The sequence below is a fragment of the Streptomyces sp. NPDC050560 genome, assembly GCF_044457285.1.
Classification (GTDB): domain Bacteria; phylum Actinomycetota; class Actinomycetes; order Streptomycetales; family Streptomycetaceae; genus Streptomyces.
In genome coordinates this window covers 56,781-114,113 of the sequence record NZ_JBITGT010000019.1, presented here as the reverse complement: position 1 = coordinate 114,113, position 57,333 = coordinate 56,781, and the positions used below count along the sequence as shown (strand labels likewise).

The following is a 57,333-nucleotide window of genomic DNA, read 5'->3' as shown; positions in this document are numbered from 1 at the left end:
AGCTCCTCCAGGACGTCACCGCCCACGAACGAGCACTGCTCCGCCACGCCCTGCGCCGCGAAGTTCCGCAGACACTCGGCCTCCAGGGTGGGCCGGTCGAACGTGGTCACCCGCAGACCGGGACTCCCCTTCAACTGACAGGTCATGACCGCCCCGAGGCCGTTGCCGCCCAGCACGTCGAGCACTCGGGCCCCGGCGGGGACGTCGAAACTGCCGAAGAACCAGGGGTAGACGCTCGCCGTCTCGTTCTGCGCGAGCGGCCCCCACGCGGCGCGCACCTCCGCGACCTCGCCCGCCGCCTCGAACATCGTGCCGTCGAAACCGTAGAGCTTCTTCAGACCGACCACACTGCCGGTCGCCACACTGTCGGCGAGGTAGTACAACTGCCGCAGCATGCCCGTCTTGACCATGCCCATGAAGGTCAGCACGCGCTGGAGGTCCGGCTCCGGGACATCCGCGAGGCCGTCGAGACGGTAGCCGCCCGTGGCCTCGTCCCGGGCGACGAAGCCCTCCTTGACCAGCAGGTGCAGCAACTGCTCCACCGCGTCGGGCTTCGCCCCGACCGCCGTACCGAGTTCGGCCGCGGTCAGGCCGGGCTCCTTGCGCAGCGCGTCGACGATGCCCAGCTCGAAACAGGCGTGCAGGTTCATGAAACGGGTGGGGCCCACCATGTACTCGCGCATCCGGGCGAGTACGGCATCAGGGTTGGACACAGGTATCCCTTCGGATCGACGCGTCGGACGGGGCCGCTCCCGGTGCTCCCAGGCAACCGAGTATGGACACGGGCACTGGAGCGCGGGTGGAGCGGGACTCCGGCGACACTCGCCCCCCGTACGGCGGGGCGGAGAACAGGTGGTGGCGGATGTGCCGGGTCGGCCGGGCGGGCCGCCGCGGCCGTGCCGGCGGGCTCACGCCTTGCGGTAGGCGACCCGCGCGGCCATGTCCGCCAGTTCGGCGCGCCACACCTCGTCGACGGGCGCGTCGGCGATGGCCTTGCAGCCCCGCTCCACGAGCCCGGCGATATGCCGTTCGACATCGGCGCGGACACCCGTGTCCAGCAGGCGGCGGCGCACCTCGTCGGGGGTGTGGCCCGGCTCCGTGATCAGGGTGTGGATGCGCTCGTCGCGCTGCATCGCCCAGCCGAGCAGCAACGTCATCTTGTGCTGGGTGAAGTCGAGACCGGTGGGCTTTCCGGTGTCCGCGGACTCGCCGAAGGCGTCGAGCAGGTCGTCGCGGAGCTGGAACGCCTCGCCCACCGCCTCGCCGTACTCCTCGAACGCCGGGGCCAGGTCGTCGCGCCCCGCCGCGGTCGCACCCACCACGAGGGGCCGGTGGATGGTGTACCGGCCGGACTTGATCCGGGCGATGAGACGGGAGGCGCGGACGTCGACCGAGAACTCGGCGGCCGTGCGGACGTCCATGTACTGGCCGATCATCACCTCGGAACGCAGCCTGTTCCACTCGGGAACGGCCGACCTCGGCGCCTCGGCCATCAACTCCTCGGAGTAGACGAGCGCGAGGTCGCCGACGAGTATCGCCACACCCTCCCCGTACCGGCGTGACTCGCCCTGCCAGCCGCGGCTGCCGTGCAGCGCCGCCTGCCGGGTGTGGACGGTCGGTACCCCGCGCCGTTGGTCGGAGTCGTCCAGGACGTCGTCGTGGACGAGGGCGGACAGGTGCAGCAGCTCAAGGGCCGCACCGGCCGCCACGATCCCGGGATCGTCGGGATCACCGCCGACGGCCAGATAGCCGGTGATGCAGTAGGCGGGCCGGATGCGCTTGCCGCCCGAGGCGATCAGTTCGGACAGCGCGTCGATCGGGGCGACGGCCCGTTCATGGACCTCCGCCCACATGTCGCGCTCGACCGCGAGGAACGAGCGCAGCCGGTCCTCCACGCGGCGCAGCAGTGCGCCACTGGTGCGGCGGGCGAGGGCGGCCTCCGGGCCTGCACCGGTGGATACGTCCGAAGTCATGGCTGTCTCCTTGGGATCGGGGGAGTGACACGGATGCGAGGGCGCCGCGGCGCGCTCCCGCCGAGCCTTCGTGGCCCGCAGGACGCCCCTGACCTGCGTCGGCCTGGCCCGCACTGAGCGGGTCTGGAGTTCCGCTTTGGCGGATCTGGAGTCCCCCTTCAGCGCCGCCCCACCGCGAATGGCGAACGTTGACACCCAGAACTGGCCCGTGGAAGCCTCTGGGTGCCGGCTCGAAATCGAACATGCAGCGCCGGAGAATTTCTTACCGAATCCCCCTTTTCTTCCCGAGAGCCATCGGCTCGGCTGCGACTGCTGCCCGCATCACCGGGGCGCACGGTCAAGTAAGGCCGCCGGACAGGGAACTCAGAAAGGCGATCGCATGGAAATACTCGCCTGCCCGGAAACGCCCGACCAGGAACCAGGCGACGTGACAGCACGCGTCCTCGCCGCCGCGCGCGTCCAGCGCCTCGAACGCAGCCTGAGCGCACTTCCCGCCCTCTACGAAGAGAGCCTGCACAACATCGCGCCCGTATCACGGCAGACCAACCACACACGCGTGTCCGGGACCCGGAGCGGTGACTCTCTGAACCTGTCCGCGCTCGACGCACGGCACGACATTGTCGCCGTTCTCGAGTCATGGGCCGAGTTCGTCTCCGACGAAGTCGGAGGAGCCGCCCCCAGAGGCTCCGTTCCCCACCTGGTGACATTTCTGCTCCGCCATCTGGCATGGCTCACGGAACAGCCCCCGGCGGCCGATTTCGCCGACGAGGTCGAAGACCTCCGCAAGCAAATGCTGCACACTGTCGACCCCACCACCACCGAATTCCACAGGCGCAGTTGGGACTGCGTGGTGGCCGGCTGCACGGGAAAGATCACCACCGCGCCGCGGCCGTCGGACGGCGCGGGCGTGCGAGGCATCCGGTGCTCGTCAGGGCACACCTGGGAGACCCACGAATGGATCACTCTGCGGCCCCTCGTGGAAAGACGGCAGAAGACGGCCGACGCATGAGGAAACCACCGCGGCACCGGCTTGTCCCCACCAATGTGGCCGCGCTCGCGGCGGGCGTGTCCGAGGCGACCATCCGCAAGTGGGTGAGCCGCGGAAAGATCACCCGCTATGGCACACCGGGCCGCTCCGAGTTCGACATCGACGAACTCACCCGGATCGCCCTGCGACGCCAGCCCTGAGAACCGTCCCCCGAAAGCTTCCCCATAGGCCCTCGAAGGTGCCCCCACCATGGCAAGGCGGTGGGGGCACCTCCCGGTCGAAGGCCGCGCGTCACCCGCTCACGGTTTGCCGTCCGCCGGTGGCAGCGCCCGGGACAGGGCGCGGTCCGTGAGCGGGCCCGCGGCCCCGGTGTACGCCCCCGGTTCGAACAGGTCGGTCAGCCGGGCGTCGGCGAGGGCCGCGGACGCCCGCTCGTCCCGCCGCAGCACGGCCTCCAGCGGCTCACCGGTGCGCGCCGAGCGTACGGACGCCTCGTTCAGCAGGTCACGTGCCCGGGCCTTGCCGAGCAGTGGGGCGAGGACGGCGGCGATCCGCTCGGAGACCATCTGGCCCCCGGTGATACCGGTGTTGTCCCGCATCCGTTCCGGCTCGACCGACAGATGGGAGACGAGTTCCACCGCCTGGTGCGCCGAGCCTCCGGCCAGCCGCAGCACACCGCGCAGGGGCTCCCACTCGGCGTGCCAGGCACCGGCGGACCGCTCGTCCTCGCTCGGCAGACAGCCCAGCACCGTCGCGGCGAGCTGAGGCGCCTGGAGGGCGGCGGACCTGAGGGCCGTCGCCAGCACCGGATTGCGCTTGTGCGGCATCGCCGACGACGCGCCCCGGCCGCTGGGCGCAGGCTCGTGCACCTCGCCGACCTCGGTCCTGGCCAGCGAGAGCACATCGACGGCGATCTTGCCGAGGGCCCCGCACAGGAACGCGGCGGCCGTGGCCGCGTCCACCATGGGCGTGCGCAGCACATGCCATGGCACGAGCGGCGCGGACAGCCCCAGTTCTGCCGCGAACGCCTCCGTCAGCTCCTCCGCGTAGCCGCCCGGGTCGGCCTCCGGGGCATGAGTGAGATACCCGGCCAGCGTCCCCGCGGCGCCACCGAGTTGGACGGGAAGCTCCGCGTCGAGCACGTCGAGCTTGTGCACCGCGTCCAGGACGAGATGGCGCCAGCCCGCCGCCTTGAGCCCGAACGTCGTGGGCACCGCGTGCAGGGCAAGCGTCCTGCCTGCCATCAGGGTGTCCCGGTGCTCCCGGGCGAGCACGGCCAGCGCCTCCGTGACGCGTTCGAGGTCACCGCGCATCAGCCGCAGGGCCCGGCGGACGACCAGCACCGTCGCCGTGTCCAGGATGTCCTGGCTGGTCGAACCCCGGTGCACATACCGGGCCGCCTCCGCGTCCCGGGCCGCCACCACCGCGGTGAACTCCCGCACCAGCGCCACTACCGGGTTCGCGGACTCGCGCCCCTGCCTGGCCAGCGCGACCAGGTCGAGCCGGTCGGCCCGCGCCGCCTCCGTGATGATCTGCGCGGCGGCCGTGGGCACCGTGCCCAGCCGGGCCTGCGCCCTGCTCAGCGCCGCCTCGGCATCCAGCATGGCCTGCAACCACGCCCCGTCGGACACCGCGTCCACGACGGGGGTGGCCGCCCAGACGGGCGAGAGCAGACCGGGCTCCGACAGCATCCGTTCCGTGCCGCCCCCCGCTTCCGCGGGGCGGCTGGTGTCAGTGGGCATAAGTGAGTCCCTGTCCTGTCGTGGCTTCCTCTCCGTCCGCGCCGCCACAGGCGAGGGCCGATCGGGCGATGGCGTCGGAGTCCGTGAGTGTCACCGAGTTGACACCGGGGCGGATACCCGCGGCCGTCACCCAGTGCACCGACTCCGTGGGCACGCCGAACGCGAAGCGGCGCGGATGCGCCCGCCCCGCCGCGTCGACGAGCCGGAACGGCCGCCCGGTGACGGCAAGACCGTCGCTCTCGTACGTGCCGCCGGAACGCGTGCGCATGCGGTACGTGGCGCACTGTTCGGTGGCGAGCAGATGGCGCAGCAGCGGATCGTCCGTCCTGCTGAGCGTGATGTCGGGCAGGCGCGCCTCGACCAGCGCGTCCACCTCGACCTCGGAGCCGGGCACCAGCGGCGAACCCGCGGTGCAGCGGCTGCCGTCGACCGCCACCGTGAGGCCCGGTCCGACCACCCTCAGCACCCCGGCCTCGATCAGGGCGATCATCTCCTCCACCCGCCGCGCGGGCGGCCCGATGGAGAGGAACGCGTTCAGCGGGGTGTACCAGCCGTCGAGGTCGTCCCGGTAGGAGTCACCGTGCAGGCCCCCGTGGTCGACCGCGAGACGGACCTCGTTGCGCAGGTCCCGCAGGACGTCGAGGGCCGCCTTGAGCGGGCCGCTGACATTGCCGCACCTGGCTTCCGCGACATCCCTGCGCAAGTGGTCGAGAAGCCACTCGGTGAAGTCCCCGGGGCCCGCGAACTCCCGGTCCCGGTACGGGCGCTCGATCAGCTCCCAGTCCCAGCGGTACTTCTCGTCGATGCCGTACGCCGACAGGACGGCGTCCTTCTCCCGCTCCCCGGGCCCCGCCGCGAGGAAGTCGTCCCGCAGCCGCCCGGCCACGGCGTCGTGCCCGCGTGACGTGAACAGTGTCCAGTAGTAGACGGCCTCGACCTCTCTGGAGACCAGCGGCCACAGGTCCCTCCTGAAGTCGAGGCCGCAGCGCCCGTGGGTGCGGCGCAGCTCCGCGATGCGGTCGGCGGTGAGCAGCAGCGGCTCGTGCCGGCCGTGCGGGCCCTTCTCGTTGTCGCCGCGTGCCTGGTGGGGGATGCCGCGCCGGGACCCGGCGTACAGGCGCGGCTCCCGCCCGCCGGGGTGGTAGACGAGGCCCCCGGCGGTCGAGGCGAAGGAGCCGCCGCGGCCGACGGTCAGCTCGGTCATGTAGTCGAAGAAGTTCAGCCCGAGCCCGCGCAGCAGCACCCGGGCGTCCGGGGACAGCGCGTCCAGGCCGACGTCCGCCGGGTTGGCGGGCGCGACGCGCACCAGCCCCGCCCCGCGCACACGTAAGGCGAAATCCCGCTCCGCGGCGTCCGGGCGGGCCGGCAGGTGCCCCTGGCAGAGGATCACCGCGTGCAGGCCCGCGAGCACGGTCCCGTCGTCGAGGACCACCCGCTGGAGGGCCCCGTCCCCGCCTTCAGGACTGCCGACCACCGGACTGCCGACCTCCGGACTGCCGGACTCGGGATCGCCGGACTCGGGATCGTCGTCGAGGGCCACCGCGAGGCGGGCGTGCACGCTGACCGTCAGCCCCGCGGGCGCGCCCTCGACGACGCGCTGGTACACCCAGCGCAGGTAGTGGCCGTAGAAGGCGCGGGTCGGATAGGTGTCGGGGAGCAGGGCGCGGGCCTCGTCGAGGACATGGGCGGGGTGGCCCTCGCCGAGGCGGCCCGCGACGAGCGCCACGGCCCACTCGTGCAGGCTCGGCCCCGGCTCCAGGGGACCCCGCAGGTCCACGGAGGCGTCCGTGAACGCCGAGATCTGCCCGGCCACGGTGTTCATGAGGAGGTGACGGGACTGGTCGGTGCGCCACACCTTGCCGGCGCCGGGGGGATGGGGGTCGACCACATGGACGCGGACCGTGCTGCCCGCAGGCATCGAGCGGGCGTTGGCACAGAGCCGTTCGACCACCGAGAGCCCGCGCGGGCCGCTGCCGATCACGCCCACGGTGCGATGTCTCGTTGTCATGGTTCCTGCTTCTGCCGATATCGGGGAACACAGCGCGGACCCCGGTCGTGTACCGGGCCGCTGGTAGGACTCCGAGCGCGTCGGCCTCACCACTCGACCAGCGCGAAACCCGCCGCCATGCCCCCGCCGAAGCCGGCCAGGAGGATCAGGTCGCCCGGCCCGAAGGTACCCGCGCGGGCGGCCTCCGCCAGGGTGATCGGGATGGAGGCGGCTCCCGTGTTGCCGTAGCGCTCCAGCGTGAGGTGCATGGTGGCCCCTGGCAGGCCGAGCTCCGTGAAGACGGCGTCGAGCATGACGCCGTTGGCCTGGTGCGGGACGAAGTGGGTGACGGCGTCGGGACTGACACCGCTCTCGTGCAGGAACTGCTTGGTGAGCAGCGGCAGCCGGTCCTCCACGAAGGCGCGCACCGCCCGGCCGTCCATCGTGAAGTACTGGAGACCGGCCTCCAGGGCGGCACGGTCGGCGGGCAGCCGACTGCCGCCCGCCGGCACCTCTATCAGGTCCGCCAGCTCGCCGAAGGTGTGCGCGGCGACGTTGCGGATACGCGCTCCACGCCCCGGGGCGAGGACCATCGCACCGGCGCCGTCGCCGAACAGGACGACCGTCCTGCGGTCGGCCGGGTTCAGAATGCGGGAGTACACGTCGGCACCGATGACCAGCGCGCACCCGCCCCGCCCCGTGAGGATGCCCTCGGCCACGGCGAGCGCGAACACCTCACCGGAGCACACGGCGTTGATGTCGAACGCGGCGGCGTTCACCGCGCCGAGCAGATGCTGCACATAGGCGGCGGTGGGAGGCTGCGGCCGGTCCGGTGTGGAAGTGGCGACGACGATCACGGACAGCTCGCCCGCGGCGACGCCCGCCGCCCGCAGCGCGGCCCGCCCCGCCGACGCGGCCAGGTCCGACGCGGCCTGACCCGGGGCGGCCCAGCGGCGCTCCCGGATCGCGGTCTTGCGGACCACCCAGGCGTCGTCGACACCCGCCGCAGCACCGGCCTCGTCATTGGAGACGACCCGGTCCGGCACATACGCGCCCGTGCCGAGGACCCCGACTTCGGTCATGCGCCCGCTTCCCCTCAGCCGGCCGTGGACGTGCGCGCGGACGGCCGCGAGGCACCGCGTCCGCCGCCCGTCGTCTCGTAGACGCGCTTGTGGCCGCGCAGGGCCGCCAGCCGGTAGGGGCCCGTGGTCTGCGCGGGGGCGCGGTGGTCCCCGCCGTCGGCCGGGAGCGCGTACTCGTGCAGGGCGCGGTAGCGGGCGTAGTCCACCGGCTCGCGCCTGGCGATCGCCTCGCGATGCGCCTCGGTGCGCAGATGCTCCCGGTAGCCGGGGACGACGGTGCCCGCGAAGAACTCCGCGACACTGCCGGAGCCGTAGCTGAGAAACCCGATCCGCCGGCCGGTCAGATCGTCCGCCTGGTCGAGGAGCGCGGCGAGCGCCAGGTACACCGAGGCGGTGTAGCTGTTGCCGACGACGCTGTTGTACGCCGTGGTCAGCCCCAGGTCACGGCCGACGCGCTCCTCGTCGACGGCATGCCCGCAGTAGTTGAGCAGTTGGCGGTGGGCCTTGTAGGCCATCTTCGTGAACGGCTGGTGGTAGCAGAACGCGGCGAACTCGTCCAGCGCCCGCCCGCCCTGCTCCGTGTAGTCCTTCCAGCTCCCCTCCACCGCGAGCAGATACGCGCCGATGGACTCCTGCCCCTCGACGAGGGCGGTGTCGCGGTAGTTCGGCCGCCAGAAGTCCATGACGTCGGCCGTGTACACCCCCGACGGCTCCTCGATCCGCACCAGGGCGGGGCCGGCGCCGACCAGCATGGCCACGGCGGCGGCGCCCTGGGTGGCCTCGCCCGGGCTGTCCAGGTCGTACTTGGAGACGTCGGCGGCGATCACGAGGACCCGCTGCGCCGGGTCGCGGCGTACCAGGCCGACGGCGAACTGGAGGGCAGCCGTCGCCCCGTAGCAGGCTTGCTTGAGTTCGACGACCCGGGTCGCGGAGGGCAGCCCGAGCAGCGAGTGGACGTAGATCCCGGCCGCCTTCGACTGGTCGATCGAGGACTCCGTCGCGAAGATGACCGTCCGTATGCCGTCGCTGCCGTGCCGCTCGATGATGGGCGCGGCGGCGGCGGCGCCCATGGTCACGATGTCCTCGTCGGCGGCGGCCACGCTCATCGACCACTGACCGATGCCCTTGTGGTACTTGCCGACGTCGACGCCCTTCTCCGCGGCGAGGACGGTGTGCGGCAGGACGAACTCGGTCGTCGCGAACGACAGGTCGTGCAGCCCGACGGCGGAATCGTTGGCCATTCCTAGACACCAGCCTTTGTTGTCGTGTTGTCGCGTTCCAGCCGGACGTGTGCGCGCATGAGTTCCCCCGGGTTCGTCTGCGCCGCCAGGAGGGAGAGTTCACCGCACAGCACGGTCGCCGCTGCGAGGGCCGCGAGGCGGCGCGCGTTCTCCCCGGGGGCCCGCTCCTCCAGGCAGCCGAGCCGGGTCAGGTTCTCCTCCACGAAGCCGAGGCCCTTGCCGTTGCCGACGGTGCCCACGATCAGGTTGGGCAGGGTGCAGGCGAAGTAGAGGTCCCCGTCCCGGTCCTCGGCCATCACGACGCCCTGCGAACCCTCCACGATGTTGGCCGCGTCCTGGCCGGTGGCCAGATAGAAGCCGAGCAGCATGTTCGCGAAGTGCGCGTTCGCCGACCGGATGCCACCGGCGAGCAGCGTCCCGAGCATGTTCTTGCGGACATTCAACTCGACGATCTTGGCGGCCGTCGTGTGCAGCACACCCTCGACCACGTCACGCGGCACGAGCAGTTCGGTGACGACGTTCTTGCCGCGGCCGAGGATGCCGTTGACCGCGGTCGCCTTCTTGTCCGTGCAGTAGTTCCCGGATATCGAGCCGTAGGAGATGCCGGGGACCGTCTCCAGCAGATGCGCGAGCAGCGCGTCGGAGGCGAGCGTGGCCATGTTGTGCCCCGACGCGTCGCCGGTGCTGAACTCGAACCGCAGGAACAGCAGGTTCGCGTTGATCTCGTGGCGGACGCCGACCAGCTCCGCGAACCGGCTACAGGTGCGCACCACCTTCTGCAACTCGTCCCTGCGCGCGTCGATGTCCCGCGCGGCCGCCAGCGCCGTCTGCGCGTCCAGAGCCTCCACAAGCACCGACCGGGTCATCCGCTCGTCGACGAGGGTGGCGACGATGCCCCGCTCGCACCGCATGGAGACCTTCGCGCCGCGGCCCACCGACGGCCACAGCGGCGACTCGTAGGTGGCGAGCGGCACCGGGGTCTCGGTGACGGCCACGTTCCCCGAGACCCGCAGGGGGCCCACCCACCGCATCGGGACTCCGGCGATAGCGTTCTCGGTCATCGGGTGCTTCCCGTCGTCTCGTAAGGGGCGTCGAAGCTGGTGGAACGCCGGGCGAACGGCCCGGGGTCGATCCCCCGGTCGGCGCAGAACGCGCGGAGTCCGCCGTGGATCAGCAGATCGCAGCGGGCCAGGTCCGCGGGGGTGCGTGCGCCGAGCAGGGTCAGCAGCGCGGCCAACTGGTCGAGCCATGTCGATATCCGCTCGACCAACGCGGTCACCCCGTCGTCCAGCAGCGTGCGCAGGAACGTGCCGGAGGCGCCGACGCCCGACGCGCCGAGCGCCAGGGCCCGCGCCACGTCGAGCGGGTTGCGCACCCCGCCGGAGGCGAGCACGGGCATCGGGGCGTCCCACGCGTCCAGGAGGCAGGCCGCGGTGGACTGCCCCCAGCCGGTCAGATAGGCGTAGTCGGCGAGGTCGCGGCGGCCGTTCTCGATGCGGGCGAAGTCCGTGCCGCCCCGGCCGCCCAGGTCGGCGACCCGCACGCCCAGGCCGTCCAGCAGCAGCACCGTCTCGCGGCTCAGCCCGAAGCCGACCTCCTTGACGATCACGGGGACGCCGACCCCGGCCGCGATCCTCTCGATCTGGGCGACCCACGACGCGAACGACCTGTCGCCCTCCGGCATCACCGTCTCCTGCACGGTGTTGAGGTGGATCTGGAGGGCGTCCGCCCTGAGCAGGTCGACGGCCCTGAGGGCCATGTCGACGGACGCGTTCGCGTTGACGTTGGCGATGACGAAGCCGTCCGGGTTCTCCCTGCGCAGCACGCTGAACGTGTCCGCGCAGTCCGGGTCCTTGAAGTACGCGCTCATGGACCCGGACGCGAGGGCGACACCGGTCTCGCGGGCGGCGACGGCGAGGTCCCGGTTGATGATGCCGGTCTTCTCGCTGCCGCCGGTCATCGCGTTGATATACAGCGGCACCCGCCAGGTGATGCCGGCGAAAGCGGTGGCCAGTGAGACGTCCTCCCGGTCGATACCGGCCAGGGCGTGGTGGACGAACGACACCTCGTCGAACTGGTTGCGTCCGCTGTGCCGCTGCTGCTGCTCGACGGCGAGCCGGACATGGTCGTCCTTGCGTTGAGCGATCATTCCTCGTTCCCTTCCGCGTTGCCTGCCGCGGCGGGGCCGAGCGGCAGGGGCACCACCCCGGCCGCGGCCCACAGTTCGCGCAACCTGGCGATGTCCCGTGCGGCGTCGGCGTCCAGCAGCGCGATGCCGCAGTCGCCGCCGCCCGCCCCGGAGGGCTTGGCCGCGCCCCCGACGGCTTCGGCGGCCTCGCACAGCGCCGTCAGACGAGGTGTGAAGACCCCCAGCGCGACCTCGTCGTCCAGGCGCGCCAACTCCCGCCTGGCCTCTCTGATCCTGGCCAGCAGCTCCTGGCCGTCGCCCCGCTGAAGCGCGGCGATCGCCCCGCGCACACAGTCGGTGGTGGCGTGGACGAACCTCCGGTGGGCGGCGGTGCCGCGCCAGGGCCGCCGGTGGAGTGCGGACACCAGGGCCGTGGTGGAGGCCGGGTGCTGGGTCCAGCCGACCTCCAGCCTGAGGCCCTTCGGCACCGGCAGGCGGCGTATGTCGAACCCGGGCCAGGGCAGGCGGAGCGCCTCCTCGACGCCGCGGCCGCGGGCGAGGGCCAGCACGGCGGCACGGTCGGGCGCCCGGTAGGCGATCCAGCCGCCCCAGGTGCCCGCGGCGAGGTCGCCGCCCGAGCCCTTCGGGTCGATCTCGGCGGAGGCGAGCAGGGCGAGCCTGAACCGCTCGGAGTCCGACAGCGTGAGGCCGCAGAACGCGGCGACGGCGGACACGGCCGCCACGGTCACCGCGCCGCTGGAGCCCAGACCGTACTTGGTGCCGTTGTCATGCAGGCCGCTCGCCACCGACACAGCGAACGCCGGTAGCGGAAGCCCCCGTTCGGCCAGCAGCCGGCCCACTGTCTCGATCGCGGACAGCACATGGGCGAGGCCCGCGCGCCCGTCCCGCCCCGTGTCCGCGCCGCAGCGGACGAGCCGGGCGCCCCGCCACCGCAGGCGCTCGCGGTGCGGGCCCAGGTCGGACGAGATCTCGACGCCCGCCCCGTCCCGCCCGGCGACCGTCAGCGTGACGTAGCGGTCGACCGCGACGAGGATCGCCGGGTTGCCCGCGTCGACCACCGCGTACTCCCCGGCGACGAACAACTTGCCCGGCGCCCGGCGGACGACCGTCGGCTGAGCGGTCATCGACCGCCCCCGGGCAGCAGCCTGGCGCCGGGACCCGGCCCGGCGACCAGCACCGAACCGTCCGGTACGGCGTCGCGCACCGCCTCGGCGACCCCTTCGGCGTCGGTGCGACGGCACAGCACCTTGACGTTGGGCCCCGCGTCCATCGTGGCGTACGCCGCAACGCCGTCCTGCCGCAGCCGCAGTACCCGGTCGAGGACGGTGAGCGTGGCAGGCGCCAGATAGCGCACGGCCGGGCGCGCCGCGAGCATCGTCGCGTGCATACCGAGCGCGTTGCGTTCGGCTATCTCACCGACCGCCTCGATGTCACCGGCCAGCAGCGCGGCTCGCATCTCGGTCAGGTCGCGCTCGCTGGACACCGCCCAGGGCTCGTACAAGGGGGAGGTGTCGACGGTCCGCCGCATGGCCGCCCGGCTGGACACGGCCTTCGGGCCCGCGTCGACGACGGCGATGACCAGGGCGGGGTCGAGGTCCCCCGTGGGCACCGGCTCCGCGTGGGAGCTGAGGTCGGCCTCGGCGGTGGTGCCGGAGTCCGAGCCCGCGTGCCATATCGCGAAACCGCCGAAGACCGAACGGCACGCCGAGCCCGAGCCGCGCCGCGCCAGCCGGGACAGCGCGGTGGCGTCCGGGGAGAGCCCGTACGCGGCCGCCGCGGCGACGGCGAGCGCGGCGAACCCGCTCGCGGACGAGGCGAGGCCCGCCCCGGTCGGGACGGTGTTCTGGCTGTCCACCACGGCCCTCTCCACGCGCCCCGCCCGTTCCCGGACCAGGTCGAGAAAGGCGGTCACGCGGCGCGCGGCCCCGTCCTCGGCCGGGTGGCCGTCGAGGACCACCGTGTCCTGCACGGCCCCGCGGGCGAGGCGGACGCGGGTGGTCGTGGGGAAGACGTCGAGTGTCATCGACAGGCTGTCGACGCGGGGCAGCACCAGGCGCTCGTCCCGCTTGCCCCAGTACTTGATCAGGGCGATGTTCGGGTGCGCGACCGCGGTGGCCTCTGCTGCGGTGTCCTGCTGCGGCGCCCGGACGAGGGTGGTCGGGTGTTCAGGAGGCATGCTCGGCGTGTCCTCTCAGCCGCAGGACCCAGGTCTGCTCGGCGCCCGCCGCACGCAGTTCCCCGACGACGTCCTCGGCCCGCTCAGGCCGGGTCAGCGCGATGACACAGCCCCCCAGGCCACCGCCGGTGATCTTGGCTCCGAGGCCGCCCGCGGTGCGGGCCGCCTCGACCAGTCCGTCGATGCGCCGGGTGCTGAGCCCGGCCGCCCGCAGCAGTTCGTGATAGCTCGTCAGCCGCGCGCCGAGTTCTTCCGGCCGGTCGTCGGCGAGGGCGTGCCGGGCCTGTTCGGTCAGCCGCGTCGCTCGCCGCACGAATTGCTCCTGCGCCCCGTCGCGCTGCCGGAATCCGGCACGCAGCATCTCGACCGCCTCCTTGGTGCGGCCCAGGACGCCGCTGTCCGCGAGGACGAACAACCCGTCGAAGCCGACGTCCAGTTCCCTGACCTCGCCCCCGTGGAACAACAGCGGCACGGACGCGCCGACGGCCCGCGCGTCGACGCCGCTGGACCTGCCGTGCGCCACGTTCTCGGCGGTCTGCACCAGGTCGAACGTCTCGCTCTCGGTGACGGGGCGTTCGTGGAGGTCGGCGAGGGCGTGGACGACGGCGCGTGCGCAGGCCGCGCTGGAGCCGAGCCCCCGGCCGTGCGGAATCCCGCCGTCGACGACCACGTCCAGGTGCGGGCCGTCGTCCACGCCCGCCATCGCCCTGAACTCGGCGACCAGTCGGCGAAGGCCGTCCGACGCCCGCGCCACCATGGGCCGCGGTGGGGAGCCGGTCATCGCGAACGTCACCTCGCCAGGACGCTCGGTGCCGCGGCGGGACCGGCGGACGCTTGCCGTGACGGTCAGCCGCGGAACGGGAAGAGCGAGCGCCGGGGCCCCGTACACGACCGCGTGCTCGCCGATCAGGATGGCCTTCGCATGGGCGTGACCGGTGCCGACGGAACGTGTCCCGCGCTCTTCTGACGCCTCGTCCACCGGGGTCGACGGAACCACAGTGCTCAACTCCCCTCGTTCTGCGTGCCCAGGCCGCGGCGTCCGGTGGTTCCCGGGCGGGCGGTCTCGTCCTGAAGCGGAAGCACTCGAACAGCCCGGCCCGTCATCGCGGTTGGGAGACCAGGTGCAGGCGGCGGGGGTGGAGCGTGGTCTCGGGCGCCGTGCGGAACTGCCGGTCGGGCACGCTGTTCAGCTTCCACTCCTGCGTCACCACATCGAGGATGACTTCGAGTTCCAGCCAGGCGAACGGCTCCCCGATGCATCCCTTCGACCCGATGCCGAAGGGGATGTAGGCGGCCTCGATCTTGCCGAGCTGAACGGAGAGCCACCGGTCGGGATCGAACTGGTGCGGGTTCGGATAGCTCTGGTTGTCCCGGTGCAGCAGATAGGAGCTGAACACCACGTTCGTTCCCGCGGGTATCGCCTGGTCGCCCAGTTCGACCTCCGCGAGGGTCTTCCGGCACGAGATCCACACGGGCGGATACAGCCGCATGATCTCCATCAGGAACCGGACGGTGTAACTGGAGGTGTGGTCGTGGGTGGCGCCTCCGCCGCGGCGCTCCGTCAGATCCTTGAGCAGCCTCTCCTCGGCGAGGGGATTCCTGGAGAGTACGTGCAGGGCCCAGGACATGACGGAAGCCGTGGTGACGGTGGCCGACGTCAGCATCATGACGGCCTCTTCGCACACCTCGTCCGGCGTCAGGACCCGGTTCCCCTGCTCGTCGGAGTCCGTGAGAAGCGTCGACAGGTAGCCGTTCGTCCATGCGGGGGCTTCCGGGGGATCGGCTATGCACTCCCTGAGGAGGTCCCGGAACTCCTTGCGTGCCCGGGACAGCCGGTTGGGCGCCCCGGGGCGCGCCGTCCGGTGCGCTGCCTTCCCGTAGAGGGGCTTTCTGATCATCTCCCCGGCCAGCCGCGCCAGGCGCTCGCCCAGTTCTTTCGTGGTGTCGGCCGGCAGTCCGACGATGAGCGTTCCTACGGCGATGGCACAGGCGATCCGGCACATCTCCGACTGGACGTCGACGGTGTCCCCGGGGCGCCATGAGGACACCATGTCCCGGACGATGTGGCGCATGGTGGGGAGGTAGTCGCCGACCTTCGACGACCGTAGATAGGGATTGACCAGACGCCGGTAGTGCCGGTGCATGGTCTCGTCCTCCGAGAGCATTCCCACCCGGCTGAGGTTTCTGGCCTTCCGGAAAAGTTCGCCCTTGCCGTAGTTCTTGCTCTCGCTCACCAGTATGCGGCGCACCAGGACCGGGTCCCTGACGAACACGGCGTCGACACCGTCCACCGTGAGACGGCGAAGTCGGTGCCCCCGCAGGAGGCTCTCCATCCGGCTGAACTGGAACACCGGCCTGTCGCGCTCACCCGGGTCGCCCGGGACCAGGGTTGCCGGATTCACCCGACTCGTCATTGCACTCACCTCTCATACACAGTTCCGTGCGCATTACGTGACCGGGCTTGAACCGTGGTACGTCGCGGCCGTCCGCCGACCGCACCAAAAAGGGAACCCCGCGGCGTGCGGGATTCCCTGAGAGCGTGCGAACTGCTTCGGCGGTTACGCGGATTCCTTGTCGCGAACGGCGATGTAGGCGGCGTTCAGCCGACTGACGGGGCGCCAGCGGTAGTAGGACTGGAGCTTGTAGTACTCCTCGCCGGTGGAGGTCACGGCGGCGTACACCATCTTGGGGTCGTCGACACCGTACGGAACGCTCTTCACAAAGCCCTCGATCTTGGTGCCGAGCCGGGCGAAGTACGCCATCGGGCTCTCCGTCTTCACACCGTAGGAGATCCGCTCGATCTCGTTCGAGTCCCAGTTCAGGGTGGTGTAGAGCCCGAATGCCTTCTCGCAGAAGGCGAACATCTGGTCGCTCGGGCTCGGCAGGTCGATGTCCCGGTGCATCGCCAGGACGGTTTCCCTCTCGTAGCACTTCGGCGGGGCCGCGAGGTACAGGTTCATCGTCCGGCTGCGGTAGTCGATGCCGATCACGTCCACTTTCTCGGACATGCCGTAGCGGGTGAAGAAGTCCATGTTCTCCGCCAGGCTGCGCGGCATCGACGGCATTTCGGCGAGCCGGGCCAGGGTCTCGTGCTCCCCTTCGGGGAAGTACACCCACACCTTCTTGAATCCGGATGTGACTCCGAAGTCGAGGCCGTAACTGTCTATCGCGCAGTTCCGCTGGATGTCCGAGAGCAGCGCGCCGATGGGGTGGTCCGTCTTCGCGGTCAGTCCCTTCGCCAGGGCGAGCGCGTAGGGGTCGACCTCTTTGGGGACGGTGAAGCGGGCGTCGAAGTCCCCCTCGTGCTGCTTGTTGGTGGCCACCCGGAAGGCGATCACGGCCTCGGGAAGCACGTCCTCGAACGCGCTCAGGATGGGCAGGACCACCTCACGCGAAGCGGCCACGTCCAACAGGCCCGCTGACTTCTCGATGGCTGAGTAGACGGTCTCCACGTCGACTGTGTCCGGCATCACTTACTCCAAAGACTCGATCTCGGTTGCTGTGTGCTTGCCCGGCCTGGTCTGGCCCCGTGCGGGCGCCGTCGCCGGTGTGCCGCGTCGGCACCGGGCCGACGACGGGCCCACTCGTCAGACCTGGTCCTGGCGCAAGTCCTTGAGCCGGTCGGCCAGCGCGAGGCGCTGCACCTTGAGGGTCCCGGTGCGCGGCAGCTCGGCCTCCGGGATCTGGACAGGGTCGGCCAACTGGGGGAACGCCTCGACGGCAGCCCGCCAGCGTTCCTTGTCCAGCGGCCGGTCGCCGTGGGTGCAGAGCACCGGGACGGCCTCGGAGTCGGAGCCCTGCACCACGACCAGTTCACTCAGCTCCGGCAGCTCGGCGAGGACCAGGTCCTCGATCTCCAGCGAACTGCGCACTCCCGGGATCATGTCGACCTCGCGGTCGAGCATGTGCAGGCAGCCGAACTTGGTGTAGTAGCCGACGTCGCCGGTGCCCCACCAGTCGCCTTCCCGGTTGCTGTCGTAGCGGTCCTGCTCGCCGAAGTACGTCTTGGCGAGACCGGGCCAGGCGACCTGTATGCGGCCGGGGTGCTGCTCCGTCGGCCGCTTCCCGTCACGGCCGACGACGCGCACCTTCGCCGAGCCCACGGGCATCTGCCAGCCGACGCAGCGGCCGTTGGCCTTGTGCGCGGAGTTGCGGAAGTAGGCACGGCCGACGGCGGGCCCGACCTCGCTCTGCCCGTATATCTGGAAGAACAGGGCGCCCCGCCGCTGTGACGACCTGAGCAGCCGGCTCATCGTCCTCGGGTGGATCGCGTCGAAGGTGCTGCTGAAGTACTTCACCGAGGCGAACGGCCGACGCGGGTCGTCCGTCAGTCCCTCCCACGCCATCAGCGAGTTGGGCAGCGCCTCGACGAGCCCTGGCCGGTTCTCCAGGAACAGCTCGGCGACTGTGTCGGGGTCCGACTCGTTCATGAGCAGTACCGGCATCCTCTTCAGGAGGGCCAGCGCCATCGCCGCCACGTTCCGGGAGTGCACGAAGGGGATGTGGATCGCGACGTTCTCCCGCTTCCGCATGAGGGAGAGCAGTCGCCACTGCGGCCTGAGCCGGATGCCCTGGGTGCGGGCGGTGTGCACGACCAGCTTGGGCACCCCGGTGGTGCCGGAGGTGTGGGTGATCACGGCCGCCTCGTCGATGGGCCGCGTCACCGGCTTGACCCGGGGCGCGCCGGCGAGCGTGCCGAGCGATGTGGTCTCCGGCCGCCCACCGGACACGAGGAGCACCTGCCGGGTCAGTTCCGGCAGGGACAGCTCGGCGGACAGCACGTCGAGCTTGTGCTCGTCGGTGAGCAGGTTCGGCCGGTCGATCCGCTTGAGCAGGGCGCCGATCATCGCCGCGCCCAGGCTGGGCGAGAGCAGCACGGGCACCGCGCCGATCCGGGACGTGGCACAGGCCAGCACCCACACGTCGGCGTTGGCCTTCTTGTGGAGCACGACGTGCTGGTCGGGCCGCACTCCGGCGGCCCACAGACGGGCGGCGAGGTCGTCGACCACCTCGGCGAGCCGGGAGGTCGTCAGGTGCCTGCCGACCTCGGGGAGAACGTCCAGGTCGTGGTCGAGGGTGATCGGCGTCGTCGGGTCGATGGCCGCGGCCATGGCCGGCAGCAGGCCGATGTGCAGACCCTGCTTCTGTATCGAGCGATAAGCCACGGAGCCCTTCATCGGGGTCTCTCCTTCGCAGTGAGGGGCGCGGTTCCGGGCGCCTTCCGGCTATCGGGCGATGACCACGGTCGCGGGAGGCGCGGGGTGGTACGAGATGTCGGTGAAACCGGCCTTCACCAGCCAGCCGTGGTAGTCCGACCGCCGCCAGGTGCCGCCCTGCTTGCTCTTGAGGAGCATCTCCGCGCCGAACATCAGGGGGAACGCCGGGCCACCGCGGTCGTCGTCGACGACGTAGTCGCAGACCACCAGGGCTCCGCCGGGCTTGAGCGCGTCGCGCAGGCGGGAGAAGACAGCGACGTTGTCCTCGGGCCCCTCCTGGTGGGCGATGTGGGAGTACACCGCGAAGTCGTACGTCCCGGTGCCGAAGTCGGTGGTGTGGAAGTCGCCTGAGACCGTGGTGAACCGGTCGGCGAGGCCGCGCTCCGCCAGCAGCCGCCGGGCGATCACGTTGATCCGCTCCCAGTCGAGCTGAGTCGAGCGGGCCGCTGGGTTGGCCTCCAGCCAGACCGCCGAGTAGACGCCGGAACCGCCGCCCACGTCCAGCAGGGACACCGGGCCCGCGTCGGCCACTCCCAGCGCCTCGGCGGCGATCGTGGCGGCGGGGACCGACTGCGCCGCGAGGGCCGTGACCAACTCCTCCCAGTGCGGGTTGTCGGCCACCTCGACCACCGCGTCCCGCACAGGACCCCCGGCCCGTACCACGTCGGGCAGGTCGGCCAGACCGGCCATGTGCTTCAGCTTCAGCCGGGCGAAGCCGGTCAGGGAGGTGGGGCCGCCGTCGACCAGGTAGGCGGACGCCTCGGCCGTGTTGCGGTACCGGCCCTCGTGCAACTCGACCAGGCCCACGCTGACGAGCCCGTCGAGGAGCGTCTGCGCGCCCCGCTCCGCGATCCCGGCACGGGCGGCCAGCTCGGCGGCGTCGCCCGCGCCCTGTTCGAGGTGGGTGAAGAGGGAGTGGGCGGCGGCGGTGCCGACGACACCGGTGGCCCAGTAGCCGTTGATCAACCGCAGGATGCCGTCGGGAGCCGGCTCGTTGCCCGTCATGCTGTCCCTCCCCGGACCCCGGTGGCCGCCGCATGGGCCCGGACCGCGCCGCGCAGCGCCTCCGCGACCCGTTCGACCTGGCTGGTGCCGAGCTCCGCGTGCATCGGTATGGCGAGGTGGCGCCGGAAGAGTTCCGCCGAGACGGGGCACGTCTGCTTCGACTTGAACACCGGCTGCACATGGGTCGCGAAGGTGCCGTGTCCGCAGCCGATGCCCTTGGCGCGCAGCTCGGTCGCGACGGCCGCGCGGTCCACGCCCGGGTCGAGCGTCACCATGTACGTCTGCCAGGCGTGGGTGCGGTCCTCGGGTGTGTACGGCACCGTCAGCAGCTCCTCGTCGGCGAGGAGTTCGCCGTACTGGGTGGCGACGGCGTCACGGCGGGCCAGCAGTTCGTCGACGCGGTCCAGTTGCACCTGGAGGATCGCCGCGGCGATGTCGGACAGCTTGTAGTTGTGGCCGATCCGGGTGAACTCCGGTATGGGCAGGCCGACGACTTTGCCCATGTCGAAGATGCTGCCGATGCCGAAGGAGGCGAGCAGCCGCGCGTCCGCGCCGACCTTCGGGTCGGCGGCGAGCAGCGCACCGCCCTCCCCGCTGCTGGCTCCCTTGCGCCCGTGGAAGGAGAGCACCCCCACCTCGGCGAGCGAGCCGGCCTCCCGGCCCCGGTACGTGGCGCCGACGGCGCAGGCGGCGTCCTCGATGAGGAACAGGCCGTGGCGGTCGGCGACCGCCTGGAGTTCCACGTAGTCGGCGGGGATACCGACCGTGTCCACGGCGATCACCCCGACGGTCCGCGGAGTGACCAGGTCGGCCACGGCCTGCGGGTCGATGGTTCCGGTGTCGGCGCGCACGTCGGCGCAGACCGGGATCGCGTCGAGGTAGCGCACGGCGTGGGCGGGCGCGGGGAACCCGTAGTCGGCGACGATCACCTCGTCGCCCGGCTTGACCCCGAGCGCGAGCAGGGAGGCGTGGAGCGCGGCCCCGGCGTTGCACATCGCGACGGCGTCACCCACCGCGTATCTCTCGACGAGCTGCGCCTCCAGGGCCTTGCCCCGCGGGCCCTGCCCGGCCGGCCAGCCGGAGGCGAACACCTCGGCGACAGCGGCCAGTTCCCGCTTCCCGAGGCTCGCGTGGACGAGGGGTATCGACTCCATGGCGGTCACCTCCCGTTCCGTTCCGCGGCGGTCTCCTGCTCGGGGGCCACGGCGGCCGACGGCGGCTCGAAGCGCAGCGGCGTGATCTGCCCGACGTCGTAGCGCCTGCGCATCTCCTCGACGGCCGCGGGGTCCACCGTGGTGCCTCGCGACCAGATCTCGGCTATCTCCTCGAAGTAGTTCTCGTGGTCGGGCGAGGGGTAGCTCTGGAAGAGCATCTTGACCGGCTTGTCCGTGGCGTTCCGGAACGCGTGCGGGGTGCCGGAGGGCACGAACATGCAACTGCCCTCACCGGCGCGGACGGCCCGGTCGCCCTTGGGGGACTCCCAGTCGTGCCAGGTGTCCGTCGTGCGCTCGGTCGGCTCGAAGCACAGCAGGTCCAGCTCGCCCTCCAGGACGTAGAAGAACTCCTGGGACTGGCTGTGGACATGCGCCCCGACGTCGAACCCGGGCGGGACGATCACCTCGAAGATCGATATGGAGGAACCCATCTCCTCGGTGGCCTTGAAGGTCACCTCCTGGGCCGGGGTGATCAGCTTCCGCCCGGCGCCGGGCGGGATGATGAGGTCGGTCATATGCTCCGCTTCCTTTGTTCGCAGGTGCCGCGTTCAGGCGAAGGTCTGGGGGATGTCGTCGGCCGCCCAGGTGCCCAGCGCCATCTCGGCGGTGATGCCGGGGCCGAAACCCGCGATCAGGCCGGTCGCACCGGGTACGGGGGTGTCCTCCTCGAACAGCCTGCGGGCGGCTTCGAGTACGACGGCGCTGGCGATGTTCCCGTACTCGTGCAGGGTGGCCCAACTGTGGCGGAAGACCTTGCGGTCGACTTCGAGGAACTTCGCGAGGTCGTCGAGGATGCGCGGACCGCCCGCGTGGATGATGTAGAAGTCGAGCTTGCCGGCGTCCCAACTGTGGTCCTTGGCGAGTTCACGCAGGACCGGGGCGAGCGGCTCCATCGTGCCCGGCACACGGCGGTCCAACTGGAAGTGGAAGCCGGTGTCCTTGACGGCGTAGGAGATCCAGTCCTCGGTGTTCGGGATGAGGTAGGAGGCGTTGCGCTCCAGGTCGATGCCGACACCGCCCTCGCCCCGTACGACGGCGGCGGCGACGGCGTCGCCGAACAGGCCGTCGGAGAGGAGCGAGCCGATGTCGTCCGCGTCGGGCTGGTAGCACAGCGAGCACAGTTCGCAGGAGACGATGAGGACGTTGCTGCTCGGGTGGGCGATGCAGAAGTCATGGGCGCGGTTGATCGCCGCTCCGCCCGCCGCGCAGCCCAGTTGGGCGATGGGTATCTGCCGGGTGTCGGAGCGGAAGCCCATCTTGTTGATCAGCCATGCGGTCAGCGACGGCATCAGGAACCCGGTGCACGACACGTAGATGATCGCGTCGATGTCACGGGCCCTCAGCTCGGCGTTGACCAGCGCCTGTTCGATGGCGAGGGGCGTGAATCTCTTGGACTCGGCCTCGTAGATACGGTTGCGTTCCTCCAGCCCCGGATGGCGGAGCGTCTTCTCGATGGGCTGGACGATGTGCCGCTTCCTGACGCCGGTGTTCCGTATCAGCCGCAGCGCCAGGGGGAGTTGCGGCTTGCCGGCATGGGCTCCTGCGGCGAATTCCAGAGTCTCGTCCACTGTGATGATGTGTTCAGGTGCGATCATCGCCGGCTTGCATAGCCTCGCCATATCTGGAATCCACTTCCTCAGGGTCTCGACAGCAAGGGCAGTGGGGCGTTGCGCGGGTAGCAGATCGGTGCGCCCGCCATCCTGGGGATGGGTGTGGGCGTTTTCTTCAGGGGTGGCGCGACATGCCCGCCGATGAGCCGCGGGCCCAACTCCCTGTCGGGAACGCCGCGTGGCGTCGGGCAGGTGGTCTCCTCGGCCCCCGCCACCAGGGGGCTTCTCCGCTGGTCGACGCGCTGTCGGACGGCACCGGCAGGGGCCGTGACGCAGCACACCGATCCCCCGTGCGCGGAGAGAGGAGCGCGCTGGCCGAATCGGGCCGAGGGGCGCCGACGGCAAGGGCGTTCGGCGCTGAAGAAAGCTGAAGGAAAAGGGACTTCGGCCGCGGAGAACGCGGCCGACCACCGTGGATCACAGAGGGCTCGGTCTCACCCACGAGAAGCGGGGACCGCAGCCGATTCGACGCCCGAACTTGTTTTCGGGCAGGGAAGGTGTGCGGGAATCGTGACACAGGGGAGGCGTCTGCGCCAACAGCATTCTTGAGTGACTCAGGTCACATCGCTGGTGGGGTTGGCGACTAGGGGTGCGGCAGAGGCGGAACCGGACGCGCAGTCTCCGCGGCACCGCTGCGGCGTGAACCGGGTGAACGGTGTCGACCTCCCGGCGTCACCGCGGTTTTCAGGGTCGGAGTTGACTGGCGCGGGGCGGGAAGGGGGGGGGTGACGGTCGCCCTCCGGCGTGATCGAGGGGCCCACTGCGGACCCGATGCGGCGTCTTGCCCGCCGTGCGCTCGCCGCACGCCCCCGGACTGCCAGCCCCGTGATGATATGGATCTGGTATGACAAGCGCACTCGTGGCGTGCTTCGAGTGATGTTGGCTGACGGTATGGCCGACGCCACCGTCCGCAGCGCCGCCGAATCGACGCGATACGGCCAACCGCCTGGACGGGGCATCTTTCCCATCTGCGTGGCGCCCCCGGCGGGAGACACAAAACATGGGTGGTCAAAATCGGGGCGCTGACCTGCGTATTTGTGCCACGGTTGTTGTTGAGGGACGGGGGCGGCTGATTCCACGGTCGTCGGGTTGAACAAGTGATTGATTTGAGTGCTGCGCAGGTTCGGGTCGGCGGGCGCCCTTTCAGAAGGCGGCGAGCACCACTCCAGCCTCAAGGGGCCTCGACGGCGACGGTGATCTCGAATCCCGACGGACTGATCGCATCGCAGGATGTGCTTATGCAAGTTCAAGACCTTCGTAGCCTCGCTCGGGTGCCGACCGCTCAGGTCGAAAGAGGAACGCAGCTCAATGACGAGCCGCTGCACGCCCAGCTGGCAGGGCGTGCAGCGGCCGTGCAGGGTCAGTGCCCCGCAGTCCGGGAGGGTGAAGCGGGCCAGGTCGGCGGCGGAGGAGGTGAGCAGGTCGGTGACGTCGTCCGCGGGGGGAGCGCAAGGTGCCGCAGGTGTCGCAGGCCGCGTGGTGGTGACGGGGTGGATGAGGTCGACGTCGGTGAGGGCGGTGACGGCCCGGGGCCGACGTTGCACCCCCCGGGGACTGTCCAGGGGCGCGGTACGATACACCATCCCCCACGTGACATGGAAGCACTCAAGCTGCACAGAATGACAAAACGAGGCCACTGTGGAAAACTCGTCAACTACTTCCGCTTTTCGACTTCATGCAATATTCTCCCAGATGCGCCGAAGTGGCGCAAACACCACTCGTGAAGGCTGGGAAACTGTTCTAGGTGTCAAATGGGGGACTCCAGAGTTTGTTGCGCGCCACGCAGAAGTCGTAGGACTTTTTAACCAAACGTGTCATGACGCTTCATGTCTCCCCGAGGAGACCAAAGATCGCGTGCGCAGATACCTTTCATACTGGTGGAGTGCACTTATTGTACCGGATCGAAAATGGTCCGACGCGCATAACGCGAACGCCTTCATGTCGCAAGGAATTCTCGATCACTTGGGGGCGGCTGCCGATATCATTGCAGTTCATTTGGGTGGTAGTGCTTCTGCGCCGAGTGGCGAGGGTATCGCAGAACTCAAGGACCAGTGCGAGAAACTACTGGAATTGGTGCAGGGTATCGATGGCGAGCACCTTCCCAGCCATGCCAGGCGGGAAATCATAGGTCAGATTCAACATCTCCTCTGGCTTATCGCTAACGTCGCCCTATTCGGAGAGGCTCCGGTCTCTCGCGAAGCGAGTATTGTGATAGGCTCTCTAGTGCAGACATCCAGCCAGGTGGCACGCAATAACGCGAGTGTGGCAGGGCGTTGGAAGAAAGTCGTTATGGCTTTCGTTGCGGCGGCTGCTGTCTTCTCTGCAGGCACCACGGCAGCACAGGAGGCAATCGATTCTGGGTTGGGCCTTGCTGGAGAAATAGCTTCCGTTGTCGGTGGTGAACTGGACGTCTCGAGTGACTAGGTCGGCGGGGCGGCCTTGGGATGTATCTGCTTGGGATGCGTGATCATGTCCGTATGCTGATAGTGAGTCAGGCAGTGTGGACCTGGCCCGTAGAACAGGACGTTGGGGTCACAGTTCCCGTCTGGAACTGTCTCGTACTCGCCGGGTGGATCAGCACATTATGTCAGATGTGGTGCATAGCGCGACGCAGAGAAGTCCGCATATTGGTCGTACACAGGCGCTCCTGCAACGCGGCGTGGGAGACCGCCAGGCTTGGCCTCCTTCCGTCGAGCGGCCTTCTGTGCTCTTGTGATGCGAAGGAACGTTTTGAGAGTGCGTCAGAGGTGGGAAGGCTGAAAACGCGAGTGTGGTGGGCAGGTGTCTTCAGTCTTTTTTGGGGTGTTCGGGAAGGTTGATCCTCCATTCGTTCTTCGGTGACTCGATGGGACACCTTTGGTGTCGTGGGGAGTGCGAGCACGATGTCAGCGTCTGGCGTCGCTATCCCCGATGGGGCGTTCCTGTGCGATGGCATTGAGTGCCCGGCGCAGTTGTGCGGGTTCGGTGAGCCAGCCCCAGCCGGACAGGCCCTCGTGGCGAACCTCCCACTGGACGAGGCTCTCGTTCCGGGGTTGTAGCGGCGGGATCACGACGTGGTGGCCCGTGCTGCGGATGCGGGCCAGGTTGCCGGGCAGGCACAGTGCGGTTCCGGTGTCGGGTGGGGTGAGCCAGTACATCGCCCCGTAGCGCTGGTCGGCGATCACCGCCCCCGTCTCGTCGCCAAGCAGGGTGAGGAGTTCGGCACCAGTGCGGCGGGTGACGCGTACCGCGTCCCAAAAGCAGCCCGCCGGGACGATGCCCGGCGCGTAAGCCGGAATCCATGCCGTGGCGAGGCTGCGTAGCTGGCCGCACAGCAGCCGCATGGCCTCGGCCAGACGTCTCGCGTACTCGCTGCGCTCCTGTGCCCGCTCGGTGTGCGGGGTGCGGTCGAGGGCCCTTCTTGCCTGGGCCAGTGCGTGCATGCCGGCCCAGCGTGGCCGTTGGTCGGGCACACTGTGGGCCAGGAGTTCCACCCGGGGCATCAGCAGATGCAGGCTCGCCCGTCCCCGTGCAACCGCCGACGGGTACTCCGGGCAGTCGGGCCGCTGCGCGACCTCAAGCAGCCATTTCGCCTCGACACGGAAGTGGCCGATCTCCACGGGAAGCCGAAGCACGGACGACACGTTCACGGCCGGTGCTCCAGCACGTCGCCGAGCGCCGCCAGGTGTTCCTCCCAGGGCGCTTCGTCCCTCACCGTCAGCCCCCGGTCCCGGCCCGGCGACCGCTGACAGATCAGTGCGGAGGCTGCCCGCACCACCCGCTGGCGCAACTCCTGTGGCACTCGCCGCAGCGCCACCCTTCCCAGGGCCGCCGTCTCCCCATCGTTGCCGTTCTCCTCGTCCGGCACCTGCTCGCGCATGCGGGGCGGCAACTCCTCAAGGTGGCCGTGCAGCCGCGTGATCGGCTGCCCGCCGTCCACGCCGGAGGCGGGGGCCCGTTCCGTCAGCGCTTCCCCGGCGAACGTGCGCAGGGCGATGAGAGCGGGCACGGTCCCGCACGTGGCGCCCGCCACCCGCGAGTTTCTACGGCCACGGTCGTCTTGCATGATGGTCTGGTTCCTTCCGGCCGGGGTGCATGGGGTCAGCGGGCGCGCATTCCGCGGCTGCCCCTGGTGGGCAGGTGAAGGGGGCCGCAAGGCCCCAGTGGAGGCATGAGGCTTCGCCCCAGAGCGAGCGCCGTGAGGTCGAGACCCGGAGGGGTGGGTTCAGTGCTCTCCGCGGATGATGGGGCGCAGGCCGTGCACCGTCCGGCACAGGGAGCATGCGTACTGCCCGACGGCAGTCATGCTCGTCTTCCCGGTGACGCCCACCAGTTGGGCGTCGTGTGTGTAGTCCTTGTGCCAGGCGCACCAGCGCACACCCTGCGCGGTCGCCCTTTTCTGACCCTGTCGAGTCAGCGCATGCACGGCCTCGGGGTCACACAGCCGCCCCGGCTCGTCCAAGGGGACCGCCCAATATGCGCTCTGTCCGGAGGGCTCGACGGTTGCCGGCGAGGGCATGTCCACGCAGCACCCAGGCCCCAGACACTCCACCCGCGACAACTGCCACTCCTTCGCGGTGTCCGCAGGCACGAGGGGGCAGTAGCGGGCCGCCCCGGGTTCGCAGAACACCGGCCCGTCCAGGAGCTTCCCGAACTGGGCGGAGACGGCGTCGCGGTCGTCGGTGCCCACGGCGGCATGGACGATCAGCGACGGTAGACGCACCACGGTGAACGGTCCGTTGCACGGCAGTTCCGCCATGCCGCAGGGGTCTCTCCACGCCTTGTGGACCTCGGCGGGCCGGGGGTGTGCACTGGCCAGCCACACAGCCACGCGCTCCACGAGTCTCTTTCGCTCAGTGTCGGAGTTGTCGCTCTGCGTGGTTTCGGGCATGTGCAGGACCGTAGAGAGCCCGCGGCACTCCCTCAATGGCAGTTCTCTCGACCTCCCGTCAGAACTGCTATTTACAGTGGTGCTTGACGGGTCACAGAGGTAGTCCGGTCGCGTCGGCGAGCAGACGCATCTCGGGCGTCAGTGTCCGACGCCCGGTGACCACCTGGTCCACGATGTCCTGTGCGTAACGCTGCTGCGCCAGCCACTCCGGCGCCCGCTCCCACACGCCGTACAGAACCTCGGCCGCCTCCGGATACTGCCGCATCATCGTGTGCGCGTTCGCCACGTCGAGCCGGTGCCGATGGTGCTCCGTGCTCTCTGCCGGGCTCGTGGCCTCCAGGCGTGCCGCCGTCTCCAGTACGACGTCGGGCCGGTCGAGCATGATGCCGCGCTCCGCGGTCTTGTAGGCGACCGTGACCGGTCCCCAGGTGGCCAGCCTCGACCGGCCGCGGGGCAACTCCCGGCCGATGAGTGTGGCCGCGCCCCGCGCGAGCCGCATCGCATCCTTTGCTTCCCCGTGCCGGGCGTCCCTCAGGGAGGCCGCGGAGAACTGGGTGAGGACCCAGCCCCACGCCGCCAAGTCCTCGGCCGTCGCGCGAGAAACCCGCGGCTCCAGATCGTCGGCCCATCGGGCCGCCATCTCCCGCGCTTCGGCGAGCCTGCCTTGCCGCATCAGCAGCCACACCCAGGTGGTCACCACGCTGGCCGAGCGCAACCGGTCCGGAGCCACGTCGAGCGCGCGTCGCAACGCCGTTTCCGCGGAGTCGTACGCGTGCACCTGGGTGAGCACGGACCCGGCCAGATTCAGCAGGTGGGCGTGGAGTGCCTGCACCTCGGGCTTAGCTTCGTCAAGCGCATCGACATCGCGCAGCAACGGCGCCAACATGTCGGTCAAGTCTGCGAGCCGGTTGTCGAAGTAAGCCTCACGCACCGCAGACAGCACAGCGGCAGTGGCGTCTACGTCGGGTTCATCGGCGGGCTGTACGGGCGGAGCTTCGATCGCCTGCTGGAGGGCGCGCCACGGTTCGGCGGCGGGGGTCGGAGGCTCGACAGGCCGAGTGAAGAGGTGAGTGGTCGTCACCCGCAAGGCGACGGCGAGCCTGTGCACGGTCTCCATCCGGGGAGAATTCTGTTCGCCTTGCTCAAGCTTTCGGATTGTCGACAGGGACACGCCCGACTCGCGGGCGAGCACTTGTTGGCTCAGGCCGCGGCGCTTTCGTAGATCGCGCAGCCGGGGACCGATGTGTTCGGGCATCTGACGCCTCCCGTTCAAAACTCAACACTCAGAACGGTACTCCGCTCCAGCCGAACCCCGAGGCCCCGTCAACGCGTTGGGCCCGTCAAGAGGCTCGATCGCCTACGTACTTCGTGTTCTGGCACGCCATCCGGGCCGACCCCTGGAACTTCACGCACACCTTGGTCTTCGTGCCCGTGTTGAACGACGACCAGTGGTAGCCCAGGGTCTTACCGACCCTGGCGGCCTGCTTGGTGCTGTGCGCCTGGCTGTTCAGATAGAGCGTCACGGATCGTTTGCCGACGTTCGCCGGAGGGTTCTCCCAGATGCCTGTGACCCCGTTCCACCCGTTCCGGCCTTCGAGCCGGATACAGATCTGAGGGCCTGAGAAGTGGTGTGTGCAAGCGCTGCTGTCCGCCGTCGCCATGGAGGCCGTGGGCAGGATGAGCAGCGCGGCGGTGAGTGCCGCACTGGCGTAGTTGATCTTTCGCATAGCCTCCCAACCAGATCCGCACCCGAGCTGGTTACGGTCAGCCGTTACCGTCCACCCCGAAAAGTGGCACACAAATTACTGGGCTCTTTTCCGATTGAAGTATGGCTCGCCTGTGCAGAGGAATTCTCAGCTTGACTCTTCGGCTACAGTCTTGTCGTGGTCTTTCAATGCGCGCTTATTGCTTCATACGGGGTCCTCGTGGGCCTTCTTCTTCCGCTTCCCGTCTACAGATTGACCGTTCCCGTGACGGCTTTGTGGCGGACTGAATGCCCCGGTGGGCATCATATTTCGAAGTGGATTGGGCTTGCCCGGTGCTCCCGTTGCCACGGCGAGGCTGTGGCGGCCGGCCACTCGGCGAGGCAGTGGAGACATGGTTGGTTCGGCCCGTCGGCCGCCGTGACCGTTCCCGCCACCGCAGGCGTGTGTGTCCTGCTCGCCTGGGAGGAATCGGATGCTCGGTCGAGGCTCATCGTCTGGGCCTTGATGGTTCCCTTCGTTGTGCTGCTCGTGGTTGTCGACCATGGCGTGCAGCGTCTGCCTGACGTGGTGGTCCTGCCACTCGTGATTGGCGTGCCACTAATCCTAGGGATTTGGTCGCTCGGGTTTCGTGCCGATATGCCGTGGTTGAGGATTCTGGGCGGCGGGGTCGCCTATGCCGCCTTCCATTTCATTCTTCTTTTGGTCAGGGCCGACGGCCTGGGTTTTGGGGATGTGAAGTTCGCCATGCCTCTCGGAGGGATTCTGGGCTGGCATGGCTGGCGATGTGTGGCGCTGGGAATTCTGGCATGCCACGTACTTGCCGCACTTTATGTCGCAGCCCGCAGATCTTGGGGTGGGCGCCCTGCTGATCGCCTCTCACTGGGGCCCTTCATGGCCTTGGGAGTACTGGTCGGCCTCCTCGCCTGATCGACGCACCGGCGCTTCGGAGTGGGCCGTGAGACGCGAGGGACAGCACGATGGTGCCTGCGTCAGCCGAAGCCTGGATCATGAGCTTCCACCGTAGGTTCACGGCCTCCTAGTGGTGTGACTAATGTGTCGAACTGTGAAGCGGGCGCCCCGCCCGAGTGCTGTCGAATGGCCAGCATGAGCCTCCGTCCCGGCGGAGCACACGGTTCGAAGTAGCGGGTAGGCGAACGACTCGATGACGCACGAGGTGGAAGAAACGGCAGGCGGTGGGCCGATGGGGAGCCGCCTTGTCGCTTGGCGGCTTCGTAGGGGGTTGGCCAGGGACGAGCTCGCCTCGCGTGCACAGCTCCCCGTCGGCTACGTGACAGGGCTGGAGACGGGGGAGGAATGGGTGGACCGGCGGGGTCGACTGGCGAGCCTCGCGTCCGCTTTGCGACTCGATGTTGCGGACCTGACGGGGCAGCCTTATCCACCGCGGGGGGAGGAGCAGGCTGTCGTGCGGGCCGTCGCCTTCCATCTTCGCCGTCACGTCGGCCTGTTCACTGACACCGGTGAACGTCTGGGAATTGAGGAGTTGGCCGACCGGACCCGGGCCGCGACGCGGGCCGAAGCTGTGGGCGACGATGTGGCTCTTGCTCGTGTGCTGCCCGAACTCATCGCTGAGGCGGATCGCCTGGTGACCGCGGTTGTACGTGAAGGTGACCGTGAGGCGGCGGCGCACCTTCGAGTCCAGGGGCATGTGGTGGGCGCTGGATTGCTGCGCCGTCTCGGGTACAAGGACCTGGCCTGGGTGCTGCTCCACCGTGCCCGGCCAGGGAGCGGTGAAGTGCTTCCGGTGTTGGTCGAGGAAGTTCGGCTGTTGATCGACCTGGGTTTGCCTGAGTACGCCTTGGCCCGTGCCGAGCGTGCCGAAGCCGCTGGAGCTGGCCACGAGCTTCAGACGCTGGTGGCTTTTGCCCACGCCACGGCCGGGCGTCGCCGAGCTGCGGACCGCGTACTCGACGAAGTCGTCGGGCAGGCTGCTCATGCCAGGGAGTTGGCCGAAGCGGCGGCAGCCCGCGCGGCCGTCGCCGCCGAGTACGGCGATGCCGACGAGGCCGCGGACCATGTGCGAGCGACGGACCTGGCCGTGCTCAACGCGGCGCAGCGCTCCCGTGTCCTGGTGATCGCCGCTACGGCCGAGGCGCGTCGAGGGCGCTTCGAGCAAGCCGCGGCCCGCGTCATCGAGGCCGACGCGGAGGCGCCGTTCCGGGTGCGGCTGGACCCCTTCGCACGCGAGCTGCTTGCCGCGCTCGTCCGCCGTACCACCGAGCAGGGTGCGGCGGTGCGACATCTGGCCGAAGTGGCCGGTCTACCCTGACGGCTCGAATACCCCCGATACTTCCCCCGAGTGGCTGAGCTGCACCTACGCTATCGCCGAAGGCGAGAGGTGAGGCGGCACCATGGATGAAGAGCAGGCCCGGCGCATCGGTAGGCGTCTGCGTTCGGCACGCCTCCAGCGCGGATTGAGCCTTCGCGTCCTCGCCGACCTCGCCGACATGTCGGTCGGCTACTTGTCGATGGTGGAGAACGGGCGCCGGCTGCTCGACCGCTCCAGCTACATCACCGCGCTCGCCGAAGTCCTGCACATCGCCCCCGCCGAACTGGTCGGTCAGCCCTTCGCTCCCGCTGACCCACACGCCGGTGCGGCCCACGAGGCCATCCCCGCACTGAGGCTGTCCCTGATGGGCATCACGATGGCCGCCCCACCGGACCGTCGGCCCCCGCAGACCCCCGTATCCGTCCTGGCCGAACGAGTGGCACGAGCCAACGGGCTCTATCACGCGGCCGAATACGGCACGCTCGCCGCAGGGTTACCCTCGCTCCTTGCCGATCTGCATGCCGCGGCCGAGGCCGCCGTCGGCCCTGCCCGGCACGAACTGCTGAGGCTCCTCGCCGACGCCTACCACCCGGCGTGCACACTGCTGTTGAAGAACCTCGGGTACACCGATCTGGCGTTCATCGCGGTCACCCGCGCCTCCGACGCGATCGCAGAGCTTGACGACCCGGTCTACTCGGCTCTCTCCGGCTTCTTCCACACCCACGTCCTCATGTCGGCAGGAAGCCCCTCTCAAGCCCTGGCCCAGGCCACCGCGGCTGCCAACACCCTGGAAGCCAACCTGACGACGCCGGACGCGCACGCGCTGCTCGGTGAACTGCACCTGATCTCCGCCACCTCAGCCACTCAGGACAGGCAGCGGCCCGGAAACCAACGCGAGGCGGAAGTCCGCGGTCACCTCGCCGAAGCCGCCAAGCTCGCCCAGCGCACAGGCGAAACACGAGCCTGGCACCTGAACTTCGGCCCGACGAACGTCGGCATCCACCACGTCAGCCTGAACACCGACCTCGGGCGCCACAGCGACGCCGTACGGGCGGAACGCAGGGTCCATCCGGAGATCCTGGACCAGGCACCGGGAAGACAGGCCGCCTTCCACGCCGACCTGGGCCGCTCACTGGCCCAGATCCGGGGCCGTGAAGCGGACGCGGTCGCCGCGTTTCTCACTGCGGAGGAGATCGCGCCCCAGCGCATCCGTGCCAACGCCCCGGTGCGGGAGACCGTCGAGTACCTCCTCGGTCGACAACTGCCGGCCCGCGCCGCCCGAGACCTGCGAGGCTTGGCGTACCGCCTCGGCATTCAGCACTGAGCCGGCATATCTGAGCCGGCACAACGGCCTTCGGACCTTGGCTTCGGTGGCGTAGCCGCGAGCCTCGCAGCGGCGCCGCCCGCCGCTGGAGTGCCCCGGTGCGCGGACCTTCATGCTGGCTCGTCTTGAACGGGTGTGCCCGTACGTGGCTGGACACTCGCCTGTCGGCTTCGAAGCCGCACGTGCAGGTTCACGACGGTGAACACCTAGTCGTGTTCGCACGCTTACCTTCCGTCATGACTTGGGCGGCTCCCGCCCGGAGAGAGGGTGAGATGCGCGATGTCCAGAACCCTGATGCGCCACGGCTTCCGGGTGGCCTCCACGTCCGATTACGTACCGCTGGCGCGCCGTGAGACCCGCAAGATCCTCGTGGACTGGGGCATCTCCGAGCCGATCGTCGCCGATGCCTGCCTGATCATCACCGAACTCGTGACGAACGTGGTCCGTCATGCCGCCGTCGTCTCTCCCACCGCTGCGGTGAGCCTCGCTGTCGAGGACGGGCCGGAACTGGTTCTTGCCGTCGCGGACGCCCACCCCTTCAAGCCGAAGCCCCTGCCCCTGGCCCACGCCCTCGGAGGCCGCGGCCTCTTCCTGGTCAACGCCTTGGTACGCGAGGCCCACGGGACCACTGAGACCGTGCCGGACGCCGCCACCGGCGGAAAACGGATCACCGTACGCCTGCCGCTCTCAGTCGTGTCCTCCTGATCGTCGAGACATTCCCCCGCACCGCTTTCCCTGAGAAAGGGGCATGCCCATGCTCGGCTCGGTGAACCACCTTGACCAGGTGGCCCGCGAGTGGAACATCAACCCTGAGGATGTACTCCTCATCGCTCTCAACGCCTCCGGAGCGCGGTCCCCGCTGACGAAGCCCCGTATGCGTTTCAGGCTGCGGCTGAACACCCGCCCCGACACTCCGCTGTTTCTGATCATCTCCCTCGGCCGCCAGGGCTCACCCTTCGAACTGGATGAACACGCGCTGAGGCTGAATGGCGTGACCGTCGGCGAGGTCGACGGCATCGAGGACGACGACGCGGTGCTCGGCTACTGGCGGGGCGGCACCAGGATGCTCACCCTCAACTCCAACGCCCGAAGCCAGTGCACCGGATGCGTGTTCTGTCCGAACACGCTCGAAGACGCTTCCGACCCGGCAATCAGAGCCCTGGACCTGCCCGGCTACCTCGGGGCCCTTGCGGCGAACTCCGGTATGGCCGACCTGTCCGCGGTGGAGACCGTCACGGTATGTACCGGCTGCTTCCTCCACGAGCACCTCGCATTGCGGCACCTGGCCGAGGTCCGCGGGGCCATGGGTGCCAACGGCTGTACAGGAACCCTGCACTTCCTGTCCTCGGTGCTCAGCACCGAGGAGGGGCTGGAAGCCGCCGCCGGGCTCGGCCCCTTCCACCTCACGCTGACCGCCGAGTGCTTCACGGAGCGCCGGCAGATCCTCAAGGAGTCCAAGGCGAAGCTCACTCCCACGGAGATGACCGCGACCCTGGGGCGGGCACAACGGCGCGGCATCACGACCGACTTCACGTACATCGTCGGCCTGGACCCGATCGAGAGCGCCCTCGCCCACCTGAGGGACTTCGTTCCCGTCACCACCGCGTTCCCGAGGTTTCAGACGTACCAGGCACACAACGCGTTCATGGACGTCTACCGGGCACCGGGGTCGGACGCGATCGAGTGGCATCTGACCATGCGCCGGAGCCTGGAGGCACTCTTCGCTCCCACGGGCCTTCGCCCGGAGTGGTGGCAGAACTACCGCAGCCCGTGGTGCTTCACCTTCGCCGACGAGGAACTGACCGGGGCGAAGGTCTGATGACGGCCTTCGACATCTCCGTCCTCGCTCGGGAAGCCGCCGCGTCCACTGTGATCCGCAGCGTCCGTGCGTGGCAGCTTCCGGCGCAGTCCGATGGGCTGCCGCACGGCCTTCCCGAAGCGGTCGTGGCTGCCGTGGGACGTCCTCCGGCGGGACCTTCCTGGGCCGAGCACCGTGTCCGCTTCGCAATCGAACTGGTCGGCGACGGTGTCTCCGGGTGGCAGGCCCCGTTGGGTGAGACGGCCATGCAGATCATCGTGGATGATCTGGCGCCGGGCCTCATCGGCCACGACGTCACTGCTCCTCGCCGCTTGGCCTACCGAAAGAAGGCGGGACGCCATCGCCACGGTGCGCACGCCCGGCAGGCTGCGTCCGCGGTGGAACTGGCGTGCTGGGATCTGGCCTCTCGCGTCTCCGGAGTGGGCGTGAGCACCTTGCTGGGCGGCGCGGTCCGCACCACCGTGCCCGCCTACGCGTCCGCGCTCGGCCTCGATCCGGTGCATCCGGCTGCCCCCGAAGCCGCCGCGTGGGCCACACACCAGGGGTTCTGGGGGCAGAAGTGGCCCTTGCCGAAGTCACTCGTCCTGGCAGGGCCGAAAGCGGTCGCCGACGCACTCGGCCCCATTCGTGAGGCGGCGGGTGAGAGCCGGTTCCTGGTCGATGCTTTGGGTGGCTGCCGTCTGGACGAGGCGATGCTGCTGCTGCCGGTCCTTGCCGATCTGGATGTCGCGTTCGCCGAGGAACTGCTGCCGCCTGGTTCCCCGGCCTGGCACCGGCTTCGGGCGACGGGCACGAAGGTCCCATTGGCAGCGGGCGAGCACGCCGTCGACGAGGCGGAGCAGATCCGGCTGCTGACCGGCGGGCATCTGGACGTCTGGCAGACCGACCCCGGCTGGTCGGGAGGTCTCGCCCGGTCCCTGCACACCACAGAACTGGCCGCGGACCTCGGCATGGCGACTTTCCCGCATGGCGATCGACTGCCGGCCGCTCTCGCCCTGGCCGGGACCTGCTGTCGGGACAAGGTCCCGGCCGTCGAGTGGCACCTGACCTTGGAGCCCCTGCGGCAGCAGGTCTTCTCCGCACCGATGCGAGCCGAGGAGGGGTGGCTTCCAGTCCGCACCGCGCCGGGTCTTGCCGAGGTCCCCGCGCTCCCCGAGAAGCCCGCCGTGCTGGAGGTGACCGGGTCGTGACTGCTCAACCTCCCTCCCCTCGGCATGCCTGGGCGGGGGTGCGCGCCATCTGCTTCGACCTCGGCGGCACCCTCGTCCTTCCGGACGCGGAGCCGACCACGGGACAGGTGGCCCGGGTGCTCGGGATGTCACTCGCCGAGGCTCGCAGGGTCATGGAGCTGGGGGCGAAACGCCGCAGAGTCCGCCCCGCGGACCTCGCAGAGAGCCTGGCCGCACGGTTCGGTCGTGCTTCGCACGTCGGCGCCCTCACACTCGTGCTGGAGCGGGCCCGTCGGAGAGCGTCCGAACCAGAGCTGTTCGAGGACGTCCGCCCGGCCCTCACCGCGTTGCGACAGCGGGGCTTCGCACTCTTCGCCCTGTCCAACAGCCTCGGTTCCTCCATCCCCGCTGAACCGCCCACGGTCTTCGGGGAGTTGCTGGACGAGGTCGTCTACTCAGCGGACACCGGATCGGTCAAACCCGAGCCCGAAGCCTTCGCCGCTGTTGAACGCCTCTCCGGGCTCGTTGCTCACCAACTGCTGCTCGTCGGTGACTCGCGGCGGGCGGATGTCGCCGGCGCCGCGGCGGTGGGCTGGCACACCGCCTGGCTGGACCGCCACCACGTGGGCACCGGCCCCGTGCCCGGACAGACCGCTCGCCTGACGACCCTCGCCACCCTGCCCCTGCTGCTGCCTGCCGGGTCCTCACCGGCTCGGCCGACGACTTCGGAGACGCGATGATGGACCCGCGCGGCCAGCACTGTCCCCAGGCCCCGGGCCAGGACCCGCTGACGAGATCGGTGCCGCTGTTCGACCCAGCCCAGCTACCTCTGCGTGACTGGTGCACCGGCAGCCGCGAGGACGCCGTCACGGGTCTGGTCGCCTTTCCCGACTTCCACAGCCACATCCCCCGCGCCATCGCGGCCGCCTTGACGCGCGGAGGTCTCGTGGGGCTGGCGATCGGTGACGTGGACGGGCTCAAGCGCCACGTCGAGCACGCGAACGCCACCGACCCGGACTGCTACGGCCACCTGGCCGGGAACAAGGTGATGGCTCAACTCGGGGCCATGACGCGGAGCTGGTTCCATCAGCAGCCGTGGACGGCGGGATGCGCGGCCACCTTCGGCGGGGACGAGGTCATCGTCATCGCCGAGCTGGACGGCGCACCCGGGTTCTACCGCGCGGTCGCCGAGCTACGGGACAGGCTCGCAAGCGAGTTGCCGGTCACCGTCTCCTTCGCCCTGACGTTCGTCTCGGCTGGGTATCTCCCCGCAGAGCGCGATCTGAGCCGCTGGAAGCACACCTTCACCGACCGACTTCTGGCCGCGGTGGATCGTTGCCTGTTCACACACAAGGCCGCCCGTCGCGACAGCGGCACCGAGGGCGGCGTCCTCGCCGTCACCCATCTCCCACTTCCCTGGGTGCCGGTCCAGCCCGCGAACGAGGACATCCTGCTGCCGTTGCCGACGGCCGACGAGACCTTACACGTCCTGGCCCGTCCACTCGGTACGAGAGGCCAGGGCATGCTTCTGCTGCCCTGCGCAGGGCCGGCCGGGCTACGAGGCCAACGCCTGCGGGTCTCCTTCCCGAACGGCACGTCGCGCACCGCTGTGGCCGTCTCCTTCCGCGGACAGGCAGCCATCCCGCACGGAACCCCCGAACCCGAAGAACCCGGCCTCCCGCTCGCTCTTCAAGCAGTTCGTGAGAGGTCGCCCCGCAACCTCCCCGCCGACGTGGCGGCCGCGCTGGAGCGCGCCGGGCTGGACTGGTCGACGCTGCCCGCTCACGAACAAGCCCACATGCTCCACCTGATCACCGAATCCGCCACTCCCGACATCCGCAGCGCCCGCGTCACCGCCGCCATCGACGCGGTAGCCACCCGCACCCGGAGCTGACCTTGGCCATCACCACCGGCCCCCGCATCGCATCCCCGGACCTGCCCGAGCCGCACCGCCTCCCCGAGTGGGGCAGTGCAGCCCACCAGGCCGTGGACGCTGTGCCCGACCACGCCGTCGATGCCTTCTGGCGTGCTCTGAACTATCTGTCAGCCGCTCAGCTCTACCTGAACGACAACCCGCGTCTCGGCCGTCCCCTGAGAACCACGGACCTCAAAGAAAGCCCTCATGGGCACTGGGGAGTCTGCCCACCTGTCAACTTCCTGCTCGCACACCTCGGCCCGCTGACCGCCCGCCGCCCCGCCGGGACCGAACTCCTCGTCCTGCACGGTGCCGGCCATGCCGGCCCCTCGGCGCTCGCGCACGCCTACCTCAGCGGCGTCTTGCACCTGACCGGTAAGAAGCCGGGTTGGTCGATGCCCGGACTACGGGCCCTGATCTCCGGTTTCCCGCACCGTGACAGGTTCGGCGGAGAGATCACCCCACTTATCCCCGGCGTCCGGTACACCGGCGGCCAGCTCGGGCCCGCCCTGGCCGTCGCACAGGGCATGGTGCTCGATGCCCCGCACCGGCTTGCCGTCCCCCTCATCGGAGACGGCGAGTTGGAGACCGGAACCACCGCGGCGTCCTGGCTCGCCCGTCGGGCCCTCATCGGCAGCGGCGCTCACGGAGCCGTCCTGCCGATCGTGCTCGCCAACGGTCTGAAAATGGGGGGTCCCTCTCTGCTGGCCGACATGAGCGCAGAAGAGATGGAGCGCTACTTCGAGGGTCTCGGCTATACGCCGCTGATTCACGATGGTGCCGATCTCCCGGCCTTTCGCGGGCTGCTCGCCCACGCTTTCAGCCGGGTGCGCCCACTCGGAGGAGAGGAGCGGCAGCCGGTCGTGGTGTTGACCATGCCGAAAGGCCACACAGGGCCGGAACAGGTAGGAAGCCGCCAGATCGGGGGCACCCCGGCCGTTCACAAGACCCCGCTGAACGACCCTCTGCGCGACCCCCAGGAGTTCGCCGCCCTGGCGAACTGGCTCGCCTCGTATCGGCCCACCGAGTTGTTCACGCACCAGGGACGGCCCACCGACCTGGTCCGCCCTGCCCTGCCCGGCGGCATCGTCAAGTCCGTGTCGGCTCGGCCGGTCGGCGTCCCGGACCCTCGGCCGGCTCAGCCTCGACCCGATGTCTCCGCCGTCGTCCGCGAGCGCGCGGCAGCCGGTGCGTTCCGCCTGTTCAGCCCCGACGAGATCGTTTCGAACCGACTGAGGCTGTCGACGGACGGCTCAACCACGCCGTGGGCCGTCGAAGTCCTCAACGAGGAGATCTGCCACTGCTGGCTACAGGGCTACACCGAGACCGGTCGAGACGCGTTGCTGGCTACGTACGAGGCTTTCGCCCCTCTCAACACCAGCCTGCTCGTACAGCACCTCAAGCAGCGGCGGCTACGCCATCTCGCGGGGCAGAGCGGGCTCCCATCGATCAACTACCTGATCACGTCGTTGGGCTGGCGCAACACCTTCACTCACCAGAACCCGGGCCTCGTCTCCTCCATGCTGGAGATCGAGAACCGACTCGTGCACGTCTACACGCCCGCCGACGCGACACGAGCCGCCGCGGTCCTCGCCGCCATGCTCGCCGACCGCGACCACGTCAACTTCCTGATTGCCGACAAGCACCCAGGACCCTCGTTTCCTCCGGCTCCCTTCCGCGAGGAACTCACCGACGGAGCGGCACTCTGGCCCCACCTCAGCCACGAGGGCAGTCCCGATCTCGTCCTCGCCTCAGCCGGCAGCATCGCGGCCCGAGAACTTTCAGCAGCGGTCACGTTGTTGCGGCAGTCGCATCCCGAGATCAAGGTCCGCTATCTGCACGTCAACGATCTCGCCGCTCTCGGCTCTCCCCGGCACCGCTCCTCGGCGCTCTCCGAAGCGGCCTTCACCCACCTGTTCGGCTACAACGCTCCCGTCCTCGTGGCCGTTCCCACCTATCCCGGAGCCGCCCGCGCCTTGCTGGCCGAACGCGTCAGGGCCGACCGCTTCCACGTCGTCGGCTACCGCGAGCCCCACGGGCCCACCACGCCCGACGACCTCTTGGAACAGTGCGGGCTGTCCGCCGCAGCACTCGCCGCCCAAGCCGTTTTGATGGCCAAGACCCGCACTCGACAATCAGGCTCCTGACCCTGCCACGATCAGCGGCTGACGGCTTCGTCGTCCTCCAACGCGATCACACCGAGTGGCACCAACGGCCCGCTGCCCGGGCCCGAAAGACTAACGAGATGCCTTCCCACACACCCGAAGAACTCTTCTCTTCCACCGCCCCCTACTACGCCCGTTACCGGCCCGGTTACGACCCGGCCCTGTACGACATGCTCGCCGCCCGCTTCGGCCTCGACGGCAGCGAGCACGTCCTTGACCTCGGCACCGGCACCGGCGTGATCGCACTGCCGCTCGCACGGCTCGTCGGCCACGTCACCGCGGTCGACCCCGAGCCCGGCATGCTCGACGAGGGGCGCCGACTCGTCGGCGAGCGGGGGATCAACAACATCGAGTGGAGGCTCGGCGACTCGACCACGCTGCGCGGCATGCACCTGAGCCCCGTACTGCTGACCGTGATGGGTGCCGCCTTCCACTGGATGGATCGCGACCAGGTTCTGCGCGATCTCGACAGGCTCATCGAGCCCCGGGGGGCGGTTGTCCTGGCCTCCGGCGGCGCCCCCGGCGACGTCGAGCCCGCACCGTGGCTTCAGATCATCGCGGATGTCCGGACTCGCTACCTCGGGCCCGCGAGACGGGCAGGCGCAGGCACCTACTCACACCCCCGAGAACGCCACCAGGAAGTCCTGGTGCGCTCGCCCTTCTCGGATATCAGCATCGCCCGATGGGACCGAACCGTCACGCGCACCTTGGACGATGTCGTCGGACTGCAATTCTCGTACAGCTACTCCAGCCCAGCTCAGCTCGGTGACCGTAAGAACGCCTTCGAGAGGGATCTCCGCCAGGCGCTCACCGAGTTCAGCCCCGCCGGCGTCTTCCACGAAGTCGTACGCACGGAGGCCATCACCGCAACACGCCCTTGATGCAGCCGCTTCGACACTCGGGCGAACTGACGATAGGCGTCCCGATACAGGAAGGACGTTGCATGACGACCGGCTCGATCGAGATGAGCGCGTCACGCAATGCGATAGCAGAGGCGCTCTGTGCCGCCCTGGATATACACGAGATCCCAGCCGAAGTAACCGTCCACGAAAAGAGCACGCTGGTTCTGTCCATCCCCGACCCCGAGGGTCTCGAAGCGGCCGTGCGGATGTGTGGGCTTCTCGGGGCTCCACACATCGGCAGCGGACTCGCTCTCCGCCGACCCAGCGGCATGCGGCGGCTGGCTGACCGCATGACATGGCTCCTGGCGGGGGTAACGGGCTCTCCCGTTCGCGTGGAGGGCAAACCCGGCAGTATCTCCAAGGAGCGCGTACCGATCACCATCCCTGCGACGCTGGACATGAACGATCGAATGGTCACCCATCTCACCTCTCAGCAGGCCCGAAACCTCATCGCGCGTCTCGCCGCTGCGACGCCTGAGGAGAGTCTGGAAGACTGCTTGATCGAGCAGAAAGAGACGGGGATATGACCTGGCATATCTCTTGCTTTGGCTGTCCGTGAGGGCCCGGGAGCTTGGCGCCCTAAACGCACCATGTCGTACGCGCACGGAATTTCGTACTGAATCGCGAATGTCTATCCGTATGCATCGACATCGGAAAATTCTTTAGATTTCTGTACGAGTGGTATTCCGCTCTTTGTGGTCCTCACGGTGTGCTGGTGACGCCCGATCCACGATCGACAAGTGAGGTCCCGCGTGGTGTCCGTTCTCTTCTTTGCTGTATTGGTGACAGCTTTCAGTGCTGTTGCGAGCCCTTACGCGCTCTCCGAAATCCGCGCATGTGTGATGCCGGGGCAGGGTCGGCACCGTCGTGTTGCGCGCGGTCGTCACGCTTTGAGGGGGATGAAGTGATGGCCGGGCCGCACGACCTGCCGGAGGCAGCAGTGGCCGTTGAGTGGCGGTGGACGGCTTCAACTCCCAGCGCCCCCACGCGCGTCCGTGCCGCGCTCGGCCGCGGCCTGGTCGAACTCGGCTACGACGCAGAGTCCATCGACGACGCCTTGCTGATTGCCTCTGAGCTGGTAGCCAATGCCACGCAACATGGCCTCGGCCCCTACAGGATGACGCTGTACTCCACGCCCGGCGGCGCGGTCTGTGCGGTCGAGGACCGCGATCCGCGCATCCCGCCGGTTCCTGAGCATTCGACCGCGAGCGCCTTTGAGCCCGTGGACGAAGCACGCGGAGGCGGCCTGGACGCTCTCTGCGCGATGCTGCTCGAACGAGGGCGTGGGCTGCATATCGTCAACGAACTGACGAGAGGCAAGTGGGGTTTTCAGAGCAGCGACGGGAAGAAGATCGCATGGGCGTCTCTTCCGATCTCATCCGAAAGTTGAACACTCTCCTTCCGGTGTGGCCCAAGTGTGGCACGAAAAACGATTCCTCGTCCCTCAGGCGTCACTCTTTCCTTGTCTCAACTACTTCGTTCGAGCGAATCAGGCGGAGGCGCCGGACGGCGGAAACTAGGTGAGTAGCTCCTGCTCCTTGAGGTCTGCGCGGAATTCACTCTTCTCGGTGTGGTTGGCGGACATGAGGTGAGGGTACGTCCAGTCGCATTCGATCACTTAGGGTGGTTTATCGTGCGCGATTGGTTGCAGGAGTCGAGAGCTGTGAAGCCCTACTGCCGGTTGCGGGTGCCTCTGGCGTCTGCGGCCATGGTTGCGGCGGCCATGGTGCTATTTGCAGGATGCGCGGAGGTCGATTCCGATGCCGGGAAGCCGCAGGAGCAGACCACCAGGCGGTCGCCTTCCCCTACAGCGGACGAGCCGCGTACCGAGGCAGTCGCTGCTTACCGCGCCATGTGGCGGGATTTGACCGCCGCGTCCAGGACGTCCGACGCGGATTCTCCGCTCTTGGGAGATCACGCGTCTGGTGGGGCTCTGACCTTGTTGAAGTACGGCTTGGAGAAGTCGCGGAAGCAGGGGGTGGTCTCCCGCGGGACACCACGAGTGGCACCGGAGGTGGTCTCGGCGTCAGGGCGGAAGGCCGTGGTGGTGGACTGCCTGGATGATCGGAGCTGGTTGCGGTACAAGCTGAACGGCGAGCTGGAGAACAACGTCCCGGGTGGACATTCCAAGGTCGATGCGACTGTCCGACGCGATGCTGGCGTGTGGAAGGTGACGGACCTCTACATGCACGAGACCGGTTCATGCTGACTTCTGGCCGGGCCTCTTCCGGAGGGTTTTTTGCGGGCGTCGTGGCGCTCGTCTCGCTCGCCTCTCTCACGCCCGCACACGCGGATGGCACCGGTTCCGTGTTCGCGGGCACGACATGCGTCCCTGACGCGTGCGACGTGAAGGCGAAGAGTGTGAGAAAGCCTCCGAGCGCTCCCGCGAGGAGCGTACCGGCGGTCGGGAAGAAGGCGTCCAAGCCCGTTGGAAGACGGCCGAAGGGGCCACCGACGGTGACGTCGGACGGCTGGGAGTACGACCTCGGCGGCGGGATGGGCATTCTGCCACGTTTCGACGGTGAAGAGGCGAAGAAGCCGAAGCGGCAGGCCGTTCAGCAGGTGCCCTTGGAAGTCGTCGTTCAGGAGGCGGTGAAGCGGCTGGAGCTGCCGCGGCCGGTCATTCGCACGAGCCCTGAGGAGGACTCGGCTCAGATTGTCCAGGTGCCGACCTGGATGTGGGTGGAGCGCCGGTCGTGGGAGCCCGTCTCGGTCTCGGTGGCGGTCGAGGGGGTGACGGTGACTGCGACGGCTCGTCCTCGTAGTGCCGTGTGGTCGATGGGAGAGGGCGGCGAGGTGGTGTGCCAGGGGCCCGGCACACCGTATTCGGACTCGTACGGTGCCCAGGAGTCGTCACCTGACTGCGGTTACACCTATCGGCGGGCCTCCTCCAGGGAGGGCTACCCGGTCGCGGTGCGGGTGAGTTGGGACGTCCATTGGCAGGGCGGAGGCCGCAGCGGGACGGTGTCCGATCTGGCGTCCACGGCGGAGCGGCGGTTGCGGGTCGACGAGGTGCAGGCCGTGGTGACGCGCTGAGCGCGTCGGTGTGAAGAAGGCAGCCCGTCGGCCGGGTTGCGCGTTTCTCTGGGAAGTGAGGTGAATCGTGGGTGTTTCCATGTCCTCGCCGCCGGTGCGAGGTGGCAGGGGCGGGGTGCCGGGTGCGCGTCGCGGTGGGCCGGAACGGCAGCCGGTGGTCAGCGGTGCCCGGCGGCGCAAGCTGGGGTGGGTGTGGGCGGGGACCGGGGCAGTGGTGGTCTCCGCGCTCGGTTTTGCCTTGGTGGTGCAGGAGGCCGGTGATCGTGAGCGGGTGCTCGTGCTGGCCCACGACGTACCTGCCGGGCACGTGCTGGGGAAGGCCGACGTGCGGGCCGTGGAGGTCGCGGCGGAGTCCGGTGTGGTCCGTGTCGCGGATAAAAGTAAGGCTCTGGGGCGACGCACGCGGGTACCGCTTGTTGCTGGGTCGCTGTTGGCGCCGGGGCAGGTCGGGGCGAGGGGCGAGTTTCCGCCGAAGGGGTTCTCTCAGGTGGCGTTCGCCGTGGAGGCAGGCGCTGCGCCACCGGGGCTCGCTACCGGGGAGCGGGTGGCGGTGCTTCCCGGGCCCTCCAACTCCTCTGCTGAGGACGATGAGGGGGGTCAGGTCTCCGCCGTGACGGGCACCGTGACGTCGGTGCGCGCGGCGGAGTCGGCCGGCGGGCCTCGGGTGGTGACGGTGCTCGTGGAGACCGGGGCTGTGCGTCGGGCGGTGCAGTGGGATCGGCCACGCGTGGTGGCGCTGCCTGCTGCCGGTCGGGAGGCCCCATGAGACGGCTGATTGTTCTCGGGTCGGTTTCCGGCGCTCCGGGGGTGACGACTACGGCTCTTTCGCTGGCGAGGGCTTGGCCGACCAGCGCAGACGGCGGTGTGCGGCCCGTCGTGATCGAGGCAGACAGCTCGGGCGGCGACCTCATGATCCGCTACGGGCTTCCTTCGACACCGTCGCTCCTCGATGTGGCTGCCGCGACGGGGAAGCCACACCCGGGGTCTCTGCTCGGTGCGGCAAGCGAGCTTCCCTGCGGAGTGCGGGCCGTGGCCTCGGTCCCGGGCCGCGGGCCGTGCCGTGAGGCCGTTCGCCTGCTGGCCGCCGAGCCGGGCGCGCGTGTCCTGACGGGGGAGGCCCAGGATCACGGGACGGTCTTGATGGATGTGGGACGTCTGTCGGACGACGTCGAGCCGCTGTTGCAGGCGGCCGAGCGGGTGGTGCTCGTGACGCGGGGCGGTGCGGAAGCCCTGACGCACGTGGCCGCGTACGGCCTCGATACCGAGGCGTACGGCGGGCGCCTCACGCTCGTGGTGGTCGGCCCCTGCCCGTACGCAGCGAACGAGATCGCCCGGAGCTTGTCCGTTGAGCATGTGGTGCTCCTGCCGTGGGATGCCCGTGGGGTGTCCGCGCTGAGCCGGGGCGGGGACTCCGGGCGGCGCATCGCGGCCAGAAGGTCTGCTTCGTTGCCGTCCGCCTCGCTGCAACTGGCCCAGTCGCTGGCCGCACTGCGAGCCGGTGCGGGCCGTTCCCTTCCTCGTCAGGCTGTCGGACTCACGGGGAGGATGTCGTGAGCGAGCAGTTGCGGTCTTCAGGAGGGTTCTCCGAGACCGGCGAGCGTGAGTTGGCGGGCTTGGTGCGGCAGCGCGTCGTGGCCCGTTTGGCGGCGTACGCGGGTGAGCGCGAGGCTGCCGGCCTGGCTCCTGAGGACGACGCCGCGCGGCAGACCACGGTGGAGCGAGTACTGGCCGATGAGCTGAGTGCTCACCGGCGTGTCGCCCTGGGCCAGGGCAGAGCTGTGCTGAGCCCCGCCGTTGAGGGGCGGATCGCCCAGGCCGTCGCGGATGCCTTGCTCGGCACCGGCAGCCTTGAGCGGCTGCTGGCCGATCCGGGTCTTGAGAACATCTGCGTCAACGGCTGTGACGTGGTGTGGGTGAAGGACTCCCGTGGCGTGTGGCGCAGGGAGCGGCCGGTGGCGTCCTCGGACACCGAGCTGGTCGAACTCGTACGCACCGTGGCGGCCCGCGCGGGTGATGAGGAACGCCGCTTCGACCGAGGCATGCCGCGGCTGAATCTTCAGCTCCCGGACGGTTCACGGCTGTTCGCGGTGATGGCGGTGACCGGCCGGGTGTCGCTGACGATCAGGCGTCACCGCTATCCCGCGGCCTCGATGGACGAGCTGGTGCGGCTCGGCGTCTGCGACCGGCATCTGGCCGCCTTTCTGCGGGCGTTGGTGCGGGCGCGGAAGAACATCGTCATCGGGGGTGGCACGAACGTCGGGAAGACGACGGTCCTGCGGGCCTTCGCCCACGAGATCCCGCCCCATGAGCGCCTGGTGACTGTAGAGGACACCTTCGAGCTTGGTCTCGACACCGATGCGGTGGTGCATCCGAACGTCGTGGCCATGCAGGCGCGCGAGCCCAACATCGAGGGCCAAGGCGGCATCGACCAGGCCGAGCTGGTGCGGTGGGGGCTGCGGATGTCCCCGGACCGCGTGATCGTCGGAGAGATCCGGGGTGCCGAGGTCATTCCGATGTGCAACGCGATGAGCCAGGGCAACGACGGTTCGTTGTCCACCATCCACGCGTCCACGTCGCGCGGGGTGTTCACCAAACTCGCCGCGTACGCCGCCCAGTCGCCCGAGCGGCTGTCCCTGGAGGCCACGAACCTGATGGTGGCCTCGGCGGTGCACTTCGTCGTGCACCTCGGCTGGGACGCGTCAGGGCGCCGGGTCGTCGACTCGGTCCGCGAGGTCGTCGATGCCGACGGCGCGCAGGTGGTGTCCAACGAGGTTTACCGCCCCGGCCCGGATGGGAGCGCGGTCGCTGCCGCACCGGTACGGCCCGAGACCCTTCACGATCTGGTCGCGGCGGGCTTGGACGCGCAGCAGACCTGGTCACAGGGATGGGGTGCGGCGTCGTGAACGTGTCACTCGGGACCGCTGTCTTGGGCGTGGCCGTGGTGTGCGGGGCGGTGTTCGGGCTGGGGCTGGTGGCCGCGTGTTTCGGCGCCGTGCGGCACCCTGAGGACGGGGGGAAGCGGCTGGCCCTGTGGCGTTCCGTGGTGGCTCGGCTGCCTCCCGAATGGACCGCCCGGCGGGTGCTGATCGCGGTGACGTCGGGCGCTCTGGTGGGAGGTCTCACAGGCTGGCCCGTGGCCGCGCTGCTGACCGTGCTCGCCGTACTCACCCTGCCCGGCCTGCTGGTCCCCGACCGGCAGGCGGCGCGGCGCACCGACCGTATGCGGGCGTTGGCGACCTGGACGGAGATGCTGCGGGACACCCTGTCCGCCGCGGCGGGACTTGAGCAGACCGTGTTGGCGACCGCGGACATTGCTCCCGCCTCCCTGGCGCCCGAGACACGCCGCCTTGCCGACGCCGTCCGTTCGGGGCGACCGCTGCCCGTCGCCTTGCGGGCCTTCGCCGAGGAAGCGGATGATCCGCTCGCGGATGTGGTGGTCGCCGCCCTGGTGATGGCCGTCGAGCAGCAGGGCAGCCAACTGGCGCCTCTGCTCGGCGAACTCGCGGACTCTGTGCGCGAGCAGGTGGCCGTACGACAGCGGATCGACGCCGGGCGGGCCAGCGTGCGCACCGGGGTACGCGTCACGGTGTCCGTCACCCTGGCCATGGCCCTCGGCCTTCTGGTCTTCAACCGCCCCTACCTTGACCCCTTCAACACGCTGACGGGACAACTTGTCCTCGCCGCCACGGGTCTCCTGTTCACCGCGAGCTTCGCGTACATGAGCGCGATCAGCCGCCTCGACGAGCCCGTCCGCCTCATCGGCCCTCCCGCCGCCGACCTCCTGGCAGAGGGCGAGGCACGGTGATCGTCCTGCTGCTGGGTGCCCTGTTCGGCGCAGGCGCCACCGCTCTCGTTCGTGGCCTGCGGCCACCGCGGCCGGTCCTCGCGGACGTCCTCACCGCCCTTGACGCGGCCGCCGAGCCGGGACCGCCGCCTACATCAGGAACAGCGCCGGAGCCCGAGTGGGCGGCCCGCCTCGGCCGCAGGGCCGTGCCTCTTGTCCGTGCCCTCGGCTTCCCCACCCCCTCGCTCCGTGCGGACCTGGCGGTGTGTGACATCGACGAAGACCACCATCTCGCGGGCAAGGCCGTCTCCGCCGTCGCCGGGCTGTTGAGCCCGTGGTGTGCGCTGCTGCTGGTGCGGCTGAGCACGGATACGCCGACCGGCTGGTGGATGCCGGTGGCCGGCTCACTGGCCCTGGCCGTCCTGCTCTTCTTCGCTCCGGATCTCAGCGTCCGCAAGCAGGCTTCGCGACGCCGCCGCGAAATGCGCCACACCCTCAGCCTGGTCCTGGATCTGGCCGTGATCGCGCTTGCCGGTGGCGCCGGGGTTCACCAGGCCCTGGCGCAGGCCGTCGCCATGCCCCGGGGCTGGGCCGCGTCGAAGCTGCGGCACGCTCTCCACGTCGCGCAGCTCACCCGCACCAGCCCCTGGCCCCACCTGGGAGACCTCGGACAGCAGCTCGCCGTCGCCGATCTGGCCGAACTCGCCTCCACTTTGAGCCTCGCCGGCAGTGAGGGAGCCAAGATCCGCACTTCACTCTCGGCCAAGGCACGGGCGATGAGACGACGTCGGATCTCCGAAGCCGAGGGAGAGGCCCAGGCAGCCACCGAGCAGATGTCCCTGCCCGTCGTCGGACTGTTCGCCGGGTTCCTCCTCCTGATCGGCTACCCGGCTCTCGCGCAAGTCCTCTCAATGAGCTGAACCGGCCCCCTCCGCACTCGAACCGGAAGAGAAGAGCACACCTCCCATGTTCCACACCGCAGCTCTGGTCGACCTGATCCGTTCGCGGCTCGGCGAACTCCGCCGACGGGCCCGTTCCGACGCGGGCTACACCACCGAGACCATCGTCGTCACCGCTCTGCTGTCCCTCCTGGCCATCACCGTGGTCGGCATCATCGTCGCCAAGGTCACCTCCAAGGCCAACAGCGTCGACCTGGGATAGCCCATGACCGCATTCCTTCGCAGGCTGCGCGGGGACCGCGGAGCGGTGAGCACACAGTTGGTGGTCGTCGTCCCCCTGCTCCTCCTGCTCGCCCTCCTGGTGGTGCAGTTCGCCCTGGCGTGGCACGCGCGTCACATCGCCCAGTTCGCCGCCCAGCGGGCACTGGCCAGCGCCCGGGTGGAGAAAGGCTCGGCAGCAGAGGGCCGGACGCAGGGCCTGCGGACCCTCGCCGCGCTGGGGCACACGATCCTGGCCCACCCGTCCGTGCACATCGACCGCGGTGCGGCGCGGGCGACCGCGAGGGTGAGCGGAGAAGTCGAACGCGTGCTGCCCATCCCGGGGCTGACCCTCCACGCCTCCGGCACGGCAGAAGGCCCCGTCGAGAAGACCACCCTCCCGCCTGGAGGCCACTGATGAAACCTCGTGGAGTCCGGAGCTGGGCGTGCGACGACCGGGGCTCGGCCGCGGTGGAACTGGTGCTGGTGACGCCGCTACTGGTGCTCGTCCTCCTGGTGGTGATCGCCTTCGGACTGCTCGCCGACGCACGCCTCGTGGTGGACGACGCCGCGCACCAGGCCGCCCGCGCCGCCTCGCTCGCGCGCACCGGGCAAGAGGCTCGTACCCAGGCCCAGCAAGCGGCGAGCGCCGCTCTGCGCGGCGCCGGAGCGGCATGCACCAGCCCCGATGTCCGCCTGACGGCCGGCGATCTGACCCCCGGGTCGACGGTGGCGGCCACCGTGACCTGCACCGCCGACCTCAGCCATCTCACCCGCACCGGCCTGCCAGGACATGCGCCGTTGGCGGCAACCGCGTACTCCGTCGTCGACACCTACCGGAGTTCGCCGTGAAGCGACATACGCGGGCGCGTATCCGCCCGATGCTCCGCGACGATCGCGGCCAGGTCACCGCGTTCGTCGTCGGAGTCTTCCTCGCCGTGTGGCTGTTCGCGGGCATCGTCGTGGACGGAGGACTCGCACTCGCTGGCAAGATCGCCGCCCAGGATGCCGCGCAAGAAGCGGCCCGCGCCGGAGCCCAGCAACTCGACCTCGCCCGGCTGCGCCACGGAGCCGATGTACGCCTCGTGCACGGCCCGGCCCTCAGCGCGGCGCGCGCCCACATCACGAGCACCGGAGACACCGGCAGCGCCACCGTCACGGGCGATGTCGTCACGGCACGGGTCACCCACCACCAGCGCACCCAGATCCTCGGCCTGATCGGCCTTGACACCCTCACCGTCCACGCGACGGGCCGAGCCCACGCCGAGCGAGTCGGCCCACACCACTAACCCTCGTTGGAGAGCCAGGAGTGCGGTCCCACCTGCATCGACGCGTCAGTGCGGCCTTGACGGCAACCGGCACCACGGCCGTCACGCTCGCCCTGGTCGCCGGGATGCCCTACGTCCTGTGGCGATCCAGCCGCCTTCCCTGGCCCACACAGGTCCCGTCCTGGAGCGAGTTCGGCGCACGGCTGCTGCAACCGGTCAGCGACCCCCTGATGCTGGACCTCCTGGCGATCGTGGGCTGGGCATGCTGGGCCGCTTTCATGGGCACCCTGCTCCGGGAAATCTGCTGGTACGCGGCCCACCTCCCCGACCTCGTACGAAGCCACCTTGTGCACCAGGAGCACCTGACCGCACTGTCGGCAAGGAGATCGCTCGCGGCACTGTGCGTCGGCACCCTCCTCGTGGCCCTGATCAGCATGTGGCGCCCCTATGCGGCGGATGCCGCCGAGCCCTCCGCTCTCGGCACGGCGCCCCTCCCTGTCGTAGCAACTGCTCCCGCAGTCCCCGGCGCCGTTGGCAAAGGGGCTGTCGGCACCGCAGCCCGAGCATCGACGCAGCAGGGCGAAGGCCACGGCGCGGAACGCCTCGCGCACGCACCGCGCCGGTACGTCGAGCACACAGTCGCCGCGGGGGACACCCTGTGGGACCTCGCGCACCGCCATCTCGGCGATCCGTTCAAGTGGCCCCGGATCTACGCCCTGAACAAGGATCGTCAGCAGCCCGACGGAGGCCGACTCCACGACCCCGACTTGCTCGGCGAAGGGTGGAAGCTCACCATTCCGATCGCGAACCCCGTCAACTCACCGCTGCCCCCACCTCACGGTGGGGACACCCGCCCGCCCCGGCCCCCCTTCACCTCACCACACATCGCTCCCAAGGAGACGCCTCCGAACCAAACCGGCGGCGGGCCTCGGCATGCACAGCCCCATCACCAGGCCCGGGAACGCTTCACGGAGCGAGCCTCGGACGACGGTGGGAAGGGCAGCCATGCCTCGGACGTCGGCACCGTGGGGCTCGGGGAGGCGGGGCTGATCGGCATCACCGCGGCGGCAGGGCTCCTCGCCGCCCGTCGTTACTGGAACTGGCACCGTGACCACCGCCGCGGCCTCAACGAGCAGGCAGAGACCGACCCTCCGCCGCTGAGCCCTCTCGTACACAGGGCCATGGAAGCGGCCCACGCGGCCACGCGACCCCGTACTGCGGAGGACGAGGAAGACGAGATCGTCCGCCCCGTCTCCCCCCAGCGGCCTCGAAGCGGGCCGACGGTGCTCATCGGGTCCCGGGGTGGGGTGGAGGTCTCTCTCGACGAACTCGCCGTGCCGGGCGGGTGCAGATGGACGGGCCCCGGTGCGGAAGCTGCCGCGCGCGCGTTGCTCGTGGGCGTTCTCACGGCAGCCGAACGGCAGCGCCCTGGTACAGCACGGGTTCAGGCGGTAGTTCCGAGAGCACTCGCGGAGCGGCTGGTGCCTGGGCTGCCCGCCCGGTTCAGCGCTCTCACCCATGTCGCCGACATCGACGACGCCATCCGGGCCGTGGAGCAGCACCTGCTTGCCCACGCTCGCGCCCAGGACGCGACCGGTCCTGCTCCGGCTTTCCCCCTCCAGGCACAGGACGCCGGCCCCGGCACCTTGCTCCTCCTCGTTTGCCCCGGCGCCGCCCACGTCGGCCAGGTGCAAGCTCTGGCCGCCCGCAGCCATCCGAGGAGGCTGATCGTCCTCGCCCTGGACGTGCAGTTGCCCGACGCGCAGCACTGGCACATCGCGGAGGACGGCACCACACCGCAGCGAGGCGATCACGACCGGGACCTCGCGCCGCTCAATCTCTTCCGCCTCAAGGCGGAGGCGGTACACGACATCAGCGAGTTCCTGCTCACCGCGCACGGGGAACGCCTCGCCATCGAGTCGCCTCCACCCCCGCCCGCGCCCGTCGCCGAGCAGCCGCAGGAGGCACCCGCCTCGGGCGCGGCACAGGCCAACGTGCCCCCGGCGCCGGCCGATTTCTCCCGCCCGAGGCAGGAAAAGCCCATCCGGCTCCACGTCCTCGGGCCGATCACTCTGTACGCCCGAGGCACACCAGACCCGATTGGCACCAACCTCCGCGGCGAAGCACGCGAATTCCTGGCCCTTCTGGCCGCCCACCCCAAGGGGCTCTTGGCCTCCGACATCATCGACAAGCTCCACCTCGCACCGGACGGCGCACAGACCGCGCTGAAGAACCTGCGCCGAGCTGTACGCCGCGCCCTGCGCGCCGCAACGGGCATCACCTCGCAGGAATTTGTCCTGCTACGAGGTGAACTCCACTGCCTGCACCCGGGACTGGTGGAAACCGATCTGCTCGACTTCACGGAAAGCCTCAAGTGCGCTTCCTCGGATGAAGACCTGGACTCGTCGATCAGTGCTGCCCACTCCGCCATGGCGCACTATGCGGGCCCGTTCGCTCAGGGAGGTGATTACTTCTGGGCAGACGCAGTACGCGAGAACTTCGCCGCCGAGGCGATCGACACAGTGCTACGACTGGCACGCAGAATCGAAAAAGATTCCCTCTCAACAAGAGAAGCTGATCAAGTATTGAAGATGCTGGAGCATCTGGGAAACGTTCATCCGGACCGGGAACGACTAGCTCAACACGCCATTCGGCTCTACCAGGCTTCCGGTCGTCACGACGCGGCCTCACACACTTATTCGCGACTCAAGAGAAGTCTGAGTGAACTCGGCTTGGAGCCAGATATCGCGACTCAGGCACTCGTCGGGGCAGGTAAGAGATAGCTGTGATGACTAAGAAACGACGAGGGGCATCTCGCCCGTCGCATTCGTTTCCGTATCCCATGCCATATCGTAGGCCGTATTTGGATGCGACCCCTTCTTCCAGAAGAATGCGCAGGTAGTGGCCTGTACGAGCCACGGGCCTCCGAGGCCGACTGTGTATCGGTGCAGCAGTGCATCCCGATCTACAGACACTTCACCGCCGGCCCCGGCGGCCAGGCTGCTTGTCGGTAACACTCTTCTCAGCCCGTCGGCGACCGTCCCCTTTTGCGCTCTGCACTCTCATAGATTCTGCACTGCTTTCGCACCCATTCCCTCAGGAATCCAGTGGCTGGGCTGAAGATTCCCGAACCACCTCGACGGCGCATTCGCGCACAAAGTCGAGTCGTCACCCTGCGCCAGGTCTGCCTCCCTCTGAAACGGTCGCGCGCGGCGCCTTTGACGACGCCTTGCGTCGCGCCCCAAGTATGTCGCTTTGATTCGCGTCGCCAATTCGCGATAACTCCAGCAATTCAGAGCCGGAATTTCGCCCTTCTTGCCCTGCGGGTCGAGCTACATTGGAATTGTTCCCGAAAGGCGGGGAAGTGAATAACCGCCGAAGGGCCTCCTCCTGAACTTGAACGTGGGTGGAGTGTGCCTTGAAACGGGTTCATCGAATTCCGTACGCCCGACCGTTGGTCGGCGAGGAAAGGACTTCCGCTGTGGCCGGATCAACCACCCGCTTCGCCTCTCGGCAACCCGCACACACGCCAAGCACATCAACGCCCTTGCCGCCGCCTCCGATTGTGGGCAGGAAGGCGCGTCCGGGAGAGCTTCGGGAGCGGGTCGCGAACCTCCTGGCAACCCGTGCGCCAAGTGCGTTCACCGTCACGGAGATCGCCAACCTGCTGGGGCACTCGGGCGGTGCGGTCGGCAACGCGTGCGAGAGGCTGACGCGGAGCGGGGAAGCCGAGCTGGTCAACAGCAAGCCGCGTACCTATCGCGCGACCTCGAAGACACCGGCCGGACAGGGCAACGTCCCACCGCCCCCCAAGGCACCGGCGCCCCGGAAGACTGCGCCGCCCTTGCCGAAGGCGGGGGGTCGGCCCTTGCCGATCACACGTCCGAATGGGCAGACGTACCACCCCAGGGCCCTGGCTCAACTCCCCGACGTGGAGGCCCTGCGCAAGCTGCGCGAGGCTGGGGTGGCGGTGTTGCTGTACGGGCCGCCCGGGACGGGCAAGACCTCGTTGATCGAGGCGGCCTTCCCAGACCTGATCACGGTCGCCGGTGACGGGGACACCACGGTCGGCGACCTGGTCGGCGAGTACACCCAGAACGCGGGCGGCGGCTTCGAGTTCGTCTACGGCCCCCTCGTCACCGCCATGCAGGAGGGGCGCGCCCTCCTTCTCGACGACGCCACGCTCATCTCCCCGAAGGTTCTGGCGGCCCTGTATCCGGCCATGGACGGACGTAGGCAGATCCAGGTGAAGGCCCACAAGGGCGAGGTGATCACGGCGGCCGATGGCTTCTACGTCATCGCCGGACACAACCCCGGGGTTCACGGCGCCGTACTGACCGAGGCCCTCGCTTCACGGTTCTCGGTGCAGATCCAGGTCGGTTCCGACTACGACCTCGCCGCCTCGCTGAAGATCCACCGGTCGGCGGTGCGGGTCGCTCGCGCCCTCGCCGCCAAACAGGAGGCGGGTGAGGTGGGGTGGGCGCCGCAGCTTCGGGAGCTGATCGCCTTCCAGAAGGTCGTGGATGTGCTCGGCACCAGAGCGGCCTTCGCCAACCTGATCGGCATCGCGCCCCTGGAAGACCGGGACATCGTCGCCGACACCGTCAGGCAGGCCACCGGCCGCTCGGTCCCCGCCCTCGCCTTGGGCCGCCAACTCTGACGCCCGGCGGGCCGGGGCACACCCCGGCCCGCCCGTGATCCGCCCGAACAGCAACGGAAAGAGACTGCCTTCGCCATGCCCACGCTCATCAAACCCCACGTCCAGCACGCCGCCCCACGACTCACGGACACCGAACGCGACATCATGCGCTGGGAGGACGACGGCGGCCCCGTATTCACCCCCCGGCCCCGCACCTGGACAGAACATTGGCGCCGCATCGCCTCCGCGCTGACCGAGCGCCTTCCCGAACTGGCCGACCGGGCGGACATTCAGGTCGCCTGCGAGGACGGCACCCGCTCCGGCGCTCCGGCGACCTTCTACCCCGGCCCACCCCTGCTGGAGATCGACACCGCGCTCTTCGGGCCGTTGCGTCCGGCCTCCATCGACCCGTCCCGGCGAGGCGACGAGAAACGCTACCCAGTGGCATGGGGCGCGTTCGTGCACGAGGCAGCACACGCAGCCCATAGCAGGTGGGGCGTACCAGCTCCCCTCCTGGGCACCGCGCTGGACGCGGTAGCTCAGTTGCTTGAGGAGTCCAGGGCCGAGAAGGCGCATCTCCAGCGCCGTCCCGCCGACCGCACCTTCCTGCGAAGGGCCGCACGCACGCTAGTCCTCGACGGCTTCGATACTTCGGAACCGACCGACAGATGGCAGGCTGCGAACGCAGCGGCACTGATCCTTGCGCGCCGGGACGCCGGGGTGTTCGACGCGAATGAAACCGAGCCGGTGGAAAGGGCTCTTGGCGGCGCCCTCGGCACGGACGTCGTCGACGCCCTCCGCGACATCTGGACGGCCGCTCACGCCACCGGGGACGAAGACGGCCCTAGCATGCTGAAACACGCTCAGGCATGGTGCGATGTCCTCGGCGTCGGCGCCGCAGGCGCCGAACCGCGCCTCGAAGCGAGGCTCGGGGCAGGCGAGTTGGCGGCGCTCATCAAGGCCCTCGATGCCGCAGTCGTGGTGAACGACGCGGTCGAAGCTATGCGTCAAGCCCGTGCGGAGGCCGATCGGGCGGCACGGGAAGATGCCCGGCTGTCCCAAGCCGAGCGTGCCCGGCGGGCGAAGAAGACAGCACGTTCGGTCTTCGCGCCCGGTGCGGGTCCCTACTCCCCGAGCGTGTCTGAAGACGGACCAGCCGCCACCCCGGTGACCGGTATGCGAATGCCGAGTGCGGCAGAGAAGACGGCGGCAGGAAGGTTGGCCCGAGCGCTTCGCTCAGCGGCATACCGGGAACGGCCGGCCAGCATCACGGCATCAGTGGCTCCACCCGGACGGCTGAACATGCGCCAGGCACTCGCCCGGGAAGCCCAGAAGGCGGCGGGGGCCACCCCCACCGCGACGCCATGGACGCGCACGGTGTACCGCCCGAGTCCTACGCCTCCTCTGCGGGTCGGCATCGCAGTTGACGTCTCCGCATCCATGCGTGCGGCGACAGACCCGATCGCCTCCGCCGCCTGGATCGTCGCCCGAGCGGCCATGCTCACCGATCCAGAATCCCGGACCGCGACCGTCACCTTCTGCGATTCGGTAACCGCGATCACTGCCCCGGGACGCACGCCCCAACGCGTCACTGAATTCGACGCGCAGGGAGGGGGCCACCGTCTCGACGTGGCCATCGATGCCCTGAACGTGGGCCTCGACCTCACCCGCCCCGGCGCCGGGCGCCTCCTCGTCATCGCCTCCGATGGCTACTTCCGTACCGCCGAGGCCGCCCCGGCCGCCACACGCGTAACCGCATTGCGTCAGGCGGGATGCGCGGTGCTCTGGCTCGCCTTCGACCCCGACCCTTGGCCCCTGCCCGGGGTCACCTTGATCGAACTGAGCAACCCCGCCGAAGCGGTGGCCGCCATTGGCGCGGCAGCGGTCAAGGCCATCGCCGAGAGCACCACCTGACTCCGCGCGAGGCGCCCAGGCGCCCTCCCACCAGCGGAAGGGCGCCCGATCCGAAGCGCTACAGCGCGAGCCCCGAGTCCAACCCCCTCGTTTCCAAGACAGGGCCGGAACACCTCCGACTCTTAACGAAAGGCCCATCACATGCACGGCACCAACCACCAAGAGCCCCTTCTCGCGGCACACCTGGTCCTCGCCTCGGCTCACCTGGCCCTACTTGATGCAAAGGAGGCGCACGACGTGCCGCTTCGTACTCTTCTGGGCCGTGCGGCCGGACTTTTGCCAACCTGCGGCGGCGGGTCGGCCGCGGCCACGTTGCGCGTTCAGGACGAAGCCGAACGGTGTCTCGTGTCCTGTGCGCCGTTGCCGCGACCGACAGCCGCCGTTTCCTTGGCACACGGTTTGCAGCAACTCGATCTCCTGCCCCGCACCCAGCGAATCGAACTGCTGGCGACGGCTGCCCGACGGGCGGCCCAGGACGCCCGCAGGCCGGACAGCCAAGCAGTCGTCCCGTTGCACCAAGCGGTCCGCTTTCGAGCGCAAGCTTCCTGCCCGTGTGCGTGCAATTCCGGCGGGTTCTGCGGTGGGTACGGCCATGCCGGGTGCGGGCGGCGCTGACCGGCCCCACAGACGGCACAGAACCGTACACAGGCCGCCGCGAAGTCATCCCGCGTAGATTGCCTGGCACGGCGTTGAGCCCCGCACATACGCCTGTGCGGGGCTCAACGCCTTTTCTATGGAATGGGCGGGGCGGTGGCGACCCGAGGACCGCCACCGCCCCGTCGTCGAACGGTTTTTACTTCTCGCCGTCCCCGGATGCGCTCAGACGATACGTCCGCGGAGCGTCGCTCACCTGCTCAGCGAGGCCCTGCTTGACCAGGGTCACCAGAGCGTTGGCGATGGCACCGGACGACCTCTCGATCACCCTGCTGATCTTCGTGGCGGTGAACGCCTCACCCGGGTGCGCGCGAAGATGCCCGATGACGAGTTCACGCAGC

52 protein-coding genes (2 of these 52 running past the window's edge) are annotated in these 57,333 nt (G+C 69.3%); 28 read left to right on the top strand and 24 right to left on the bottom strand.

The window, feature by feature from the left end; translation table 11 throughout:
- Together ACIBIW_RS32815 and ACIBIW_RS32810 are read right to left on the bottom strand one after the other, a co-directional pair.
- On the bottom strand, window positions 1-713 hold the 5' portion of the coding sequence (locus ACIBIW_RS32815; RefSeq protein WP_399341525.1) for a methyltransferase. Its footprint begins 361 nt before the window's first position; only the first 713 of its 1,074 coding nucleotides appear in the window; its start codon is at window positions 711-713; its stop codon lies beyond the left edge, outside the window.
- Window positions 714-908: 195 nt separating this feature from the next.
- Window positions 909-1,973, bottom strand: coding sequence for a polyprenyl synthetase family protein (locus ACIBIW_RS32810; RefSeq protein WP_399341524.1), 1,065 nt, complete (start codon window positions 1,971-1,973; stop codon window positions 909-911).
- Between the two features lie 379 nt (window positions 1,974-2,352).
- On the opposite strand from ACIBIW_RS32810, the gene ACIBIW_RS32805 reads away from it, so the two are divergent.
- A complete protein-coding gene (locus tag ACIBIW_RS32805) occupies window positions 2,353-2,982 on the top strand; it encodes a hypothetical protein (RefSeq protein ID WP_399341523.1) in 630 nt (209 codons plus the stop codon).
- Window positions 2,979-3,161 (top strand): hypothetical protein, encoded by a 183-nt coding sequence (locus ACIBIW_RS32800; protein ID WP_399341521.1) that lies wholly within the window; start codon window positions 2,979-2,981, stop codon window positions 3,159-3,161. Before ACIBIW_RS32805 ends, ACIBIW_RS32800 begins: the two co-directional genes overlap by 4 nt.
- Window positions 3,162-3,260: 99 nt before the next feature.
- Here the strand turns inward: ACIBIW_RS32800 and ACIBIW_RS32795 are convergent, their stop codons facing one another.
- The 16 genes from ACIBIW_RS32795 to ACIBIW_RS32720 all read right to left on the bottom strand — a co-directional run bounded on the left by ACIBIW_RS32795 (window position 3,261) and on the right by ACIBIW_RS32720 (window position 22,392).
- Complete coding sequence (locus ACIBIW_RS32795; RefSeq protein WP_399341519.1) at window positions 3,261-4,703, bottom strand: adenylosuccinate lyase family protein; 1,443 nt, start codon at window positions 4,701-4,703, stop codon at window positions 3,261-3,263.
- Window positions 4,693-6,711 carry an FAD/NAD(P)-binding protein gene (locus ACIBIW_RS32790; RefSeq protein WP_399341517.1) on the bottom strand — a complete coding sequence of 673 codons (2,019 nt, stop codon included), beginning with the start codon at window positions 6,709-6,711 and terminating at the stop codon, window positions 4,693-4,695. Before ACIBIW_RS32790 ends, ACIBIW_RS32795 begins: the two co-directional genes overlap by 11 nt.
- A gap of 86 nt (window positions 6,712-6,797) precedes the next feature.
- Window positions 6,798-7,772, bottom strand: coding sequence for a 3-oxoacyl-ACP synthase III family protein (locus tag ACIBIW_RS32785; protein ID WP_399341515.1), 975 nt, complete (start codon window positions 7,770-7,772; stop codon window positions 6,798-6,800).
- Window positions 7,773-7,786: 14 nt separating this feature from the next.
- A complete protein-coding gene (locus tag ACIBIW_RS32780; protein WP_399341513.1) occupies window positions 7,787-9,013 on the bottom strand; it encodes a hydroxymethylglutaryl-CoA synthase in 1,227 nt (408 codons plus the stop codon).
- A 2-nt stretch (window positions 9,014-9,015) separates the two neighbouring features.
- A complete protein-coding gene (locus ACIBIW_RS32775; protein ID WP_399341512.1) occupies window positions 9,016-10,074 on the bottom strand; it encodes a hydroxymethylglutaryl-CoA reductase in 1,059 nt (352 codons plus the stop codon).
- The gene (gene fni / locus ACIBIW_RS32770) at window positions 10,071-11,162 is read right to left on the bottom strand and encodes a type 2 isopentenyl-diphosphate Delta-isomerase (RefSeq protein WP_399341510.1); all 1,092 of its coding nucleotides are present in this window, start codon (window positions 11,160-11,162) and stop codon (window positions 10,071-10,073) included. The genes ACIBIW_RS32775 and fni overlap by 4 nt, the downstream gene beginning before the upstream one ends.
- On the bottom strand, window positions 11,159-12,286 hold the full coding sequence (locus ACIBIW_RS32765) for a phosphomevalonate kinase (protein WP_399341508.1): 1,128 nt from the start codon (window positions 12,284-12,286) through the stop codon (window positions 11,159-11,161). Before ACIBIW_RS32765 ends, fni begins: the two co-directional genes overlap by 4 nt.
- A complete protein-coding gene (gene mvaD / locus ACIBIW_RS32760) occupies window positions 12,283-13,338 on the bottom strand; it encodes a diphosphomevalonate decarboxylase (protein ID WP_399341507.1) in 1,056 nt (351 codons plus the stop codon). Before mvaD ends, ACIBIW_RS32765 begins: the two co-directional genes overlap by 4 nt.
- The gene (gene mvk / locus ACIBIW_RS32755) at window positions 13,328-14,335 is read right to left on the bottom strand and encodes a mevalonate kinase (RefSeq protein WP_399341606.1); all 1,008 of its coding nucleotides are present in this window, start codon (window positions 14,333-14,335) and stop codon (window positions 13,328-13,330) included. The genes mvaD and mvk overlap by 11 nt, the downstream gene beginning before the upstream one ends.
- A 103-nt stretch (window positions 14,336-14,438) precedes the next feature.
- Complete coding sequence (locus tag ACIBIW_RS32750) at window positions 14,439-15,752, bottom strand: cytochrome P450 (protein ID WP_399341505.1); 1,314 nt, start codon at window positions 15,750-15,752, stop codon at window positions 14,439-14,441.
- 144 nt (window positions 15,753-15,896) lie between these two features.
- Window positions 15,897-16,808: an aromatic prenyltransferase gene (locus ACIBIW_RS32745; RefSeq protein ID WP_399341503.1), complete on the bottom strand. Its 912-nt coding sequence runs from the start codon at window positions 16,806-16,808 to the stop codon at window positions 15,897-15,899.
- 117 nt (window positions 16,809-16,925) lie between these two features.
- A complete protein-coding gene (locus tag ACIBIW_RS32740; RefSeq protein ID WP_399341501.1) occupies window positions 16,926-18,515 on the bottom strand; it encodes a class I adenylate-forming enzyme family protein in 1,590 nt (529 codons plus the stop codon).
- Between the two features lie 48 nt (window positions 18,516-18,563).
- The gene (locus tag ACIBIW_RS32735) at window positions 18,564-19,559 is read right to left on the bottom strand and encodes a methyltransferase (protein ID WP_399341500.1); all 996 of its coding nucleotides are present in this window, start codon (window positions 19,557-19,559) and stop codon (window positions 18,564-18,566) included.
- Window positions 19,556-20,713: a DegT/DnrJ/EryC1/StrS family aminotransferase gene (locus tag ACIBIW_RS32730; RefSeq protein ID WP_399341498.1), complete on the bottom strand. Its 1,158-nt coding sequence runs from the start codon at window positions 20,711-20,713 to the stop codon at window positions 19,556-19,558. Before ACIBIW_RS32730 ends, ACIBIW_RS32735 begins: the two co-directional genes overlap by 4 nt.
- Before the next feature lie 5 nt (window positions 20,714-20,718).
- Entirely contained in the window at window positions 20,719-21,288 is a 570-nt protein-coding gene (locus ACIBIW_RS32725) for a cupin domain-containing protein (protein ID WP_399341497.1), read from the bottom strand.
- Window positions 21,289-21,321: 33 nt separating this feature from the next.
- Window positions 21,322-22,392: a type III polyketide synthase gene (locus ACIBIW_RS32720; RefSeq protein ID WP_399341495.1), complete on the bottom strand. Its 1,071-nt coding sequence runs from the start codon at window positions 22,390-22,392 to the stop codon at window positions 21,322-21,324.
- A 1,845-nt stretch (window positions 22,393-24,237) separates the two neighbouring features.
- On the opposite strand from ACIBIW_RS32720, the gene ACIBIW_RS32715 reads away from it, so the two are divergent.
- A complete protein-coding gene (locus tag ACIBIW_RS32715) occupies window positions 24,238-24,807 on the top strand; it encodes a hypothetical protein (protein ID WP_399341494.1) in 570 nt (189 codons plus the stop codon).
- Between the two features lie 461 nt (window positions 24,808-25,268).
- Here the strand turns inward: ACIBIW_RS32715 and ACIBIW_RS32710 are convergent, their stop codons facing one another.
- From ACIBIW_RS32710 to ACIBIW_RS32690, 5 genes are all read right to left on the bottom strand, one after another.
- Complete coding sequence (locus ACIBIW_RS32710; protein WP_399341492.1) at window positions 25,269-25,997, bottom strand: DUF6415 family natural product biosynthesis protein; 729 nt, start codon at window positions 25,995-25,997, stop codon at window positions 25,269-25,271.
- Between the two features lie 11 nt (window positions 25,998-26,008).
- Window positions 26,009-26,428, bottom strand: a complete 420-nt coding sequence (locus tag ACIBIW_RS32705; protein ID WP_399341491.1) for a hypothetical protein — start codon at window positions 26,426-26,428, stop codon at window positions 26,009-26,011.
- A 159-nt stretch (window positions 26,429-26,587) separates the two neighbouring features.
- Complete coding sequence (locus ACIBIW_RS32700) at window positions 26,588-27,253, bottom strand: hypothetical protein (protein WP_399341489.1); 666 nt, start codon at window positions 27,251-27,253, stop codon at window positions 26,588-26,590.
- 91 nt (window positions 27,254-27,344) lie between these two features.
- Window positions 27,345-28,508 carry a helix-turn-helix domain-containing protein gene (locus ACIBIW_RS32695; protein WP_399341488.1) on the bottom strand — a complete coding sequence of 388 codons (1,164 nt, stop codon included), beginning with the start codon at window positions 28,506-28,508 and terminating at the stop codon, window positions 27,345-27,347.
- Window positions 28,509-28,593: 85 nt separating this feature from the next.
- On the bottom strand, window positions 28,594-28,980 hold the full coding sequence (locus ACIBIW_RS32690; RefSeq protein WP_399341486.1) for a hypothetical protein: 387 nt from the start codon (window positions 28,978-28,980) through the stop codon (window positions 28,594-28,596).
- Between the two features lie 396 nt (window positions 28,981-29,376).
- On the opposite strand from ACIBIW_RS32690, the gene ACIBIW_RS32685 reads away from it, so the two are divergent.
- The 25 genes from ACIBIW_RS32685 to ACIBIW_RS32565 all read left to right on the top strand — a co-directional run bounded on the left by ACIBIW_RS32685 (window position 29,377) and on the right by ACIBIW_RS32565 (window position 56,338).
- Window positions 29,377-29,886, top strand: coding sequence for a prepilin peptidase (locus ACIBIW_RS32685; protein ID WP_399341484.1), 510 nt, complete (start codon window positions 29,377-29,379; stop codon window positions 29,884-29,886).
- 496 nt (window positions 29,887-30,382) lie between these two features.
- The gene (locus tag ACIBIW_RS32680; RefSeq protein WP_399341483.1) at window positions 30,383-31,246 is read left to right on the top strand and encodes a DNA-binding protein; all 864 of its coding nucleotides are present in this window, start codon (window positions 30,383-30,385) and stop codon (window positions 31,244-31,246) included.
- Window positions 31,247-31,328: 82 nt separating this feature from the next.
- Window positions 31,329-32,570 (top strand): helix-turn-helix domain-containing protein, encoded by a 1,242-nt coding sequence (locus ACIBIW_RS32675; protein WP_399341481.1) that lies wholly within the window; start codon window positions 31,329-31,331, stop codon window positions 32,568-32,570.
- Window positions 32,571-32,849: 279 nt separating this feature from the next.
- Window positions 32,850-33,275: an ATP-binding protein gene (locus tag ACIBIW_RS32670; RefSeq protein WP_399341480.1), complete on the top strand. Its 426-nt coding sequence runs from the start codon at window positions 32,850-32,852 to the stop codon at window positions 33,273-33,275.
- Between the two features lie 43 nt (window positions 33,276-33,318).
- On the top strand, window positions 33,319-34,389 hold the full coding sequence (locus ACIBIW_RS32665) for a radical SAM protein (protein ID WP_399341478.1): 1,071 nt from the start codon (window positions 33,319-33,321) through the stop codon (window positions 34,387-34,389).
- Window positions 34,389-35,579: an enolase C-terminal domain-like protein gene (locus ACIBIW_RS32660; protein WP_399341476.1), complete on the top strand. Its 1,191-nt coding sequence runs from the start codon at window positions 34,389-34,391 to the stop codon at window positions 35,577-35,579. Before ACIBIW_RS32665 ends, ACIBIW_RS32660 begins: the two co-directional genes overlap by 1 nt.
- Window positions 35,576-36,298, top strand: a complete 723-nt coding sequence (locus ACIBIW_RS32655) for an HAD family hydrolase (protein ID WP_399341474.1) — start codon at window positions 35,576-35,578, stop codon at window positions 36,296-36,298. The genes ACIBIW_RS32660 and ACIBIW_RS32655 overlap by 4 nt, the downstream gene beginning before the upstream one ends.
- Window positions 36,295-37,452, top strand: a complete 1,158-nt coding sequence (locus ACIBIW_RS32650; RefSeq protein WP_399341472.1) for a hypothetical protein — start codon at window positions 36,295-36,297, stop codon at window positions 37,450-37,452. Before ACIBIW_RS32655 ends, ACIBIW_RS32650 begins: the two co-directional genes overlap by 4 nt.
- A 2-nt stretch (window positions 37,453-37,454) precedes the next feature.
- A complete protein-coding gene (locus ACIBIW_RS32645; protein ID WP_399341471.1) occupies window positions 37,455-39,620 on the top strand; it encodes a phosphoketolase in 2,166 nt (721 codons plus the stop codon).
- A 98-nt stretch (window positions 39,621-39,718) separates the two neighbouring features.
- Window positions 39,719-40,519, top strand: coding sequence for a class I SAM-dependent methyltransferase (locus ACIBIW_RS32640; RefSeq protein WP_399341469.1), 801 nt, complete (start codon window positions 39,719-39,721; stop codon window positions 40,517-40,519).
- A gap of 62 nt (window positions 40,520-40,581) precedes the next feature.
- Window positions 40,582-41,067, top strand: coding sequence for a hypothetical protein (locus ACIBIW_RS32635; protein WP_399341467.1), 486 nt, complete (start codon window positions 40,582-40,584; stop codon window positions 41,065-41,067).
- A gap of 380 nt (window positions 41,068-41,447) precedes the next feature.
- On the top strand, window positions 41,448-41,930 hold the full coding sequence (locus ACIBIW_RS32630; RefSeq protein ID WP_399341465.1) for an ATP-binding protein: 483 nt from the start codon (window positions 41,448-41,450) through the stop codon (window positions 41,928-41,930).
- Window positions 41,931-42,997: 1,067 nt separating this feature from the next.
- A complete protein-coding gene (locus ACIBIW_RS32625; RefSeq protein WP_399341463.1) occupies window positions 42,998-43,576 on the top strand; it encodes a hypothetical protein in 579 nt (192 codons plus the stop codon).
- A 211-nt stretch (window positions 43,577-43,787) separates the two neighbouring features.
- A complete protein-coding gene (locus tag ACIBIW_RS32620) occupies window positions 43,788-44,342 on the top strand; it encodes an SAF domain-containing protein (protein ID WP_399341461.1) in 555 nt (184 codons plus the stop codon).
- A gap of 110 nt (window positions 44,343-44,452) precedes the next feature.
- Window positions 44,453-45,130, top strand: a complete 678-nt coding sequence (locus tag ACIBIW_RS32615; RefSeq protein ID WP_399341460.1) for a MinD/ParA family protein — start codon at window positions 44,453-44,455, stop codon at window positions 45,128-45,130.
- Window positions 45,127-46,479 carry a CpaF family protein gene (locus tag ACIBIW_RS32610; RefSeq protein WP_399341458.1) on the top strand — a complete coding sequence of 451 codons (1,353 nt, stop codon included), beginning with the start codon at window positions 45,127-45,129 and terminating at the stop codon, window positions 46,477-46,479. Before ACIBIW_RS32615 ends, ACIBIW_RS32610 begins: the two co-directional genes overlap by 4 nt.
- A gap of 140 nt (window positions 46,480-46,619) precedes the next feature.
- The gene (locus ACIBIW_RS32605; RefSeq protein WP_399341456.1) at window positions 46,620-47,381 is read left to right on the top strand and encodes a type II secretion system F family protein; all 762 of its coding nucleotides are present in this window, start codon (window positions 46,620-46,622) and stop codon (window positions 47,379-47,381) included.
- A complete protein-coding gene (locus tag ACIBIW_RS32600; RefSeq protein ID WP_399341455.1) occupies window positions 47,378-48,280 on the top strand; it encodes a type II secretion system F family protein in 903 nt (300 codons plus the stop codon). The genes ACIBIW_RS32605 and ACIBIW_RS32600 overlap by 4 nt, the downstream gene beginning before the upstream one ends.
- A gap of 46 nt (window positions 48,281-48,326) precedes the next feature.
- Window positions 48,327-48,521 carry a hypothetical protein gene (locus ACIBIW_RS32595; RefSeq protein ID WP_399341453.1) on the top strand — a complete coding sequence of 65 codons (195 nt, stop codon included), beginning with the start codon at window positions 48,327-48,329 and terminating at the stop codon, window positions 48,519-48,521.
- A gap of 3 nt (window positions 48,522-48,524) precedes the next feature.
- Entirely contained in the window at window positions 48,525-48,935 is a 411-nt protein-coding gene (locus tag ACIBIW_RS32590; protein ID WP_399341451.1) for a TadE/TadG family type IV pilus assembly protein, read from the top strand.
- Entirely contained in the window at window positions 48,935-49,369 is a 435-nt protein-coding gene (locus ACIBIW_RS32585) for a TadE/TadG family type IV pilus assembly protein (protein WP_399341449.1), read from the top strand. The genes ACIBIW_RS32590 and ACIBIW_RS32585 overlap by 1 nt, the downstream gene beginning before the upstream one ends.
- A gap of 29 nt (window positions 49,370-49,398) precedes the next feature.
- The gene (locus ACIBIW_RS32580) at window positions 49,399-49,806 is read left to right on the top strand and encodes a pilus assembly protein TadG-related protein (RefSeq protein WP_399341447.1); all 408 of its coding nucleotides are present in this window, start codon (window positions 49,399-49,401) and stop codon (window positions 49,804-49,806) included.
- A 56-nt stretch (window positions 49,807-49,862) separates the two neighbouring features.
- On the top strand, window positions 49,863-52,568 hold the full coding sequence (locus ACIBIW_RS32575; RefSeq protein ID WP_399341445.1) for a BTAD domain-containing putative transcriptional regulator: 2,706 nt from the start codon (window positions 49,863-49,865) through the stop codon (window positions 52,566-52,568).
- A 782-nt stretch (window positions 52,569-53,350) separates the two neighbouring features.
- Window positions 53,351-54,445 carry an AAA family ATPase gene (locus ACIBIW_RS32570; RefSeq protein WP_399341604.1) on the top strand — a complete coding sequence of 365 codons (1,095 nt, stop codon included), beginning with the start codon at window positions 53,351-53,353 and terminating at the stop codon, window positions 54,443-54,445.
- Between the two features lie 75 nt (window positions 54,446-54,520).
- Window positions 54,521-56,338 carry a VWA domain-containing protein gene (locus tag ACIBIW_RS32565; RefSeq protein ID WP_399341443.1) on the top strand — a complete coding sequence of 606 codons (1,818 nt, stop codon included), beginning with the start codon at window positions 54,521-54,523 and terminating at the stop codon, window positions 56,336-56,338.
- A gap of 793 nt (window positions 56,339-57,131) precedes the next feature.
- Here the strand turns inward: ACIBIW_RS32565 and ACIBIW_RS32560 are convergent.
- A protein-coding gene (locus tag ACIBIW_RS32560) for a hypothetical protein (protein WP_399341441.1) crosses the window boundary here: on the bottom strand, window positions 57,132-57,333 show its final stretch. It continues 626 nt past the right edge of the window; only the last 202 of its 828 coding nucleotides appear in the window; the start codon falls outside the window, past its right edge; the stop codon is at window positions 57,132-57,134.

Coding starts and splice junctions, on each gene's coding strand:
- ACIBIW_RS32810 (WP_399341524.1), bottom strand. CDS start 1,973: ATGACTTCGGACGTATCCACCGGTGCAGGCCCGGAGGCCGCCCTCGCC.
- ACIBIW_RS32805 (WP_399341523.1), top strand. CDS start 2,353: ATGGAAATACTCGCCTGCCCGGAAACGCCCGACCAGGAACCAGGCGAC.
- ACIBIW_RS32800 (WP_399341521.1), top strand. CDS start 2,979: ATGAGGAAACCACCGCGGCACCGGCTTGTCCCCACCAATGTGGCCGCG.
- ACIBIW_RS32795 (WP_399341519.1), bottom strand. CDS start 4,703: ATGCCCACTGACACCAGCCGCCCCGCGGAAGCGGGGGGCGGCACGGAA.
- ACIBIW_RS32790 (WP_399341517.1), bottom strand. CDS start 6,711: ATGACAACGAGACATCGCACCGTGGGCGTGATCGGCAGCGGCCCGCGC.
- ACIBIW_RS32785 (WP_399341515.1), bottom strand. CDS start 7,772: ATGACCGAAGTCGGGGTCCTCGGCACGGGCGCGTATGTGCCGGACCGG.
- ACIBIW_RS32780 (WP_399341513.1), bottom strand. CDS start 9,013: ATGGCCAACGATTCCGCCGTCGGGCTGCACGACCTGTCGTTCGCGACG.
- ACIBIW_RS32775 (WP_399341512.1), bottom strand. CDS start 10,074: ATGACCGAGAACGCTATCGCCGGAGTCCCGATGCGGTGGGTGGGCCCC.
- fni (WP_399341510.1), bottom strand. CDS start 11,162: ATGATCGCTCAACGCAAGGACGACCATGTCCGGCTCGCCGTCGAGCAG.
- ACIBIW_RS32765 (WP_399341508.1), bottom strand. CDS start 12,286: ATGACCGCTCAGCCGACGGTCGTCCGCCGGGCGCCGGGCAAGTTGTTC.
- mvaD (WP_399341507.1), bottom strand. CDS start 13,338: ATGCCTCCTGAACACCCGACCACCCTCGTCCGGGCGCCGCAGCAGGAC.
- ACIBIW_RS32750 (WP_399341505.1), bottom strand. CDS start 15,752: ATGACGAGTCGGGTGAATCCGGCAACCCTGGTCCCGGGCGACCCGGGT.
- ACIBIW_RS32745 (WP_399341503.1), bottom strand. CDS start 16,808: ATGCCGGACACAGTCGACGTGGAGACCGTCTACTCAGCCATCGAGAAG.
- ACIBIW_RS32740 (WP_399341501.1), bottom strand. CDS start 18,515: ATGAAGGGCTCCGTGGCTTATCGCTCGATACAGAAGCAGGGTCTGCAC.
- ACIBIW_RS32735 (WP_399341500.1), bottom strand. CDS start 19,559: ATGACGGGCAACGAGCCGGCTCCCGACGGCATCCTGCGGTTGATCAAC.
- ACIBIW_RS32730 (WP_399341498.1), bottom strand. CDS start 20,713: ATGGAGTCGATACCCCTCGTCCACGCGAGCCTCGGGAAGCGGGAACTG.
- ACIBIW_RS32725 (WP_399341497.1), bottom strand. CDS start 21,288: ATGACCGACCTCATCATCCCGCCCGGCGCCGGGCGGAAGCTGATCACC.
- ACIBIW_RS32720 (WP_399341495.1), bottom strand. CDS start 22,392: ATGGCGAGGCTATGCAAGCCGGCGATGATCGCACCTGAACACATCATC.
- ACIBIW_RS32705 (WP_399341491.1), bottom strand. CDS start 26,428: ATGCAAGACGACCGTGGCCGTAGAAACTCGCGGGTGGCGGGCGCCACG.
- ACIBIW_RS32700 (WP_399341489.1), bottom strand. CDS start 27,253: ATGCCCGAAACCACGCAGAGCGACAACTCCGACACTGAGCGAAAGAGA.
- ACIBIW_RS32695 (WP_399341488.1), bottom strand. CDS start 28,508: ATGCCCGAACACATCGGTCCCCGGCTGCGCGATCTACGAAAGCGCCGC.
- ACIBIW_RS32690 (WP_399341486.1), bottom strand. CDS start 28,980: ATGCGAAAGATCAACTACGCCAGTGCGGCACTCACCGCCGCGCTGCTC.
- ACIBIW_RS32675 (WP_399341481.1), top strand. CDS start 31,329: ATGGATGAAGAGCAGGCCCGGCGCATCGGTAGGCGTCTGCGTTCGGCA.
- ACIBIW_RS32670 (WP_399341480.1), top strand. CDS start 32,850: ATGTCCAGAACCCTGATGCGCCACGGCTTCCGGGTGGCCTCCACGTCC.
- ACIBIW_RS32665 (WP_399341478.1), top strand. CDS start 33,319: ATGCCCATGCTCGGCTCGGTGAACCACCTTGACCAGGTGGCCCGCGAG.
- ACIBIW_RS32660 (WP_399341476.1), top strand. CDS start 34,389: ATGACGGCCTTCGACATCTCCGTCCTCGCTCGGGAAGCCGCCGCGTCC.
- ACIBIW_RS32650 (WP_399341472.1), top strand. CDS start 36,295: ATGATGGACCCGCGCGGCCAGCACTGTCCCCAGGCCCCGGGCCAGGAC.
- ACIBIW_RS32640 (WP_399341469.1), top strand. CDS start 39,719: ATGCCTTCCCACACACCCGAAGAACTCTTCTCTTCCACCGCCCCCTAC.
- ACIBIW_RS32635 (WP_399341467.1), top strand. CDS start 40,582: ATGACGACCGGCTCGATCGAGATGAGCGCGTCACGCAATGCGATAGCA.
- ACIBIW_RS32630 (WP_399341465.1), top strand. CDS start 41,448: ATGGCCGGGCCGCACGACCTGCCGGAGGCAGCAGTGGCCGTTGAGTGG.
- ACIBIW_RS32595 (WP_399341453.1), top strand. CDS start 48,327: ATGTTCCACACCGCAGCTCTGGTCGACCTGATCCGTTCGCGGCTCGGC.
- ACIBIW_RS32590 (WP_399341451.1), top strand. CDS start 48,525: ATGACCGCATTCCTTCGCAGGCTGCGCGGGGACCGCGGAGCGGTGAGC.
- ACIBIW_RS32585 (WP_399341449.1), top strand. CDS start 48,935: ATGAAACCTCGTGGAGTCCGGAGCTGGGCGTGCGACGACCGGGGCTCG.
- ACIBIW_RS32580 (WP_399341447.1), top strand. CDS start 49,399: ATGCTCCGCGACGATCGCGGCCAGGTCACCGCGTTCGTCGTCGGAGTC.
- ACIBIW_RS32565 (WP_399341443.1), top strand. CDS start 54,521: ATGCCCACGCTCATCAAACCCCACGTCCAGCACGCCGCCCCACGACTC.